Consider the following 57,671-nt stretch of genomic DNA (forward strand, 5'->3'; position numbering starts at 1 on the left):
CGGTTGGTGCGGTGGTGTTGGTATGGTTTCCGTGTGATCGATGCCGCTGTCTAAACAATACGCGAGCAAACACATAGTAAGGAAATGGGACGACATAGGCGGACTCCCGGTAGAGCAAACGAGCGCAGACAAGGTCCCGGCATTGCACCCGAATTGCAATGCGGAGGAACGGCGAGTTGGAGCGTACCGGATCGCGAGACAGACCTGTCCCATGCCCGGACGTGATGTTAACAGCCGGTGATAAAGCGAAAAGCTTGGTAGGGTGCCCGCGCCTGTACCCAAGACGGCGCGAGGATCTTCGACCAAGGGTCATGGTTCTTAGTGGCGAAGTTGGGGAAAGGGCAAATGTGACGTGGTGTTAATAAAGGTGTACAGCTTGTGAACGGAAAATGAGGTGTTTTTGTTGCCGGGTTGGGGAAGAAAAATGATGTTTGGGATCACCACATACACTTTTTTAAATGGAACATGGGGAATGTTGTTTAGGTAATCGTACTTATCGAAACAACCCCACCCTAGACTTAAATTCCCGTTTTAAAAAATAAGTGAGGGTGGCGACGACCCTCGATAAGGCCGGTTATTCGAGGGACGAAGCCGTTTCTTACAGCTAAATGCAGTGTTGCGAAGCTGAAACAAAAAATCGCTCAAAAGGTCCTTGCCTCGGCTGAGACATGGTGAAACCGCCGTGCTCGACCGCTTTGTGGCCGACCGGTGCGCAAAAAACGTCATGGACATTTCGCTGGGTTCCGTTGCGATGCTGAAACCAAACAGAAACGGCACCCAGGCCGTAAGCCATGGGTGCCGTCATGAAACGATGGTGATGGGGTTAGTAGCGGGGGACGCTGCTGTCCACGGTTTCGGACCAGGCGTCGATACCGCCGTCCACATTAAATACTTGCTGGAACCCCTGGCCGGCGAAATACTCGCAAGCTTGGGATGAACGCCCGCCGAAGTGGCACATAAACACCATCGGGGTTTCCTTGTCCCAACTGTTGAGGATTTCTTGCGCCAGTTCTTGGTCGAGTAGGTCGAAGCCGTCGACCTTGGCGATGTCGCGTTCCTCGTGGGTGCGAACGTCCAGGAACCGGTAGCCCCCTTGGCCCATCAATCCCTGCGCTTCGGCCGGGGTAATGTTTTTGGGGCGGGCCGGCGGTTTGGGGGCGTTGATGGTTTTCTCAGGGAAGGCGCCTTGCAACCATTCGGTTAACTCGCCGGACTCCCAAGCCTCGCGCACGATGTCGCAACCACCGATGAACTCTTTGTTGATGTAAAGCTGGGGGATGGTCGGCCATTCGGAAAATTCTTTAATGCCCTGGCGAACTTCTGGATCTTCCAACACGTTGAAGTGGCCAAATTCAATATCGTACGCTTTCAGAATTTGAACCACCTGGTTTGAGAAACCGCATTGTGGGAAGGTTGGGTTCCCTTTCATGAACAAATAGACCGGTGCGCTGCCGACCAATTGCGAGATGTTTTCGCGAAGTGTTGCTTCCACCGAAGACCTCCGGGTAAAAGTGGCGACCCTCGTGTGGGACCGCTTCGTCAAGTCTGCCCAATATATCGCGAAACCCTGGAGGCGTCCACCGGGGCCGCCGCGTGACGGGATCCCCTTCGGCGGGGCTGATTGCCGGCTTTGGCCGTGGAAACCACACCGTTTTTCCATGCGTTTGTTGCTACGTCGCTTCGCCCGGCCTTTGCTAGAATCAAAACGGTTCCCGCCTTTGAATCCTTGCCTCGTTCGGGGCGCTCTGTTTCCACGACCGTTTTCCCGCTTCGGCGGGAATAGGTCCTGAGAATTTTGTTCATTTGGCGGCGCCGGCATGTGTGATCCGTCCTGTACCCAACCATTTCCCCCAATTAAAAGGATGAACGATGCAAGCTTCGGCTGAAAAAGTCCAATCCGCCCTGACCACCATGGGATTTTCCTGTGAGGTGCGCGAGTTACCGGGCAGCACCCGTACCGCGGCCGAGGCCGCCGAAACCATCGGTTGTCAGGTTGCGCAAATCGTTAAGTCCCTGATTTTTCAGGGAAAGGAAAGCGGTGATGCTTATTATGTCGCGGTGAGCGGCGAGAATCGGGTCCACGAAAAACGGCTGGGCCGTCTCATTGGTGAAAAGATCCGCAAGGCCGACGCCGACTTTACCCGTGAAGCGACCGGCTTCGCAATTGGCGGGATTCCACCGGTCGGGCATGCGCAAGAACTCAAGGCGTTTGTCGATGAAGATCTGTGGCAATACGACCTTTTATGGGCCGCGGCGGGGACGCCGTTTGCTGTTTTTTCGCTCACGGCCGATGAGTTGAAACAGATGTGTGCCGGTACGGTGGTGAAGGTGACCTAACGCCGCCGAATCCGGCAATCTTGGACCCGGCGCAAGGGGGCAAGCTTTGTTAAAGCGAATCTGCACGACCGATAAGGTTCTCGTCACCAAGGGTTTTGCCGCGGCCTGTTCCGATGTGTTGCGAGGATTGGCCCTGCTGGGTCTGGTTTTGTTGGGCGGGTCGGCGTCGCTTGTGGCGCAGCGGTTTAATTTCACCACCTACGGCACCAGCCAGGGGTTGCCGCAAAGCCAGGTGTACTGCATCCACCAGGATCGGGCCGGCTACCTATGGGTCGGTACGCTGAGTGGGTTAGCCCGCTTTAACGGCCGCGAGTGGCGGGTGTTTGACCAAAGCGATGGTTTGGTGCGCAACCATATCACCGCGATTGCCGAGGACGAACAAGGCGTGCTGTGGTTCGGCAGTTCCGGCGGCGGAGTGGTGCGTTTTGACGGCGCCGGTTTTTCCAGTTACGGTGACCATCCCGTGGTTGGGCAAGGCGTGATTACCGCGTTGCTGGCGCAAGGTTCCGGCCGTGTTTGGGTGGGTGGGCGTCAGGGGTTGGCGCTGATTTCAGGCGAAGAAGTTGTTTCCTTTGCCTCGGATAACCTTTTGCCTAGCCGGCATGTGACCGCGTTGTTTCCGGTGGGTGACGACCGGATTTTGGTGGCCACATCAGCGGGTACGGTTCTGGTTGATCGGCTTTCGCGAACGGGAAGTCCCTTCGCTTCCGACCTGGGCGAAGTGGCCCCGGTACGGGTGATTTTGGCCGATCCGGTCGATTCCGATACCTATTTTGTCGGCGGTGATCACGGTCTGATGGTGTACCGCCGTCATCCCGACAACCATTCGCTCACGCCGTTGCTGGAAGAGCCCGTCCCGATTACCCACGGCGCCGTGGATCAGCGCGGTACCTTGTGGTTTGCCACGCGGGGTCATGGGCTGTTGCAGCTTACCCGCACCGATTGGGGCAAAGGGCTTCCCGGCCGTTGGATTACCCGAGCCAACGGGCTTTCCCACGATGTGTTACACGCCTTGGGTGCCGACCGCGAGGGGAACTTGTGGATTGGGACCGATTTTGGGCTCAACAAACTGTCGCCGAGCCCTTTTCTGGTGTACCGCGAGCAACACGGTTTGCCCGATGACTTTGTGCGCGCCCTGTATGAGGATCGGGACGGGGTTGTTTGGGTCGGAACGCGCGACGGTGTGGCGGCTGTGAAACAGGGGCGCTTGACGCGACCGCTGCCCGAGGACAAGCTCCACGACCGCGCCGTCTACAGCATCGGCCAACAGAACGACGGCACCATGGTGTTGGGGACGCGCGGTTGGCTGGTGACCTTCGATGCGGCCTCTGGTCGTCTCAACCAGCAATCCGTTAGCGACAATCTGCAGGCCGTTCGCGCGATTCACCGCGATCCTGACGGCAGGCTTTGGTTGGGCGGTGACGGCATCGGTTTTCTAAAGGATGGGGTGCCCGAGGTTTGGACGCGATTCCCCGTTTTACAGGAAAGCCTTGTCATGGACATTGCGAGCGACGACCGGGGACGCCTGTGGATGGCGACCCGCAATCGAGGTCTATTCATCTATGACGCGCGGGCCGATCACCTGAAAAATCACGTGTCGCCCTTTACCACCGCCTTGTGGTCGCTCAGCCCGGACGAACGCGGCGGGATGTGGGTGGGGAGCAATGGGCAGGGCGCTTTTTACCACAACGGTACGGGCTTTAAGGCGTACGACCAGAGCAATGGCTTAAGCGACGCTTACGTGTGGTTTGTGTTTTCCGACGCGGCCGGCGCGGTTTGGTTCGGCCACAATCGCGGCGTGGATCGTCTCTACCGAGATACTTGGCGGCATTACACGACGGCCGACGGTTTGGCGGAAAACGAGATGTCGGTGAGCGCCGTACTGGAGGATCGCGACGGGAACCTATGGATGGGCTCGGGTTTGGGGCTGACCAGCTATCATCCGGGCCAAGAGCCTGCCCATTTGGCCGAGCCGCGTTTGCATTTAGAAGAGGTCGCGTACTTCCATGAGGGCGGCTGGTTTCCCTTGGCGGAGGGTGACCGGCCCGAGCCCGGCAACTCCCATTTACGCTTTCGATTTATCGGGATTTCGTTCCGAAATACCGGTTTGTTGCGCTACCGTTTTCGCCTTGTGGGTTTTGATGCCGATTGGACCCCGGAAACCCAAATCACCACCGCGCGTTACAGCGGGCTTCCGCCCGGGGATTATCAGTTCGAGGTTCAGGTTCGCCGCGGCGAGGGCGACTGGAGCGATTCGGCCGTATTCGGGCTTAGCATTCCGCCGTTTTTTTACCAGACCCTGTGGTTCAAAACGGGAACCGTGCTGCTGGCCCTGCTGTTGATGGGTTTCATCCACCGGGCGCGCATGGTTCGCGTCAAAAACCACAACAAGCTGTTGGAGGAAATTGTGGCCCAGCGCACCCGCGAGGTGGCCGCCAAAAACCAACAACTGCAACAACTGGCTTTGCTTGATCCCCTCACCAAGCTCCACAACCGCCGCTTTTTTGACGAGCTGATGCCGTTGGAGGAACAGAAGCTTCAGCGACAGGTGTTTGCCGACAAAAGTGGCGATTCCCTGCATCGGTTTGGCTTTATGTTGATCGATATCGATCACTTCTGCCGTTTTAACCAGTTGCACGGGCGTGACCTCGGCGACGAGGTGCTCAAACAATTCGCCGAGTTTTTGCATCAAATCGTGCGTTCCAGCGATGTGGTGGTGCGTTGGCAAAACGACGCCTTTTTCATTTTCTTTAAGGATCTGCACCAGGGTTTGTTGGCCAACCTGGCGGAGCGCTTGCTAGAAATGGTGCGTGAGCATCCGTTTACGGACCGCGGCGTTTCCTGCACGTGTTCAATTGGCTACAGCTATTACCCGGTTATGGCGGGTGAGGAATTGCTGGGCTGGCAGGAGATGGTCACCCTGACCGAACAGGCGTTGCGCATGGCAAAACAAGGGGGGCGCAATCGGGCGCAGGGGATCGGCTTGAATCCCGAGCTGCCGCCGGACCACATCCGACAATGGATCCGCGAGGATCTTCACACCGCGCTCGACGCCGGCGCGCTCACCTTATTGATGGAATGACGGGGAGGAAATGGGCGGATGACCGGCTCGCCCCGCGGGGCGTGTGGGAGGAAGGCCCCGTTACTCTGGATCGGGGGGCGGTTCACCATTCGCCCCGTATCACAAGCCTTGCCGGTTCGGGATATGCGCTTCGCACCTGATTTCGCTTGAGCCGTCGGGGTGATTGGTTATACTGAGCAGGATTCCGCTTCCCCGCCTATTCAACGCTTTCCTTCCAGATGCATTGGTTTCCTCTATGACACGTATTTTTGAAGTGATCGGCCAGCTCATTATCCTTTCCGGCGAAACCCTGTACTTTTTGCTGGCACGTAAACCCGAGTTCAAAGCTTGGGTGGTCCAGTTTTACAACCTCGGCGTGAAATCGCTCAGCATCACCAACATCACCATCCTGTTCACCGGCATGGTCTTGGCCCTGCAGGCCTCCTTTGCCTTGTCCAATTTCGGTGCCGAGTTGTACATCGGTGACCTGGTTTCGCTGAGCATTGTACGGGAACTGGGTCCCGTGTTGACCGCCCTTCTGGTCGGCGGCCGCGTTGGTGCCGGGATTACCGCGGAGCTGGGTTCCATGAAAATCACCCAGCAACTCGACGCCATGCGCGCCATGGCCACCAGTCCTATCTACAAATTGGTGGTGCCGCGGGTTGTGGCCTGCATCATTTGCTTGCCGATTCTCACCATTATTTCCAGCGCGCTTGGGATTCTCGGCGGCTTGCTTTTGTCGTCGATGGAGCTCAATATCGGTGGGTACTTTTACCTGGCCCGCGTGATGAATGCGCTGGATGTGGAGGATATCGCCGCCGGCTTGAGCAAAACCTTTTTCTTCGGTTACTTTATCGGCATTATCGCCTGCAACAACGGCATGCGTGTCGAAGGCGGCGCCGACGGGGTGGGTCACGCCACCACCGATACCGTGGTGAGCGCCTCGATTTTGGTGCTGATTAGCGACTTCTTCCTCACCAAAATTTTCCACCTCATTGCCGGTTAAGGACAGACCGATGGCCCAAGCTTCCACCCAACCCAGCGACGCATCCCACGTCTATTACCGCTTCGAAAACGTCAGCAAAAGTTTTGGCGACAAGCAGGTGCTGAAGGATATGAATCTCGAGGTACGCCGCGGTGAGAATCTGGTGATTCTCGGCGGTTCCGGCTCGGGTAAGTCGGTTACCCTCAAAATGATGATTGGGCTGTTTTGTCCCGGGGGCGGGCGCATTCAATTTGAAGGCCGCGATATCACCCACCTTAAAGAACACGAGTATTACCCCATTCGCAAACGCGTCAGTTACCTCTTCCAGGGTGGCGCCTTGTTCGATTCGATGAACGTTTTTCAGAACCTCGCCTACCCACTGATCGAACACCAAAAAATGAAACCGCGCGAGATTCTGCCTTTGGTGCGCGAGAGTTTGGCGATGGTGGAACTCGAAAAAATCGAGCACCTCTACCTGTCCGACCTGTCCGGGGGCATGATGAAACGGGTCGCGCTGGCCCGTGCCATCATCAACAAACCCGAAATCGTACTTTACGACGAGCCGACCACGGGTCTCGATCCACTTACTACCCGCGCCATCAACCGTTTAATTCGCAAGCTACAAAACGAATTGGCGATTACCTCGGTGGTTGTGACCCACGACATGTCCACTACCCGTCATGTTGCCGACCGCCTCTGTTTCCTTGACCGCGGCGAACTGGCGTTTACCGGGACCTTGGACCAAGCGCAAGATGCCGAGCACCCTACCTTGCGCGCCTACCTCGAAGGAGATAACTCATGAATCGCGAAGTTCGCGTCGGTCTGATGTTCACCCTGTCCGTGTTCATCCTCGGCACCGCGCTTTATTACGTGGGCAATTTTCAAGAAACGCTGGCGTACAACATTCAATTCGGCAAGGTGAACGGGTTGGCCGTCGACAGTCCCGTCCACTTCAACGGGGTTCCCATTGGTCGCGTTACCAAAATCACCCTCGACGTGCAGGAGCAGCCCGGCGGCGCCGTGCCGATTAACGTCGAAATTGCCGTGCACCGCAGCGCACGCGAACATATTCGTACCTCGACCGTGGCGGATATCAAGTCCGTGGGTGTCCTGGGGGACAAGTACATTCTCCTCCTTACCGACAACTACGACACCGAAATCCTGCCCGTCGACGGCCGCATTCGCACCTCGAGCAAGGGCATCGAACTGGAACGTTTGCTTGAACAAGGCACCGACTTTGTGACCGATGTGTCGCATATAACCAAGGACCTCAAATCCTTTTTGGCGCAGCTCAACAGCAAACAAGGACTGATTCAGCGCATGGTCGGCGATGAACAGTTCGCCAACGATTTGATCCTGCGCCTTGATAAAGCCGTCGGCCAGCTTGAGAATCGCGAGGGCCTGATCTCCATGTTGCTCACCGATCCCGAGTTCGCCACGCGGTTCCGCGGTGAATTCCAGGAAATTACCGGCGGCATGAACGCCCTGATTGCCAAATACGAAAAAGGCGAGGGATTGATCCCTACCCTGATGCAAGACGCCGAATACCGCGACGCTTTTAAAAGCAAAAGCACCGCCCTGCTCGACAACCTCGACGGTTATGTAACGCGGCTCAGTGAAAGCCGCGGCTTGCTCTACAAACTTACCGAGGACGAGGCATATGGCGAACGTGTCGCCGCCAACATTGAAAAAGCCACCCACCATTTGGCCTCCATTTTGGAGAAAATCGATCAAGGCGAAGGCAGTGCTTCCCTGATGATCAACGATCCCAGCCTTTACCAAGGCCTTTACCAAGTGGTATATGGATTAGAACATTCCGGCATTTCGAAATGGTATATTCAGCGCAAACGCAAACGCGGCGCCAAACTTATCGATAAAGCCCAGCCTGAAAAAGAGGATGCACCATGACCAATACCCACCGTTTTCTATCGTTGCTCGCCATTTTGGCGTTTTGTTTCGCCTGCCATGTCCCCAGTAAAGAGGATGAAATCCGTGCCGCCCGAGGTAAGTACAAGCTGGGCTTGGATTTTAGCGTCGGCAAAGAAGACGATACCGTGACCTTCGAGGTCGATGTTCAAAACCTCAGCGGCGGGACCACCCTGCAAGAACTGACCGTGGTTGCCAAGGCTTACAATGAGGCGGAAGAAGTTTTTTGGGAAAAACAAATGGAACTGGATGTGGCCGGTTTGGCCAACTACGGTACCAAGAAGCTCCAATTTAAAGAGACCATTCCCAATGCCAGCGCCGAATTAGCGGCCTTCAATGTCGGCCTCGCCCCTGATGATGCCGACAGCAAGTACAAGAGCTACAAAGAATTTATGCGCATTGCTAACTAAGAGAGACGCCGCACCCACCGTGCGGCGTTTTTTGAATCTTTGATGCGCTTTCGCCAAATGCGACCATTGGCCCTGGCGGGCCATTTCATTTAGTGCTAGTGTGTGCCGAACTTGGTGCCTTTGGTTTCCACCAAAGATTGCAACCCGGCGTCGTGCTTTCCCCCGGCTACGGCGACCACGCCACGCACACCGAATTTTTCCTCGTCCCCAGGAGGCAGCCTTGATCCTACACGGCTATGAACCGGTGATCGGCTTAGAAGTTCATGCCCAATTAACCACCCGCTCCAAACTGTTTTGCGGCTGCGCCACCACCTTCGGCGCCCGTGCCAACGACCAAACCTGCCCCGTGTGTTTGGGCATGCCGGGCGCTTTGCCCGTGCTCAATGCCGAGGCCGTGCAGTGCGCGATTAAGTTGGCCTTGGCCGTCGGGAACAATCCCGTCGGTCGTTCCGTTTTTGCCCGCAAGAATTACTTCTACCCCGACTTGCCCAAGGGCTACCAAATCTCGCAATTCGAGCAGCCTATTGTCGGGCCCGGCCGCATTTTGATCGAAACCGGGGACGGTACACCTAAAACCATTCGCCTCAACCGCGCCCATTTGGAGGAAGACGCCGGGCAATCCGTGCACGAGGGTTACCCACAGTCCACCAAAAAAAGTTATGTGAACCTCAATCGCGGCGGCATTCCGCTGCTGGAAATTGTGACCGAGCCGGATCTGGGCTCGCCCGATGAAGCTTACGCCTACCTCACCGAATTAAGAGCCATCCTCCAGTACCTGGGCATTTGCGACGGCAACATGGAAGAAGGCAGCCTGCGTTGTGACGCCAACGTGTCCGTTCGGCCCGTCGGCCAAAAAGAGCTCGGCACCCGCACCGAACTCAAAAACCTCAACTCTTTTAATAATGTAAAGCGCGCCATTCAGCACGAAATCGACCGTCAGGTGACCTTGTGTTCCCAAGGCGAAGCCGTGGAGCAATGCACCTTGCTGTGGGATGTGGACACGCAAACCACGCGGGTGATGCGTACCAAGGAAGACAGCCACGATTACCGCTACTTCCCGGACCCAGACTTGTTGCCGATTGACGTGAGCAGCGAGCAAGTGGACCTTGTCGCCGGCTGCATGCCCGAGCTGCCGCGCCAAAAATACGAGCGTTTTATCGAGACCTTTAAATTGAACCGGGAAGACGCCGCGCGTCTGACCGTTGACAAAGAATTGGCCGCTTATTACGAAAAAGTGGTGGGTGGTTGTAACGAGCCGAAACTGGCCGCCAACTGGATTTTGGCCGAATTGCTGCGCGACCTGAAGCAGGTTGAGGGCGGCTTGGCGGCCAATCCGATTCAGGCCGGCCAACTGGCAAGCTTGATTCAAATGATCGCCAAGGACGTGATCTCGGGTAAAATCGCCAAGGATGTGTTCGCGGAGATGTTCCGCGGCGGCGAAGATCCCGAATCCATCGTTGACCGTAAAGGTCTGAAGCAAATTACCGACACGAATGCCTTAGAGGCGGTCGTGAAACAAATCATTGAGAACAATCCCGGCCCCGTCAGTGAATACCGCAATGGTAAAACCAAAGTGTTTGGTTACTTTGTTGGCCAAGCCATGAAGGCAACCAAAGGTCAGGCGAACCCGGCCTTACTGAATCAACTGCTCAAGCAACATCTGGAAAACCAGGCCTAAACGAAACCTGGAGCATGGTAAAAACCGTCGCAAAGACGTCGGTCGCCGAAAAAAAGTAACGCGGGATCGGCCCAAAAGTCGGCCCCTTCGGCGTCGCCGGTGGTCTAAAACGATGCAACCATCCAGCCGAATACTCGTTCATTATTCAAGTTTCGGGTCTGGGGTGTTAAAATGCGTAGACTCGATTCGTGCCGTGCGAATGGGATCCAATAAAGTTTCCCTGGTATAGCAAATTAACTTACAGGACTGCCTGGCAGCGACGTGACCGACTATGAAACAACAAAAGATCGGTAGATACATCATCGAAGGGATCCAGGGCGAAGGTGCCATGGGTATGGTCTTCCGTGCCTTCGATCCCGTCATCCAGCGCACGGTTGCAATTAAGCGTGTGAGCTTTAAAGGGATCGAGAAAGACGAAGACCGCGAAACCTACAAGGAAAACTTTTTCCGTGAGGCGCGCATTGCGGGGAGTTTGCACCACCCCAACATCGTCACCATTCACGATATTGGTGAAGACGGTGGTTCGCCTTTTGTCGTCATGGAGTTTATTGACGGCCAGGTTTTGGCGGATCGGCTCGAAGCCGACGACCCGCTCACCTACGCTGCTTGTGCCACCATCATTGGCCAAATTTGTCACGCGATCAACGTGGCCCACGAGCGTCAAATCGTTCACAGCGACATCAAACCGCAAAACGTCATGCTGGATAAGGACCTTTCGGTTCGCATCCTCGATTTCGGGATTGCCAAGCTGGCCGACACCCACGGCGGCCAACCCGGCGAATTTCTAGGCACCCCGAAGTACGCCAGCCCCGAGCAGATTCGCAACCAGGCGCTCGACGCGCGCAGCGATATTTTTTCCGTCGGGGTCTTGGCCCACACCTTGTTAACCGGTGAAAGTCCCTTTCCCGGCACCTCGCTCGACAGCATTCTTTATAAAATTCTCAATTGCCCGCCGGACATTCAGAGTTTGCCGCCGTCGCTCGGTGTGAACGACAGCCGTTTCCGCGCCATTTTTGAGAAGGTGTTGTTCAAACATCCCGACCGGCGTTACCAAAGCGCGGTTCAGTTTGCCGATGATTTGGAAGACGTGCTCAAAGACGTTGACCTCTCCTCCACCGTGATTTCCGCCAAAATGAACCCGGAACGGGAGAAAGCGGTTCAAGAGTTGCGCGAACAACTCGAAGCCGCAATTAAAGGCGAGGATCTGGACAAGGCGACCGCGGCTGTTGAAGGCTTGCGTGCCGAGGAACAGGACGTTCACGAGGAAGAAAAAGAACTGGCTAAGTTGGCCTCGATGCTTGACTCCAAGCGTGAGGCGGCCCGTCAGCAACAAATAAAAGACTTTCGCAAGGCGTTCCGCGAGCACATCGCCGTGATGGAGTTGGAGAAGGCCGAGAACTGTATTGCCCGCCTCAAAGAATTGAGCGTCGCGGTTAAAAAAGAACAAACCCTGCTGGACCAAATTAAGGAACACCAGGCACAGGTTCTGCCCCATCGCGAGGCTTTCGAACGCGCGATGACCGAGCGCAACCCCGAAACCGCCTCGGCCGCTTTGGCCGAACTCAACGCCCTGGAAGCCGCCGACGAGCAAGATCAGGCCCGTTTGAACGAGTTGGAAGCCGCGCTTGCTGAAGAACATCGGCAACGGGAACACGCGATTACCGAACACCGGTCGCGTTTTAAAGAAGCGATTGCCAATCGCAATCCCGATCAGGCCGCCGCCGAATTGCAGGGGTTGACCCAGCTGCAGGCGTCCTCGGAAGACGAGCGCAAGGCCCTGGACGACCTCAACCGCATTATTGCCGAGGAAAGTAAAGCACGTGAGTCCCAAGCCGACATTTTGCGGGCCCTGTTTAGCGAGGAAGTAGCACGCAAGGACTTTTCCGCCGCGGAAAACACGCTAAAAGGCTTGGGTGATCTCGGTGAAGATATCAGCAACGAGGTTCGCCAACTGAACATGGCGCGTCGTGGCGCCGGCGGCAGCGAACTTGACGCTCAGGTGTTGCGGTTCCGCGAGGCCTGGGATGCCGCCGAAGCAACCAAAAATGTGGATGCCGGTAAAGCGGCGGTGGAACAGCTCCACTTGCTGGGTGAAGACGTCACCGCGATGAATGCCGCCCTTGCTGAATGGCAGAAACCGGCCGCGCCACCCAAATCGGCCGGCGGGGAAGCGAAAAAACCCTTTCCCATCGTCGCTGTTGGTGCCGTTGCCGCCGTTTTGGTCATCGTTATTTTGGCCGCCGTCCTGTTTTCCGGTGGTGAGGACACCACCGAAACCGCCCCGCCGACAACCCAACCCATTGCGAAGAACGACCCGCCGCCACCGCAAATTGATACGAGCCCCGCAACGTCCGACCCGGTAACCGAACCGGAGCAGGGAATCGTGGAGCCCGAGAGCTCGACGGAAAACGCCAACTTAACCGCGGACAGCAATGTCGCGCCGGATGCGGCTGAGCGCGAGGCCGTCGCGGAACCGGCTGTTGCCGAGGCGACGACCCCGTTGCCCGAGGAAACCAAGCCGGCGGAACAGGTTGCCGTCAACACGCCTGTTGTTGAACCCAAACAACCGCCCGCTCAGTCTTCCAACAACCCGGTTACCCAGCCAAAACCCAAGCCGAAACCCAAACCGCGTCGTCCTCCGGCGCGCACCCAACCGGCCGCCGTCGACGAACCGGTCAAACCCACCGACGATTTCAATATTCCCGATCCCATGTTCCGTGAATATTTGGTGTCTCAGTTTGACGCCGACGGGGACGGTTTTCTCAGCAGCAAAGAAGCGGCGCGTGTCCAACGCATCGATACCCCGGGCTCTACCTACAGCCGCGGCAATATTAACGACCTGACCGGGATTGAGCATTTTCCCAACTTGGTTCGCTTAACCGTGGCTTACGAAGATTTGAAAACCATTCCACCTCTACCCAAAGGTCTCGAGGTTTTGGTTCTCTCCCACAACCAGCTCACCAGCTTGCCCAGCCTGGCCGGTTCCAAGTTGCGTGATTTGGATATTAGCCACAATCGCCTTGATGCCTCGGACTGTAGTCAAATCGCCTCGGTTATCTGGAACAGTATTGACAGCCAAGGCAGCCTGATCGAATTCAATCCCCAAAGCAACTCGGTGAATCTACCCTGCATTGAAGTGGCATTGTCGACCATACCGCCGTTGACCGAACTGGTTCGCTTGCCTTCTGAGAAACTGTCCAACGGCAAACGCAAGTTCAGTCAGGTCGAAAGTGAGATCGACGGCAAGGATTTCGAGAAGGCCGGGAAGAGCTTGCGCAGATTGGCGCGCAACGACAGTAATACCTTCCGTTACGCCGAGGTTTTCGCTAAATTTCACTTTGAGTACGCGGAATATCTCAAGTCGGAGAACGGTTTGCGCGAGGATATTTTTGCTCAGTTCCAAGCCGTGATCGACGGTTTGGGCAATCGCGAGAAATTAACCACACCCGCCGCGGTTTATCTCGGTCGCGCCTACTTTGAACTAGGTGAGCGCAAGAAAGCTTTCCAAATGTGGCGCGATGTAGATCGCAAACAACATCCCGAATTAAATACCTACTACGAAAAAGCCGCGCGGAGTTTGCGTAACTAACGCGGGGAGCGACCTTGTCCTGATCGGCCCACCCATTGCTTCAAGGGTGGGTCTTGTTTTTTGTAGGGTGCTTTTTCCCCGGTATTGATGGAGTGTGTTTTGACACACGTTCCTCGATCCGAGCCGTGCCCCGGCTACCAACAGTCACTAAGATGACAGGTAAACCCTTCCATTCTGTTGACGCGACACCGGAGGTGCCTCGTGCGTTTTGTTCAGCGTGTGCCTTTCCCGATCTTACTGCGATCGATCCTGCTTTGGGCCCTTTGTTCACTCTGTTCCTTCGCGAGCGCCGCGACCTATTACGTTTCGAGTTCCGGCGGTAACGACAACAACGCCGGCACCAGCGCCAACGCGCCTTTTGCCTCCATCGACCGCGTCAACCAACTGGAATTGGCTCCGGGCGATCAGGTGCTTTTCCGCTGCGGCGATACCTTTCGCGGGCCGACCTTGGTCTTGACTGATTCAGGAACCGGTGCCAACCCGATTACCATCGGCAGTTATCCCGATGCCGCCTGTGCCGACCAGCCGATCTTGTCCGGCGCCCATCCCGTTTCCGGCTGGACCCAATTTTCGGGGAACATCTATGTCGCCGACCTGAACAGCGGCGCCAACAGCGGCTTGTTCCCCGATGGGTTGAACCAACTGTTTCAGGGTCAGGCACGTCTTCCCTTTGGTCGCTGGCCCAACATCGACGCGCCCGACGGCGGCTACAGCACCATCGACAGCGCCCCGTCCGCCACCCAGATTCGCGACAACGCCTTACCGACCAACGTTAATTGGACCGGTGCGGTCGCCCACATCAAGGCGATTCGTTGGTCGATCACCAACCGCGAGGTAACCAGTCATTCAGGAGCCGCGTTGAACCTGGGCGCCGCCACTGATTGCTGGGAAGGCTGCCAGGATTGGGGTTATTGGTTGAGTAACCACCTCGGAACCTTGGACAGTGACGGGGAATGGTACTACGAGGCCGCGAGTAACCGGGTCTACCTCTACAGCACTGGCGGCACACCGCAAGGCATCGAAGGTTCGGCCGTGGTGGATACCCAAGACGGGTTAAACGCCTGGGGCGGCATTGTGCTCGGTACCCACCTTTTCGAAACCTTGCGTCATGTGGTTATCGACAATCTGCATGTCACCCGCTGGTACCTGCACGGCATTACCACGCCGACCAACTACGAAAACCAGGAACCCGAGGGGTTGATTCTTCGCAACAACACCATCAGCGATTGCGACGGGATCGGTATCAACCTCGAAGCATGGCTATGGAATCTGGGCGGCAATTCCGGTTGGCGTGGCGGTTTTAACCTGAGCGTGCTGAACAATACCATTACCCGCACCAACCATATGGGCATCAACCTTTATTCGCGGGATTCCCTGTTCAGCGGGAACCAGGTATCCGACATTGCTTTGATCGCAAACCTCGGCGCCTCGGGCATGGGCTGTGGCTTGAGCCAAGGCCAGGGTTTCTGTACCGAGTTTGGTGACGGTATTCGCATCAAGGGTGGAAACGAGCAATTTACCGCCTTTGGCAATGCCATCGAGCATAACCGCATCGAACGCACCGGCTATTGCGGGATCGACGTGTTTGGCGGCCGGAACATCATTCGTGAGAACCTGTTCGTGGAGACCTGTTATTCCAAAGGCGATTGCGGGGCGGTGCGTACCTTTGGGGTTTGGCCGATTGAGACCTCGCCCGTCTTTGATGTTGAGATTCGCAACAACGTTATTCTCGATACCGTCGGCAACACTGACGGCTGCCGTGATTTCTTCGATCCGCCTTTTGGGATCGGCTTGTATATCGATTTTTACTCGCGGAACATCACGGTGGACGGCAACACCGTGGCCGGCTCCACCATTGACGGGGTTTTGTACCAAAACTCTACCGGGCAGGTTACCAACAATACCCTGTTCAACAACAACACCGGCACGATGGAACGCGGCCAGTTGTACTTGGAACACGGACCAACCGCGTTATCCAGCTTGACCGACAACATTTTCTACGGCCAAAACAGCCGCGCGCGTACCATTTCAACCGACAGCGTGGGGCGCATCAGCAATTCAGACCGCAACTTCTTCTTTAATCCCTTCACCGACACCCACATCCTGGCCGAGTTTGCTTTTCGCACCTTTTCGGAGTGGCGCGCCCTCTCCGGGCAAGACGGCAATTCCATCACCAACGACTTCAGCCTGAATCCGGGAGATGAACCGCTTGGGACCCTGTTCGCCAACGGTGCGGATCAGAGCCAAACCGTTGACCTTGGCGGGGTGATTTATCGCGATTTGGCAGGGAATCCCGTGACCGGCAGCATTCAGTTGGGGCCTTATAGCTCGCGGGTTCTGATCGACACCGGCGAAAGCACCGCGTCGGCGAGCGTGTCCGGCGACGCCACCGTTTGCGTCGGCGGCTCAGCCTCGCTGACCGTGGTACTGGAAGGCGCCGGTCCGTGGCGGCTTGTCTGGAGCGACGGCATCACTGAAAACAACATCAGCAGCTCCCCCCATTCGCGCGTGGTGAACCCAACCCAGACCACCACCTACAGCCTGACCTCGGTTTCGGATTCACGCGGGCCCGGTGGCGTTTCGGGTTCGGCCACGGTTACCATCGGTACGGGCGATCCCCTGTCGGTTCAGCCGCGCTGGGCCGCGGTCGGCGTGATGCCTCCGCGTTTCACCGCGGCCATTCCCTGTAACGCGGTTGTGACCTCCTTGCAATGGCGCTACGGTGGGCAAACGCTGGGCACCGGAAACAACCCCTTCACCCTTGCCGAAAACCAATACAACGGCAATGGTTCCGTCGCGGTGGAGGTCGCCACAAGCAACCTCGGCAACCTCGGTGTCGAGGCCTATCTTTTGGTAGCGCCCACGGCGTGGCGTGACCGCAATAGCGACGGCTGCAACTCGATAGCTGATCTCCGCTTGGCCGCGAGCCAGTGGGCAACCGAGCAAAGCGGCGACCCCGACGGCAATGGCCGGATCAACGTCCTTGACCTGCTCTACATCAATACCTCGGGCGATTGTCTGCCCGCGCGCAAAGCCGATACGCTCTTCATCCGCACCGCGAGCACCGACCCCGCCGGATATTAGCGTTCACCGCTTGATCGCGATTGGAAACCCTGCTAGCCTGTTTTGAATAAATTGATAATACAATTTCATATGGCGCAAGGAGGTCTGGGTGAAACTCGATCAATTTCTTGCCTTACTTCGGTGTCCGAAGACAGGTAAAAACCTTGAACTCGTAGACTTATCGCAAGCCAGGGCGGATGGGAACACCTCGCCCGAACTGACGACCGTTCCCCGCCAAGGTGGCAATGCGACCCCGGTAGGCGTGACTGATCGGATTTTACGGGTTGTCGGCGAGGATCATGCTTATCCGGTGGTGGGTGATTTCCCCGTGCTGATCCTTCCCGAGATGCTGGTGCCAGCCGATAAGGTTGCCGACTACGGGAGCTATGATCTTCATGATCCGAAGTACGAAGAAGCCTACGAAGAGATGGACCATTACAACAATAAGTGCGAAAACATGCTTAAAACCATGGGTAAAGAGGATGTTTTCGCCATGGGTGCGTTGACACCGAAAACCGATATCGCCCCCATCGCCGCGAGCTTCCCTGAGCCGCGCGACTTTTGGATTGACGCCAAACACGACTCTTTAAGCCAGCTTGAGGCCTACCAATACCTCACCCCGGTTCAGGACAAGGTGTTTCTTCAGATGGGTGGGTCCGGTTCCCATGTGGTTAAGTTTTTGCTCGCGGGTGCGGCGCGCGCCATTCACCTGACCCCCATGGTCGGCGAAGCCAAAATGGCGATGCACTTGGCCGCCGCTTTTGGCGTGGCCGACCGCATGATCTGTGTGATTGGGGTTGGCGAGGAATTGCCGTTTGCGGACAGCTCACTCGACGGCATTTACGCCGGCGGTTGCTTCCACCACATGCAACTCGCGAATACCAGCCTTGAGCTTTACCGGGTCTTGAAAGCCGGTGGGAAATTCTCAGGCGTTGATCCTTGGAAAACGCCGCTCCATACCATCGGCACGCGGGTGATTGGCAAAAGGGAGCCCAATGTTCATTGTCGCCCGATCAATCCCGAACGCATCGCGCCCATGCAGCAACAGTTTAAAGATATGACCGTGAGTCGCCACGGCCCGCTTTTGCGCTACGCCTTTTTGGCCCTTGCCAAGCTGCGCATCAACATGCCGATTTCGGTGATGATGAAGGTCATGCAAGTCGACAACTATTTGGGCAAACCCTTTGGGCTCGGCGCCAAGTACGGCGGCAGTTTGGTGATGGCGGGTACCAAGTAACCGCTCCCTCGGAGCGTGTTTCTCGCGGTGCGTCCTTCCATGGAGCTAGTGGGCGAGGATAAAAGGGGCAGGGCGGACCTCCCGGGCTTCCTCATCACGATGAAGACGGCGCGACCTAGCTTTGTCGAAGATCTTCCCGTGTAATCAAAAGGCTTCCGAAATGGGTGCAGATCCCTTTTTAGGAAATAGGGATTCGGAACTTAAAAAGCGACAGGGCCCAAACCCCAATCCAAGCCCGAAAGCCAAGGCTTGGAAGGGTGTGGATTTACAAAGGTGCCGGAAAAGAGGGTTAGGTTGGGGTTGAGAAAGCCGTTGGAACCTCGCCGTTTATCACAGTTCTCAGCCAAGTACGAACTTGGGTCACATCAGCGGCCTCGATCACGCTCAGGACCTGTTCGGAGAGCACCACATTTTGTTGCTTGAGCAGCGTCAGCAACGCTTCGACCATGTCGGGTTTCATCTCTTCTCGGCCCTCTTCTCGGCCTTCTTTCCAACCACGCTCATGACCCAGTCGCTCAATACTTGTGATGTAAGGCATTTGCTTTTCTCCTTCGAACGCCGCTAAGGCTTGATGAAACTGTTGCGTTAAGGCCGGCGGGAGTTGCATCACCCAATCAATGAACCGGAAGATGGTCAGGACCTCGTCTTTGGAAAACCCTTTTTGATACAGCAGTTTCGTAAGTGTGAGCTTTTGTCCCAGCCGATCAAATGGCTTTTTTCGGGTTTGTTGGGCGAGGAGATGGGCCGCGGTGACCAATGCGAACGCTTCGCGTGATTGGAGCAATTCGTCCAGGTCGGGCTCATAATCCGTCAATTTAATGATCGGGTAACGAAGTGACAAGCACAAATCCCAAAGTTCCGATTCATAACAGTCGGGTCGCCAACCCCGCACCGAATCGCCCAGCAAAACCAGGGTCCATATCGGCTTACGGTATTTGTCGAACAATCGGTAGTAATAGGTGAAGATCCGCTCGGGCAAATCGGGATCTTGTTGGTTTTGAAACTCAATGTGTATGTAAACGAGCCGCCTCGATCCCTCTTTGCGATGGACCTCAAACAATTTGTCGACCTCTCGTCGTCCGGTTTGCCCTTCCGAGAACAGTTTGGGCAATTCTTTGTCCAAACACCGAACCGGCCGAGACCAATCAACGGCTTCATAAACTTTGCCGCGATAAAAGGCCAACATTTCGGCGAATAGGGTTTCGCTGATCTGCTTCCAAGGACTGTCGAATTCCTGCATGATGCCTCCTTGCAGCCTAACCCGAGACATCCTCAATACCAAGCAAACAAGGGCTTTTGCGCGACGGAGTCTCTCTTTTATTAGACTGGTTGCGCCTACCCTAAACCGGCTTGAAAAAACCCCAACATCAAATTTGAAGATACTTTTCTGTCGCAAGTTACAAGGAGGCTGAACTGCCGAAGGAGTAGAAAAGCATTAGAAGGGAGTTGGTTTTTCTTGGTGGTTGAATTTCCGTAGATGTGAGAAGTTTTTCTTGCCGGGCTGGGCACCAACATGCCGATTTCGGCGGCTTAGCGACCGATTTGGATTTGTACCCACTTCTCCCAAATCGAAAAGGTTTCGTTGCCGATTTGCAGTCCGACCTGGAGTTCTAGGTTGGGAAAATCGCGTGCGAGTAAGGGAAAGCGACCGTCGCCCATGGCGTCGGGGTACTGATAAAGTTCTTGTTCGGTGTCGGCCGACTGGCGCGCGCGCACCACGATTTGGTGATCATGGGCCGTGCTGCTTTCGACCGTAACCCATAAAATACCGTTTTCTTCCGTGACTGAGCCGTAGAGCCGCGGCAAAGCGTCTACAAATTCAGCGTGTTGCGCACCCAGGACTTTTACGCGTTCGTAATAGTTGTTGACCTCGGCGTCGAAGTTCATGCCCGCTTGTTGGAAGGCGTCGCGCCACAGCGTTAAGCCCGCCAAGTCGCGTGGGCGGTCGTCGCGCCCGAGGGCGGTCAGGATGCGGTTGGCCGCGTCGTCACCGTGGCGGTCGATCACTTGTTTCACGAAGGTCATTCCAAAGGGATAGACCAGATGGGCGTCGTATTCTTTGACCAGTGCGCTGTTGCTCATGAAGGTGTCGAACTCGAAGCGGTGGAATCGGTCAAAGGCCGCCACCACCCGTTCGTAATGGGTTTGATCGACAAAAGCCGGATCGCGAAAGTACCGCTGCTCCAGGTATTCGGCCAAACCCTCGTTAAAGAACCGGGTCGTTTCGTGTTGGTCGTTGAGGGTGCCGTTGCTGAGTTGGTCGGCGTAAACATGCACCGTCTCGTGACCGAGTGTGGCGGTTAACTGGTTGGGATCCAAAAGCATGCTGCTGCTCAGACGAATGGATTGCCAGAACGCCAAACCCGCCACGTGGCGACCCGCCGGCTGCATCGCGTTCACCGAAATAGGGTCGCCCGCTTCCATTTGCAGGAAGTCCGTTACTTGGTCGTGAATGTGGTCAGCCTGCTCGAGTCCGGGTTTGGCCGCATCCAGCAAATTGGAAGGCAGTTTGAAGCGGTAGCGTTCCGTGGCATAATCGGCCGCTTCCCACCCGATAAACACCGCGTCACCATTTGAGACACCCTCGCCACCACCGCCGCGACCGGCAACCAGAAAAATGAGGATCGCCAGCCAAGCAACCACCGTGGCCGTGCCCGCGCAGCCGAGGACGACGCGGCCCACCATCGACTGGCGCACCTTTTCGAGGTAGGCCGCGACCGCCATGCCTTTGCCCAGAAACAACCACCAGGACGTCAGCAGGGCCGTCAGGCCCAGCGGCAGTTGTACCGCCAACATCCGCCAGGGAATCGGCCAGTGATGGCCTTCCAGCAGGGGTTGGGTGAGCAGGCAGGGATTGAGCACCACCACCGCCGGAAAAAATCGCAGGGTCAGGGCGTAGGTTGCGAAAAGGACCGCCGCCACCGCCCAACCGAGCCGTCGTAAAAAGGAGAACAGCATGCCCGCGGTGAGGAACACGAAGATCAGGCAACCCTGTAGAAACAGGCCGGTGAAAACGAGGTTCCAGTGGAAGCCCGTGTCAATACTGGTCCTGGCGAAGATTTGTTGCCACACGCTGTGTCCGGCTTCCAGCAAGGGACCAGAGTAAAGCACACAGAAGGCGGCGGCGACTTTGCTCCAGAAGATGCGGTGCCGGTTGGTGGGCAGGCCTTCCAGAAAATGAATCGTGCGTTGGTCGATTTCGCGGATGAAGAGTCCGCTTGCGAGCGCGAAACTAAGAAAAAACGCGGTGAGGCAGCCGGTCCACCAACTGTCTTCCAAAATAAAAGAGAAATGGTTGAGTAGGGGGGATTGGTCGGGGTAGTCGGTGACCAGGTCGAAAAACACCTCGGTCCCGTACACCAATTGAACCAGCAGCAAAAACGGCAGGAGATCCTTGATTTCTTTGCGAAACACGGCGGTCATTAGGGCACCTCCGTGCGGTGCCAACCGCTCAAGAGCTCACACTGGAGCTCTTCACTGTAGAAGGCGGCGGTCCAGGCGAAACGGGTGTGTTTGCTAAAGGTTCCGCCGATATCAACACCTGTTAAAGCTTGGGATGTCGGGACTTCGATCACCTGGCGTTCGTTGGGATCGATCAGCCATTCGTAGCGGGGCAAGCGCAGGTAATAAAAGCGTAGACGCCCTTCCAGGGTTTGGGGTTGCTGCAGCATGAACCGCAGCCGCCGTGTTTTTTCGGACAAGGTGACCACCTCCATTTCGGCCTCGAGGCGTGGAATGGCGGCGATGCTTTCTAACCGGCGCGCGTGCGTTTCCTGCAACCGTTGGAACCACAAGGTGCGAAAGGCGGCATAGTCCACCTCGGTGTGGTCTTGAAAGACGCTGGGGAAAGGGTGAGCCTGTTCGCGGATGAAGGCGCGCACGTCTCGTTCGGGATACAAGCCCAGTCGTTTTTGGAACAAGGCTTCCACCTGTTGGGTGGAACTGCGTTGGACCAAGGCCTGAACGCCCTGGTAGGCAATGGCTTGTGCCAAATCCACACCCAGTCTTTCGCGAAAGTGGATCCAGCCGTCGACGTCGGCTTGGGTGACACCCAACGCGTAGGCGTACGCCGCGCGTTTTTCGAACAAGGTCTCCCAATCGCCTTCAAGCCGGTGTTGGACCCACCAAGGTGCGAACCCGTCCAGCAGCCAAAAACTCGGCTCGCGGTAAACGCGGTAGTTGGAGTAGTCCTCCAGGATTTCGGGAACCAGCCATTGCAGAAAACGCTCCGGCCGCCAGGTGTCGGGTTGGTATGCGAGCTTGACCAGCAGTCCTTCGCTACCGACCAGGTAGGCTTTTTCGAATTTGTCAGGGTCGAGATCCTGGCGAATGGTGATGTTGATGCGCGGGACAAAGGGCATGCCCAAAAAGCTTTGCAAGGCGCTGATTTCGGTGTGAAGCCAATCGGCAAGCTGCTCTAAATCACCTGGTGCAACCGAGGTGGTACGGCCGATATGAATGGAAAGTCCCGCGCTTTCTCGGACAATCGCATCCTCGATTTGGTAGGGCGGGCGCGTGCGCTTTTCCTCGAACAACATGATGGAGAGCACGGTGGAAATAAAGATGGCGGTGAAAAACACCTTCTCGCGGTGGGTCATCTTGATCGCGACCATGCTCGCCACCGAACCTTCGCGGGTCAGCGCCATGCCCAGCGAAATTAGGTTAAATACGAGGGCGCCCGCGAGCGTGGCCAGTGCATCTTGCCAAGGGAATTCGGCGAAATCAAAGGCGAAACGCGGGTGGAACAACAGGGAGAAGGGACCGTTTTGGTTGTGGTCCAGGTCCCAGTGGTTGCTGACCAGCAGCATCGCCAGCGCGGTGAACCCGTAGGCGGCGAGACGGTAGCGGCCTAGGAACGCGAAGGCGAAGTTCAACGCGTGGAAACCAATCACAAACACCGCGCAGCGACCGCCGACAAACAGCAGTTGGCGCCAGGTGACATCCATGCGATCAATCCAGGCCACCCCCCAGGCAAAGAGCAGGAAGGAGGGCAGGAAACAGCCGAAGAGAAAAGCCAAGCTGAGAAACCACTTGGTGGCGAAGATGGTGGCGGGACGCAGGGGTAACGAGTAGAGGAAGAGTTGGGTTTTGGTGGCGTATTCCAGGCTGACCAGGCGGTGGCAGAGGTAGGGCGTGGCGACCAGGGAGCCGAGCATGATGAACATTGGGTAACGTTCCCAAAAATTGCCGCGGTTGGCGCCGGCGTAGGTGATGTAAAAAAACAACAGGGCCAACAGGGACATTCCGGTGACCATCAGGGCCAAGGGTAAGGCGTGATGGCGTAGCTCTTTTCGAGCGAGGCCGATCATAAACGCAAACCTCGATCCACCGTTAAGGCGAGAAAGATATCTTCCAAACTGAGTTTGACTTGGGTTTCGGAACGACCCTGCAACCACTGTTGCCATTGGTCGGGTTGGGCGCGCATCACCAAGGAACCGTTGCGCGCATTTTCGTGGAGCACGTGGAAGCCGGCGTGGCCCGCGTCGCGTCGCAGCGCCTTGAGTCGTTGCGCGGCATCCGGGCGCAGTGGGTCGGGCAACACAATTTGGCGCACTTCCAAGGCCAACTGTTCCGGTGAGCCTTGGAAACACAAACTGCCTTCGCGCAAAATACCGACGCGGTCGGCGATGCGTTCGACTTCTTCGACGATATGGGAGGAAAACAAGGTGGTGCGGTGGTCGCGTTCGGCCTGATCGTTGACGATGTCTAAAAATTCACGGCGCGCGGCGGGGTCGAGACCGGCGGTCGGCTCGTCCAAAATCAGGATCTTGGGTCGGTGGGCGAGGGCCAGGGCGAGGGCAAGCTTGACCCGCATGCCTTGTGAGAGATTCACCACTTTGCGCTTTGAGGGAAGCGAAAACAGATCGAGCAAACGCGCAAAGTAGGCCATGTCCCAGTTGGGATAAAAACGGCTCACAAATTGGCCCAGGTTACGGCAACTCATCCAGGGATAAAAAAATTGTTCTTGCGAGACGTACCCAATGTGTTGCTTGTCGGAAACGCGCGGGGCCCGGCGCTGTTCGCCGAAGTAGGCGATGCTGCCGTGATCCGGGCGCTGAATGCCCATTAAAATTTGGATGGTGGTGGTTTTTCCCGCGCCATTTCGGCCTAGGAAGCCGTAAACCTGACCCTCGCGAACGCTAAGATCCAGTTTTCGAAGGACTTGGAAGTTGCCAAAAGATTTCACCAGCCCCTTGGTCGCCAGCAGGGTTCGTCTCGGTTTAGGGGGCGTTTGGGGGCGCGTTTCAGATGTCAAAAAAGGATCTCCTCGGTGGGGGCGGAACGGGTGGGCGATCATGGCCGCCACATGCTGCAAACACGAGGGACCCGACGATGCTTCCCATAAGGCGCATTGGGACTAACTGGTTTCTACGTGATTGGCATGTTTTTCGTTTGCTTGATCACGCGGATGACTGCTCAGGAGAGCCGTTGGATGACTGCTCAGGAGAGCAGTTGGGGGGAGGGTGGATTTAGGGGGAGAAGGGGCGGCCATATTTTCTCACGAAAAATCGGCCCCGATTTGTTTTGAATCGCGCCGGACGGTCCACGGGCCGATCCTTCTGGGTTTCGTTCCTTGGCGTCGAACGGATGAGCGTTCCATGAAAATTTGGTTGGCATCCAACCGAGTTCGTGGTGATTTGGTGAAAACCTTGTTTCGTGTCTGACGATAACCTATTTTAAACAAAGGGGTGAAGGGTTTCTATCGCCCATTGAGGAAATGCCCGTCAGCCCGGCGTTCAGGGGCCTTGGTAAAGGCAACGCCTGTCGCGACCGATAGAAGAGTCAACAGCAAGGAGGCCGTGAAAACTGTTCTGATACCCAAATCCTATGTCCTCGGATTGTCGCCCACCCGCGATACCGTTAAGCTTCTTCTCTCCCGGCGGCGGCCCCACTGCCCACCGCCGACGTTCCACCCGCGCCGTTTCGTTCCAACCGGGCGCGGCCCCTAATCGGTCCATGTTGGTTCCCATTCGACAGGGGAACCCACTTGTTGTTCGCACAGATCGCTCTGCCGGTCAGAGCCTTTTTGAATCGCTATTGCAAAGGCCCCGCGCGCCCCATTTTTTGACACACACGCTGCGCCCGGGCCTGGAAACCACCCAACGACGGGACTATAAAGGAGCACCACTTGGGGAAAAAGAATATCGACGCACGTTTGAAGAGTTTGCTCAACGCCCGCTATGAGAAACGCGCCGGTGAGGATGGTAAACAGCTTTACCTCGAAAACCGCGTGTTCACCAACCGCACCATCAAAATGAGTCGCATCAAAGCGGTTGGCTTCGACATGGACTACACCTTGGCCGAATACCAACAGGAGGCGCTTGACTTACTGACGTTGCGTCTGGCGGTCAAAATTTTGGTCGAGCGCAACGGTTACCCGGAAGAGATCGCAAAAATCCCCTACCAGGAGGGATTTGCCATTCGCGGTCTGGTGATTGACACCAAGCTGGGCAATGTCCTGAAAATGGACAAGTTCAAGTATGTCAGCTTGGCCTACCATGGTTTGAAACCGCTGGACTCCGATTCCCGCGCGCGCATTTACAACGCCACCCGCATTGATTTCCATTCCGGCCGCTATCGTTCGGTCGACACCTTGTTCGAATTGCTGGAGACCTATTTATTCGCGGCCATGATTGATTTCTTCATTAAACGCAAAGAAGAACGCGACGACTATACCTCCCTTTACAAAGACATTCGCAGCGCGATCGACACCTGTCACAGCGACGGTTCTCTCAAAAAAGAGATTATGGCCAACCCCGATCTCTACATCAAAAGCGACGCGATTTTGATTCCGTCGTTACACAAGCTGAGCGGCGCGGGAAAACGCCTGTTCGTGGTGACCAACTCCGAGCCGGAATACACCGATTTTGTGCTGTCCTACTTGTTTCGCAATGCCGCGCCCTTTTTCCGTAACTGGCGTAACTGCTTTGAAATTGTCGGTTGTGCCGCGCGCAAGCCCACTTTCTTCCGCGACGGTCAGCCTTTGGAAATCATTGAGGAGGGCGAAGCCCTGTTTTTCTCCGGCGGAAACCTGGATTTCCTGGAAGAGAAACTGCGCGTCAAAGGTGACCAGGTTTTGTACGTCGGCGACCACATCTACGGCGACATTCTCAAGAGCAAACACAGCACCCACTGGCGTACCTGCATCATCGTGCCGGAGCTGGAGTTCCAGATTCGTGCGGAGGAGAAGGCGCACGAGTTCTTGAAATCGCTGCTGAAAAACGAAACGCGTCGCAAACAGTTGGTGATGGAGCTGAACTGGCGCCGAAGTCAAGTTGTTGACTTGCACCAGTTTAAGGATAGTGAGTGCGATGAATTGGAAAGGGCCCATTTGGAAAAGATCGATGCTGAAATCGAAGCCCTCAACCGGGAGGTCGAAACCCACAACCGCGAGCTCTCGACGCTGCTGGATCAATCACGGCAATTGCGTCGCAAAATTTCTAACGCCTTTAACCCTTACTGGGGCCGCCTGTTTAAGACCGGGGGCCAGTTGAGTGCCTTCGCGGAACAAATCCGCGATTACGCCTGTATTTATACCTCGGCCGCCAGCAACTTTAACTTCTACAGTTCCAATGTCTTCTTGGAAAGCATGGTGACGCCGATGCCCCACGAGAAAAACCTGTATTCCCTGGGCGATCTCAACTTCGATGCCAGCATGGACGGGGGGCACAACCCCTCGGAAATCCCGCTTAACGAACGCGAGGACCTTTCCTCGTTTGATGAGGAAGATCTCTTGGATTACGTCAACAACGACACCCTCGACGGGGTGGTCAAAGGGTAATTTCTTCCCAAACTCATGATCCGTTAGAAAAGCCGTTCCCGCATCAGCTGCTGAGGGAACGGCTTTTCCTCTTGGTGGGCCCGCGTTTCACGGCGAGCTTTGTCCCGGTTTTAAAATGTAAAAATTGTAAAATTGAGGGTTGGGCGTTTGTGCGCGGGTGGATAACGCGCCTATGTTTAATGACGTCTTGAATGTGCGCATTAGAGCGCCGACTTTATATTGGAGTATTTTTGATGGTAACTTTTTTTGTGCAATCCTCGCGGTTGCTGTGTCTGTTTATGGTCGCTGGATGGGTTTTTCCCGTTGCGGCGCAAACTGTCCCTTGGTCGGTTCCCAGCGGCGAAGGTTTTTACAAGGATGTTTTGATTAACGGCGGTCCAGGTGTGTCGGGTGTGCCCCAGCGGCATTTTGTCGCTATGCTCGGCCTCGAGGTTGAAACCCTTTCCGCCGCGGAATGTTCACCACAATACGAAACCTTTCAGACCCATTTGATCGGGTGTAGTTCCGTTCCTTTACCGGACAACGTATCCTGCAATTCGGATCCAAACGGACGTTTGCTTTACCCGGATGGGTCGCCCCGGTTTCGGTTGCTGGTGACCGGCGGTGCCGCCAGTGAACAGTACCTTGACCAAGACGGCGACTCGGCCGGCTTTCCCGATGCGCTTTGCCACGAGCGCGATCCCGATAGTACTTGGTACCACGCCGGCGGTCGCCACCATGACTATTTGCGTGCGATTCGCAATGACCAGTTCCAAACGGGTGAACAGGTCATTCAGCAGTTTGTGGCCGCGGGTGGATCCTTTAGCGGTTTTTGCGCGGGTGCCTTTCTTGCCGAAGATCTCAAGTTGAATCTTTTTAAAAGTTTCCCCTTTGATGATGAGTTTCGGCAGGTGACCATCTTGCCAACGAGTCCGCTCTTCGATTACATGCCCACGACCCTAAAGAAACACTACATTCGCAGCGCCGGCGGTGGGTATGTGACCTGGGATGATGAGGTGACGCCACCTGAAATATTGGCAATCGGGGGCGGTTACGATCTGATTTGGGCGAGCAAAGCTGATACACAGACCGGTCGTGTGGTGGTGTCCGGCTCCCACCCCGAGGAATCCCGGGATCCCTATATTGAACGGCTCACGGCAGCGATGTATACCTATGCCTTGGACGGTGTCGGCACGCCGCGCGTCAAAGGTGCCTTACAAAACGGGATAACCCGTTACATGGATAAAGGAACGCACGAGAGAATACCCGACGAAACCAAAATCGGGGACAAGCAATACCACCACTTCAGCTTTGAAGTGACCAACCAGCGTTACCTGAAACTGGATGTTGTCGGTGAACCGGGCACCGATTTTCATGTGTACCTTCGCAAAGGTGAACCGGCTTTCGACAGCACGACCCCGAGCTTCCAAAAAGTCGTCGGCCCCGGTGCGCAAAAGACGCTGGTATTCGACAATCTGAGCATTGGGACCTGGTATGTCGGCGTCGAGTGTGTCACCACCGTAACGCTGAACGAAACCACCAACATCTATGACGACCCACACGGGGTGCTCAATGGGATTGCCTATCACGTGACCGCGACCTGGTCCGCCCAACCCATCCCCGTTCGCGAATTCTCCGCGTTCAATGTGCCCGCTTCGGTCACTCGGACCCGTGAACTAAACTGCTCTTGGCAGGCAACGGGTTTTGACCCTGGCGCATTGGCGACAGTGGCCTTGGTTTCCGATTCGGGTGCGGTGACGGTTCTAAACAACGCCTATCCGTTGCAAGAGGAGAATGACTTCACCTTTTATCCCGACCAACCCGCGGGTCGTTATTTCCTGCGCGTTACCGCCAACCAAAATCCCGAAATCCAACTGGCGAGTCCCTGGCTTACCTTAGCCGCCGCACGGTTAACACTCGGTACCTTGCCGTCAAGTTACGATTCTTTTTCCGATCTTAACTGGACGTGGGATGGGGAGGCACACCTGACCGAGGTTCGCCTCTATGACCAAGCGGGCAACGTTGTTTGGCATGAACAGGTCTGGAGTGAGCCGGGAAGTAATCGTACGGCGTTCCCACCTGGTGAAGGTGTTGCCGTGCGCGATGGTGTGTTCCGGTTGGTGACCCAAAACGGGGGTGTTTCGACCGTTTGGGAATCGCAACTTTTTACCTATCCCTCCGATCCATTTGGTTTGCCGCCCTGTTGCGACCTTGGTGGGCTCGCTACGGTGAGCGGCTACCAGGCGGTTGTGTTGAATCGCGCCGCTTCGGGCGCTTATTCCCCAGCCTTGGTAGAGATCGGAAACGCAACGAACACCGCGCAAACCATCAGAATTCATCTGGGACTGGAAGGACAACCTTTGCCGTCGCAACCGTTAACCCGCGTCGGTGATTACAGCATCTCAACGCGCCGCTACGCCGTTGGTCCCAGTACCTACACGCTGTATCCCGGGCAAAGCATGACCCTGTCCGTGAGTTACCTCGGTACCCAAAACAAACCGCCGCTTGGTTTATTGGTCTTTGAAAACAACGGTGAATTCGTCGTATGGGAAGGCCAAAGCCAAATTCCCATCATCCCCGCCGACTAGCCCAAAATTCGGCCGGGCGCGAGCCCGGCCGCCTTGAAGCGGAATGAGTTATCTCTTCCTTTTCTCTTTTTCTTCCGAGCACCCCTAGCGGAAGTCGCCGGGGGCGTCGGGTTTGTTGGCCAAAATGGTTTCGATTCGTTCCATGACGTCGTCCCCGAGCAGCGACAAGGTTGCCAGGGCCGCGATGTTCTCCGTGAGTTGGGACTCCTTGGAGGCGCCCAAAATCACCGTGCTGACGTTGGGATTTTTTAAACACCAAGCAATGGCCAGTTTGGTCAAGCTGGTGCCCAGTTCCCCCGCGAGCGCCGTCAGTCGGCGTGCTTTTTCCAAGCGGGCTTTGCCTTCCTCGGTTTCGAGGCGGTCGGCCAACCATTGGAAATTGGACAAACTCATGCGGCTCCCCTCGGGAATGCCGTCGTTGTATTTGCCGGTGAGGATGCCGGAGGCCAGCGGCGACCAAATGGTGGTGCCCAGGCCGAATTGGTCGTAAAGCAGCGCATAATCGCCTTCAACCTTGGTGCGCTCCAGCATGTTGTACTGGGGCTGTTCCATCAGGGGCGGTACCAAGTTGTATTGGCGTGCCACGGCGTGGGCGGTGGCGATTTGATCGGCGCGCCATTCGGAGGTGCCCCAGTACATGACCTTGCCTTGCTGGACCAGGTCGCTCATAGCGCGCACGGTTTCTTCCATCGGCGTGTGAATGTCGGGGCGGTGGCAGAAGTAGAGGTCGAGGTAGTTGACTTGCAGGCGGCGCAAGGCGGCGTGGCATGCGTCGAACACGTGTTTGCGGCTGAGGCCGCGTTGGGTGGGTTTTTCACCGCCCCAAAAAACCTTGCTGGAAACACAGAAGCTGTCGCGGCGCCAACCGAGTTTGTTGAGCACGCGACCCATGATGCGTTCGGAATCGCCCGCGGCATAAACCTCGGCGTTGTCGAAAAAGTTGATGCCCGCGTCATAGGCTTGTTTCATTAAGCGTTCACCCAGGTTGTCGTCCACCTGGTTTTTAAAGGTGACCCAGGAACCAAAGGACAAGGCACTCACGAACAAGCCGCTATTGCCCAATTTGCGGTACTGCATGTCGGTCATAAGGAACTCCTCAGGTTGATTGGTTTCCCCGCGGCCGTCGCAACGGCGTGCGGTGTTTGTCACCTTTGGGTTGAAGCGGGGGAAACGGTTTGATCTCGCTCATTTTAGCGCGCCCGCGAGACCCAGCCAAAGAATCGGTGTGGGGATGCCGGCGAAAAGTTTTGAAACCATTTTCCAGGTAACGGGTCTCCCGCCGGGTAATTGGGGAAACGCGTCGTTTTTTTGGTACCGGATGCCCATAGATGCGATCCATGCCTGCCTTTCCCCGCGATTTATGAGATAAACATTGTCCTGAACCCACACGATTTAGGAGAATGGCAAGGAGCAATCCATGAAGCAACCAATCGGTCCCTTGCGAATTCAATGGTGGTGCCTCGCGCTGTGTTTAACCGCGCTTTCGGTGCCCGCGAGTGACGCCTTTTTATTGAGTCCCACGCGAGGAGCGAACCAACCTGTGATTTCGATTCAACTTTCCGACGGCCGACCGCAAGATGAAGAAGCCCCGCCCGAGGCGCCCGAGGCCCGCGCCGAGAATCTGCCCTCCGATGAAACCCAAGCCCTGCTGAACCGGTTGCCTCCCTTGCCCAAGGCACCGCAACAACAAGACTACAACCGCCGCGAGGATTCGCTTCCCGCGCCGCGCCCCGGAAAAGTGGTGGACGCCGTGTTTGGCGAGGTGGAAGGTCCCGCGCCGACCGCGAACAACGAACCACCGCGCGTGACCCATCACGGTCCGGTCGGTTTGGTGGAGACCGCGCCCAAAATCACGATCTCCTTTTCTCAGTCAATGGTGCCCCTTGGTGATCTGGAAACGCGGCAGGCCCTGGCCCCGCCCGTGACCCTGACCCCCAATGTCGCAGGCTCCTGGCGATGGGTATCGCCGCGTACCTTGGTGTTCCAAAACAAAACCGCGCTGCCGGGTGCCACGCGGTTTAAAGTAGGCGTGCCGGGCGATCTAAAAGATACCGCCGGCCGCACCTTGGGGACGCCGCTCGAATTTGAATTTGCCACGCCTACCGCGAAACCGGTGGCCTTTTATCCCGATCCCAACACCGGCCAACCGCAAATCCCCCTGGCCGCGCTGGCTTTTAACCAGTCAATTGACCCGGCGTCGGTTCTAAAGGCCATTACCTTAACCGCCGATGGGCAATCCTTTGATCTGGAACGCGCGCCCAAGGCGACCTGGGAACAGGACAGCCGTCTGCGCGGTTTCCTGAGTTCCCATGAGGACGACCAAGTGGTTGTGTTTCGCCCGCGTCGTGCCTTGCCCACCGACAAAAAAATTGAGGTGCGGGTTGGACCGGGCGTGCCCAGCGCCGAGGGACCGGAGCGGGACAAGGAAGAACACAACTACACGTTTAAAACCTACGGCCTGTTGCGGGTGGTCAACCACAGCGCGAGTCGCGGGCGCAAGTTGGCGCCCCACCAACATTTTCGCGTGACCTTTAACAACCCGCTGGTTTCTGATGCCGTGAAACCCAGTTGGTACAGCATCAGCCCCAAGCCGGACAAGCTTGAGGTTTTCGGGAACTACCGCGACCTGGTTTTTGCCGGCGATTTTGAACCCCGCGCTGAATACAAGGTGACGGTCCAAACGCCCGTGAGCGATGTGTTCGGCCAGAACCTGAGCAAAACCGAAACCATCGTTTTTAAGGTAGGTGATCGGCCCACGCACTTTAGCTGGAATGCCCAGCCGATTCACATTCCCGACCCCTACGCGGATCCCACCCTTCGTGTGGTGGCCACCAACTTCAAAGGATTCCAGCTTGAAGTTCACGCCGTGGACCCTAAAAAAGACTGGCTCGCCTTTCGTCAATTGAACCAACGGCGTTACGGCGACCAAAAGAACCCACCGCTGCCAGGCCGTGAGTTGGTGGATGGTCGCGTTGATTTGGAAGCACCCGCCAACGAACAGGTTGAGCAGGTGTTGAACCTGAATCAATGGTTGGCCGGCAAAAAGTACGGGCACCTGTTGGTACGCCTGACGCCGAGCGAAACCATCGGCAACGCGGGTGACCGTCGTTTTGGCGGGCCGCGCCGCTACCAATCGCTGCTGAGCTGGGTGCAAATCAGCCGGCTCGGCGTGGATGTTTTGGCCGCCCCGGATCAAAGTTTGGTTTGGGTGAACCAATTGAAGGACGGCACCTCCGTGAAAGGTGCAACCGTCACGGCGCTGGTCGACGACAAGGGACAAACCCGTGAACTGGGCCAAACCGACGGCCGAGGTTTGTTGCCGCTCCAGCCCCTGCACGAGGAACCCCGGCCCGAGCTTCTGTTGGTTGAACAAGGGGAAGACAGCGCCTTGCTGATACCGGGTTCGGCAGGTTATTCATCGAGCTGGAGCAATGAGGATTACAACAACCGAGTGCTGTGGCATGTGTTCGATGATCGCGGCATGTACAAACCCGGCGAAACCGTCCATGTCAAAGGCTGGGTGCGGCTGTTTAGCGAGGACGGCTTAAGCAAACCGCCTCGGGAAACGCCGCTGACCTATAAGTTTAAGGACCCACGCGGCAACGAGCTGCAATCGGGTCGGGTGAACCTCAACGCCGCCGGCGGCTTTGATTTAAAAGCTGCTTTACCGGACAACATGAACTTGGGGGGCGCCACGCTCCACCTGCAATTTGAGCGTAGCGCCGCGTGGAAATTACCCCAACACTTTGCCGCCCATACACTGAGTTTTAACCACCTGTTCCAGGTCCAGGAATTCCGTCGCCCCGAGTACAAGGTTTCGGTAACCGTCCCCCAAGCCGTGGTGTTCGCCGGTGATACGGTTTCGGCACGGGCCGAGGCCGCTTATTACGCGGGTGGTGCCCTGGCCGGTGCCGAGGTGAATTGGTCGGTGCGTGCCGATGAAACCAACTTTACCCCGCCCAATTGGTCGCAGTTCACCTTTGGTGTCTGGCGGCCCTGGTGGAAAATTTATGACGACGGGGCTTCCGGCGGTGCTTTTTACAACCACAACGGCCGCACCGACAGCATGGGTTTCCACGATCTCGCCCTGGAACTGGGTGAGGCCTTGAACGAACTGCCGGTATCCGTCTCCACCAATGCAACCGTGACCGATGTGAACTTTCAACGATGGTCGGCGAGTGGCAACTTTTTGGTACACTCCGGCGCGGCTTATGTCGGCCTGCGCACCAACCGTTATTTTGTGGAGAAAGGCACGCCCTACGGGGTTGAGGTCATCGTGGCCGACATTGACGGCAAAGCCTTGGTCGGTCAAAAAGTGGCGGTTGAAGTGGTTCGCCTCGAATGGCAACGCCGGCAACGAAGCTGGGAAGAGGTTGCCGTCGACCCGCAAACCTTTGAACTGACCAGTGCCGCGCAACCCTTCAATTTCCGTTTCCAAACCAAGGAAGGCGGCACCTACCGCATCACCGCGCGGGTGACCGACGACAAAGGCCGCACCAGCCGGACCACCATGACCCGCTGGGTTGCCGGCGGACGAGCACAGCCGGTGGACCGCGTCGAGCAGGAAGCCGTCACCCTGATCCCCGACAAACAGGAATACGCGGTGGGTGATACCGCCAAAATTTTGGTGCAGGCCCCGTTCCATCCCGCCGAGGGCACCCTGACCGTCCACGTCGGCAAGGTGCTCGAAACCCGTCGCTTTGCCTTAAAAGAAGCGTCGCAAACGCTTGAGGTGAAGATCACCGACAGCATGTTGCCCAACCTGTATGTACGGGTGGATCTGGTCGGTAAAGCACCGCGGGTGGATGCCTCCGGTTTGATCGATCCCAAATTGGCGCCGCGTCCCGCTTATGCGACCGGGCAACTGAACCTCAAGGTTCCGCCGTTGAGCCGCGAACTCAAGGTGACACCGACACCCGACAAGACCGAGCTGAGTCCGGGCGAAGAAACCGCGGTTTCGGTCCAAGTTCACAACGCCTCCGGTCAACCGGTCCAGGGCGCCGAGGTTGCCTTGTTTGTGGTCGATGAGGCGGTTCTGGCTTTGTCCGGCTACCAACTCGCCAATCCCATCGACGTTTTTTACCCATCGTCTCAAAGTTCGCTTCGGAGCTACCACAACCGCCAATGGGTCGTTTTGGCGGATGCCGATAATTTGGTAGCGGCCGAGGGTGAGCAAGTCATGGAGCTTAAATCCGAAAAACGCATGATGATGCCGATGGCCGCCGCGCCAAACATGGCGGCGGATACGGAGGAACTCCTCTCCATGGAGGCTGATATGGCGCCGGCGGGTAGCCTCGGCGGTGGTGGCGGTGGTGAAGCCCCGATTGTCGTGCGCACCAACTTTAATCCGCTGGCGGCCTTTTTTGCCGAGCAACAGACGGACGCCTCCGGCAAAACCCGTGTTTCCTTTGAGTTACCCGACAACCTCACCCGCTACCGCGTCATGGCGGTTGCTGTTGACGGCGACAACCTGTTCGGAATCGGTGAAGCAAAGGTGACCGCGCGGTTACCGCTGATGGTGCGGCCCTCCGCGCCGCGTTTCCTTAACTTCGGCGACCGGTTCGAACTGCCGGTGGTCCTTCAGAACCAAACCGACGTACCCATGGACGTCGACCTCGCCGTGGAAGCGCACAACGCGGTGCTTACCGCGGGCGCGGGTCGTCGCTTCACCGTTCCCGCCAACAACCGTGTCGAGGTGCGTTTTCCCGCGCAAACCGACCGTGCCGGTGAGGCCTTCTTCCGCATCGCCGTTCGCGCCGGTGAGCTGACCGATGCCGCTATGGTTACCGTACCGGTATGGACCCCGGCGACCAGCGAGGCCTTTGCGGTTTACGGCGAAATCGACGGCGAACTCAACCTTGGGCAAGCGCTAAAACTGCCGGCCAACGCCTTTACCGAGTTCGGTGGTGTCGATGTTGCGACCACCTCTACCGCGCTCCATATGCTGGAAGACGCGGTGATGTACCTCTACGACTATCCCTTTGAATGCGCGGAGCAACGCGCCTCGCGGGTCATGTCGATCCTGGCTTCCAAGGACATGATGCAGGCTTTTGGTGCCGACTTGGACGAGGCCGCGCTCGCCGCCCGCGTCGAGGACGACTTCAAACATCTGGCCGGCATCCAAAACGGAGACGGTGGTTTTGGTTACTGGTACCGTGGTGAAAAATCCTCGCCCTATGTCAGTATTCACGTCGGTCATGCCGTCGCCCGCGCCCTGCGCCAGGATGTTCCCGTGAACCGCACGCTTCAGCAGCGCCTCACGCGCTACTTGACGGGACTCAACAACGCCAAGTGGCTCGAAAAAGACTATTCGGAACGCATGGTGTTTACCTTGCGCGCCTACGCCCTCAACGTTCGCGGTTTAACGGGTGAGCGGGTGGCGCGCGATGCCGAAGCGCTGCTCAAAACCATGCCGATGGAAAAGGCGCCCCTGGAGGCCTTGGGCTGGTTGCTCAGCGTCTTGCCGCCGAAATCCCAACAGGTTACCGCTATTTTGCGCCACTTCTCCAACCGCGCCGAGGTGACCGCCGCAACCGCGACCTTTGCCGAGCGTTATGGGGAAGAACGCGGTTACCTGATTCTGCACAGTTCGCGGCGTAGCGACGCCGTGATTTTGGAGAGTCTGATTGCAACCCAACCCGATCATCCGCTGATCGCCAAAATTGTGGCGGGCCTGAACGCACACCGTACCAAAGGCCGTTGGACCAACACCCAGGAGAACTTGTTCGTGTTGTTCGCCTTGAAACGGTACTTCGAGACCTTTGAGAAAACCACGCCGGATATGGTGGCGCGGGTTTGGCTCAACGGCCGTTACCAGGGCGAACACGCCTTTGTCGGACGAACCACCGACCGCGGCGAAATCTCAGTCCCCATGGCCGCCTTGGCCGAGGACGGCGACGAGGGCCGGCTGGTTCTTCAGAAACAAGGTGCCGGTCGTTTGTACTATCGACTCGGCATGCGTTACGCGCCCAAGGACTTGCGACCCGCCGCGGTGGACCGGGGCTTCTACGTGTCGCGAACCTATGAAGGCGTGGACGACCCGAGCGATGTCCAGAAGCAGGATGACGGGTCTTGGCTGATTCGCCGCGGCGCCAAGGTGCGCGTGACCGTCCAGATGGTCGCTCCCTCGCGACGCTACCACGTTGCCTTGGTGGATCCCATGCCCGCCGGTTTTGAAGCCGTTAATGCCGCGCTTGCCGGTAGCGAACCCGTCGAAAACCCCAACAAACGCACTGGTGGACGACCTTGGGCGTGGTGGTACCGGCCTTGGTTCCAGCATCAAAACCTGCGTGACGAACGGGCCGAGGCCTTTGCCCAACTGCTGCATGCCGGGGTTCATGAATACCGCTACATTGCCCGTGCGACCACGCCGGGCGAGTTTGTCGCCCCGCCACCCAAGGCCGAGGAGATGTATTCACCGGAAACCTTCGGCCGCGGCGCCGGCGAAATCGTGGTCATTCAATAAACGCAAAACGAAAACCATAAAAAAAGCAGGGTCCTGAGACCCTGCTTTTTTGTGGTTTGCTGTTCGAAACCAGAATTAGAAACGCGCGCGAACCGCCGCGAAAACGCGACGTCCGTTAACGCCGTAGTTCAAAACCTGGGTGTATTCCTCGTCGAAGAGGTTGGTTGCACGCACGGTGAACTGCCATGTTTTTTCGAGTTCGTAGCTGATCCCGAGATTTACCAAGGTGTAGGCGTCGAGGGTCACTTCGCCGACGCTGAAGTTGCTGTCAATCGCCTCGCCGTAGCGCAAGATATCGCCGCTCACCCGTAGCGGGCTGTTGAAGCGGTAGGCGAAACGCAGGGTTGCCTTGTCGTCATGGCGACGAATCAGCGGGACCGCTTCCGCGCCGGAGGTATCCTCGGCGTCCAAGTCCTCGTAGGCGACATGGACGCTGAGCTGTTTGTCGGTGTAACCCAACCACAATTCGTACCCGTCGGATTCGGCTTGGCTCAGGTTGACGTAGGAACTCTGAAAGGTTACCGAGTCAAACACAAACTCGACCATGTTCTCGAATTCGTATTGGAAATAAGACAAGCCCATTTGCAGGCGGTCGTCCAACAGGTTCTGTTGCACGCCGATTTCAAAGGCATCGCTGGTTTCCGAGGCCAGGTCGGCGTTGCCGAAGCCTGGCGCGTAAAGTTGGTAGATGCTCGGTGCTTTGAAACCGGTTCCGACCGCGGCGCGCAGCCGGGTTTCGGTTGGAAAACGGTAGCCGAGGCCCAGATCCCAGGTCGACTCACCGCCGAACAGCGAATGGTCGTCGTGGCGGGCGGCAAGGTTGCCGTAGAAGCCGGACGCATCACTGAAGTTGAGCTGGGCGAAGGCACTTGCCGTGTCGGTTTCTTCATCAATGGTGCTTTCGGAGAGACCGAAGGCACTGTTGAAGACCGTGGCGACTTCCGCTTGTTCTTCTTCATGGCTCACACCGAAAACCAGGCTGACCTGTTCGTTGACTGTCCATTGGTTGCGGAACTCGAACATCAGGGTGGTGCCGTCGTAATTGGCATTGCTGGAATCTTGCGGGTGGCGTTCATCCACCTCGTCGACGGCCTCGCGGTCGATAGACGACCAGCCCAGGTGGAGCGTGTGGTTCAGCGAATCGTGGAACCATTTGCCGCCCAGCACCGCGCCAATGCTGTTTTGGTCGTAGGTTGAACGGTAATTGATATCGTCGCCGTCAAAGGTATCGATATCATTTTTGTTGTTGGCACTGGCCAGGTGGATGTCCGCCTGGAGCTTCTCGTTAACCCGAACGCCCAACTTGGCCGTGATCTGCAGGTTCTCGTAGCGGTCGGTCTCGGGATCGGCCCCGTTTTCGAGCAGATCGGCGCGTGCGCTAATCGAGTCGGAATCGTAGTAACCCGCGGTGACCGCGTAATTGACCGCGCCCAATTGATCGCTGTGACTGAGCATGGCGCGGGTGGTGTCCTCGTTGGACAACTCCGCTTGGAATTCCGTCAACGGGGCGCCTTTGCCGTCCGCGCTAACAATATTAATGATGCCCGCGGAGGCGTCAGTCCCGTACAGCGTGGATTGGGGACCCAAAATCAATTCAATGCGTTCGATACCACTGGTGGAAAGGTTGCCGAAATCAAACCCTTTCCCGACATTGGTGGGATCGTTGAGTTTGATGCCGTCCAACAGGACCAGCGTGTTTTCCGACTTGGCGCCACGCAAAAACACGGTGGTCAGTTTGCCGTCGCCGCCGTTGGCGACGAGGCTTACCCCGGGCAAATTGGCGAGCACCTCACCGACCGAGCGCCAATGGTAGGTGTCCATTTCCTCGCGGGTCACCACCACCGTGTGGGTGGTGGTTTCTTCCAGGCTGATTTCATTTTTGCTGCCCTTAACGGTTAAGTCTTCTTTGATGGTTGGCAGCTCTTGGGCTTGTAAGAAGCCGATTCCGGCAAAGATGCCGGCGAATGCAAAACGTTTCCATTCACTTAAAATGGCCATCAATCTTCTCCCTCGAAAGATCTTCCGGGTGCCGCATCAAACCGAGTTTCTGACTGGGCCGGCCCCAATGGAGGACGGGCGACACAGTTGCGGGGCAGTGTCCGATTTACACGGAACTTCCTCAAATCCGACGCGGTGGCTGAAGCCGAATCTACGGCTGAATCGAATTCGTCCCATTTATTCCCGAACGGGCGAATCAAGGAGGTGCTCTGGCTTGCGCTGTTCTGCCGGCGGTGTCTCGGCCGGAAAACGCTTACAGTGGCGGGTACCGCGACGGATTTGCACCGTCTTCCCCTCGTGATGACGCGTAAGTATGCGCTCACCCCAAAGAAGCTGTCAAGCGCATCATCGCGGTGCTTTTTGCACATTGACGCGGTTTCCTGTATATATGGGAGCGCGACCGGAACAACCGGCTGAAATTGAAGAAACGGCGCCGCGGCGGCCGAGGAGACATGCTTGAGCAAGAACGACGACCAACGTTTGGATACCCAGTTCCGTTTAATGGTGATTGCCCTGATTCAGGATGGGATGGGTTTGTTGGACGAGCAAACGGAACAACTGTTCGCGGGTTTTGAGCAGGAAGGCCGCAACTGGCGCGAGCATGTGATTTACCGGCTCAATGGGTTTGATCTGCCCTCGGAATTCATCATTCTCGCGATTCGAAAAAAATGGGAAGATTTTCCAACCAAAGATGTGGAAGTCTTCACCAAACACATTTTGGCCGAGTGGAACATCCTCGCACCCGGCGTTTAGCGCGCAGGTTGCCGACGTGTTGCTGTTTCGGGGTGCGACCCCGCCGCGGCGAGGTCTGACCCGAGCCTAAATCCGACCTAATTGGCGCCTTTGGTTTCTTCCGCCGGGGCCGCGCTTTCTGTAGGGGCGGCTTCCTCCATCGGTGCGGTTTCTTCCGCCGCTTCAGCCGCCTCAGCGTTCTTTTCCGGTCGATTCATGGCGATCGGGGCTTGGTCCGTATGGACAAAGGTCACGAAATCACCCTGCTCGTTAAAGGCGATGACGCCGTTGCTCATGGCGCCTTTGTAGCCGAACCAAACTAAGTCGGTCCCTTGGTGCCGGCTAATCGCCGCTTGCATGGGTTCTTGGAAACCGGGGAAGTCGTTCCACACCTTTTCTAGATCCAGGCCGTTGGCCCTTTTGGTCAGAGCGAAATGTTCTTTGAAGGGTGCGTAGATTTTGGTGGAGGCAGTCGGCTGGCTCGACATCATGTTTTCCATGTATTGAACCCGTTCCTCGTCGGTTTCGACCGGGCGCAGGGCCACGTAGTAAGGTGCCTTGCCGGGAAAGTTCGCAAAGCGCTCCATGGTGATATCGGCGTTTTTGAGGAAGGCGATGTTTTTACTTTCGAAACGGCCCGAAACCACCATAAACAAAGGGCGTTCCGAGTAGAGAATGTAGGAACCGTAGGAAAAGGCGGCGACCTGGAAAAGGCCGATCAAGGACAAATCGGTAAACAACTCGCGCTTGGGTTTGTCCGGTCGCGCGACCAGCAGGGTCAAGGCCGGGCCCAGCACCACGTCAACAGCGAGCAAGGTGCCAAATGCAAAATAAGCACCTTCGGTCCAAAACAAAAAGTCGGGAAACCATTGACTGACAACCAGAACGAGCAGAATGGAGACCGCAAGAGTCGAAATCACCAAGTGGCCTAAAAAGTATTTAAAACGGAATGACTTGTCATGAGGCATAGGCCGCCTTCTCCTTGAACGTGCATCCTGCCGCGATGTGGCGCCCGCGAGCAGCTTGGCTAGGTTAGCATAGAACCATTGAATTATTCGCGGAAGGCAAGGGTCGTGATCAATGTCGCCGGTTGTTTGACCCGGATGCAAAAGACCGGCAATTTGCCCACTTGCCAGTAGTAACGAGACTCCCATCCTTCTTCCAGTGTGTAGGTTGCCTCGCCGCCTTCCGCAACCGCCACCTGAATGGTTACCTCGGCTTGTTCTACGTGGTTGTCGCGCAGTTGCCAAACGTCCGGCGTGAGCCGCCAGCGCAGGCAGGCTTCATCGCGGAAACCCGAGACCTCGTCACGGATGATCCATTGGGAACCTTCCGCGCGAACCTCGCGGTGATGGCGGCAGCCCCATAAATCGCGGTACCAGCCCGACCAAGAAACACCGTGCTCATTTTCGCGCAAGGCTTGGTCCTCGTGAACCTCGACCCAGGGACCAAACATGAACCGGCTGAGCCGCGGCATTTGGTCGCGTTGATCGAAGGTCACGGTGTTGTGGCCCTCTGTTCCGGTTAGATGAAGAAACACCTTGGGATCGTCGTTGTAACTGTAGGAACCTGAATCGCGTAGCAGATTGTTTGTTCCGTGCCACAAATCCAAGTGGAGCGCGTCGGCGTGGGGAGGACGGAATTTGGTGGTTGGGGTGCGCAGCAGGGCCCAACTCTTGGGTCCGTGCAGCACCACGAACCCGCTCTGGGCGTAGCGCCGGCTGACACGCGGTGGTGGGGCGAGTGGCAAAGGCGCGGGCGCCGCTTGGGTGTCGCCCGCTTCCGCTGTCCCGTTGGGCGCCGCCGCCAGGTTAAGCCAAAACAGCGGCTCGTCCAGGCGGGGGTCGTCGTAGTAGCGCTTGCCGTGAAACAAAGCCGCGCCTAACTGCACCGTCGGCCGGAAATCGCGGTAGCCCGCCGCGCTTAAAATGAACTCATAAGAACCGTCGTTCCAGCCCAAGTTGGGGGCATCGCCCGTGGTGGGGTCGGTCACTTGGTACAACCAATCCGTGGCCGCGCGCATTTTGGCAAGGAAGCGATCACTGAAGGGCGGGGCTTTTAGCGCGCGGCGCATCCATTCGGCGAGGTGCAGGGTATCTTGCATCAGGCGATGGTAGGTGCAGGAAAATTGGGAGAAGCCGCCGTCGTCCTCGATCAAATACAGAATGCGTTCTTCCAGACGGGCGCGGCCTTTTTCGGCCCAAACCTCGCCGGCCCTCCGCTGTGCTTCTTCGCCCGCGTAGCGATTCAGCCACAAGCCACCGACCATCAATGCCGCCGCTTCGCTGGTGCCGTGGTTGTTGTCTTGGGCGACCGCGTAGCGTATGTTGCGGTCGATACGGGCGCAATGGTCGGCGGTAAAACGCATCAGCGCGGTGTTGGGCCGGTGGAAGTTGTCCAAAAGATGCGCGGTCAGCATGATGTGGAGCAGACGCAGCCCGGACTCCTGGCCGCATTTCCAGTTGGGGCCGCGGTTGGTCGGGTTCTTTTCGGTCCAGTCGGCAATCCAGGCGTTGAGCAACTCGAGGTGTTGGTGTTCGCCGGTCATGCGGTAGGCCCGCGCCAACAGCGGCGCCCAGCGGAATCGGGACGCTTCCCATACAATCTTGATGTCCCCCAGCGCCGCGTCAAAGTCTTTGAGACCGGTCCAGTGAAGGTTCGGCTTGCCGACCGACTTTTGGTTAAAGGGATTGAGAAACCAGTTGGGCGGCGAACCGACCCGTTGGTTGTGGTAGGCAAAATAACGAATCACGCCGCGGTGCAAACCGCCCGCTTCTTCGATCAGCGGGCGCCACCAATAATCGGGGACCTCGACCTCGCGGCATTTGGCGTCGTCGAAGAACAGATCGGCCCAGGGTTTGCCGCTGGGAAACATGAACTTGCGCAGGCCGAGTTTTAGCGAGGTGCGGTACCACGCAACAAAAGCCGCGTTGGAAAAACCTACCTGGGGCAGGGTCTGGGTGATGTAACGAATGCGTTGCCAACGTTTCACGGGTTGCCTCGATGGTTAGGCGGCGGGCGGTGTTTGACCGCACGCTCGATAAATTGCGGCCAATTGGGCCTGCCATTTTTGATCGGGGTTGGGGTAATGAAGGGGAAGAATTTGGCGGGCGTTGCCAACCAATTGATCGGCAACCTTTGGGTTGGACAGCACCTCGGCCAACGCCTCGGCCGCCGAATCGGGCGAGTGCGGGTCGATGAACCGAGCGCCGCCGCCGCATAATTCTCTGGCGAAATCTCTATCTGAAGTGACCAACGGAATTCCCGCGCAAAAAGTTTCCGGGTAAACCGCGGTGGAACACTCTAGCAAGGTCGGGAGGAATACCACGTGGCTTTCGCGGTACAAACGGGCGATTTCGCCGTGGGGCAAAGCGCCGCGGGTGGTCAGGTATTGTGCCACGCCCAAGGCCTCGGCTTTCGCCGCAAGATCCTGCCAGCCGGGACTTTGCTCGGGCAGCGTGAAACAAAACTCGAAGGGGCGGTCCAACTGGTCCCGTAGTTTGGCCGCGGTGGGCGGGATCAGACCCAAGTTTTTATGGGGGTAAAAGGAACTGGGCACGGCGATACGAAAACGATCATTGGGCGGGGAAACGGTGAGTTTGGCGATTTCGTCGGCGAAAATCGGGCTAAATGAATTGGGCACCACGATGACCCGATCCGGCTGAATGCCGAAACATTGCTCGAGCCGGGTGCGAACCGTTTCCGTTTCAACCACCAGGTAATCGGGTCGGTGGAATTGGCGACGTCGAATGCCGTCGATGAACCCACGCAATCGGGCGCGCCACCACGGCGGTTGATGATCCTTGCCCACGTGTTCCAGTTCGGGATAAATCATACGTGGCAAAGCGAAACCAACCAGGTGCGGGGCCTTGGCATGCCAGTAGGCGGGCCCGAAAATGGTGAAAACAACGTCCGGTTTGGCGGCGCGTTCCACCCCCGGCATGTACCGGCGTGGAACCATCATGCGTTCAAAGCTGTTGCGGCGTCGCGGTAGCCGAATCAAATCGGCGAGCCGTCCGCCCAGCGCGTCTGAGATCTCGGCACTTAATTCGCCCGAAACAGCCACATGCCATTCGTGGTTGGGGTCGGCCGCGGCCTTGGTGATCATCGCGAGGGCGACTTGAACCGCGCCACCGCGGGCAATTTGTGAAGCGTCGATGAGACATTTCATCCATGAATCCTTTCTTGGTTCAATGCAATCGGCTGCTCGGCGCTCGGTTCAGGTGCCATGCGCATCCTCGGCACGGGCGGTGCCGCCGGCGTGGTGCGCCACCTTTTCTCGGTGAACGCGGCGTACCGCTTCGACAATGGTTGCGGCCATGGTTACCTGGGAGTATTTGGTGCTGACCATTTCACGACCGCGCTCGCCCCACCGTGCCGTTTTTTCGGGGTTCGCGGCCAAGTCGGCAAAAACCGCGCGGAAGGCGTCCGCTGTCACCGGGGTCACCCGTCGCCCGGACTGATCTTGCTCAATGAGATCGTATTCGGTGCCGTCGGAGAGACCGACGATGAGCGGCAGGGCAAAAGCCATCGCCTCTGAAAAGACAATACCGGCCTGCCCAGGTGCGGTCAGCACGTTGGCGGCCCGATAGTAATAATCCAAACCTTCGTTGATGCGCCCTGGCAGAAACACGTTGTCGAGATCGGCCGATTGCCGGCGCAGGTCTTCCAACATTTGGCCGTTCCCCGCAAAGACAAAATTACAGTGGCGCATGGATGGATGACGGGCGACTTCCAGCAAAAGATCCGGTTTTTTGTCGGGATCCAACTGGCCGACATAGAGGATGGTAAAGCGATCCGGCAGTTGGATGTGGCGGCGTGCTGCAGACTTGTCGATTTGCAAGCCGTCGGCGCGTTCCGCGAAACGTTCCGTATTACCGACATTCACCGCGACCGTAATCGCCTCGCCGTTAATCCCGTATTGCTCGGTGAAGGATTTGCCAAAGCTTGAGTACGCCAGAAGATGGTCGAAGCGGCGCTGGGCGTTGGTGATCCACATCCGACGCAATTTTCCGGGGTTGCGGCCTTCACCCGGCACGCCGCCTTGGGTCCAGTACATTAAACCGACCCGATTACCAAGCGCCCGGTAGAGCAGTGCTTTCAGGTAACCGGGAATGTTGCTCTCACCCTCGCACAGAATCACATCGGGTCGGTAATCGCGCAAGGCGCGCAGCAACCCGCGCTGGAAAACCAGGTAGTTGCGTTTGACGGGGACAAACCAAGAGCGCAGGCGGACCACGTCCAGGCCTTTGAAATCCGCGGCATTTTTTGCCTTGTTGTTGGGGACGTCGTCGCCCGCAAACACGCGAATTTGGATGCCGGTGTGGGCGGTCATCTTGAGCATCAGATCGCGGCGATAAGGGGTACACACGCGTTGCACAATGGCGAGGCGCAGCGGGCGGGACGTGGTTTCGGTTTCGGCGGGGTTCATGCGGGGGACCTCGTAATCGGGGTTTGGGGGGCGTTGGGCGTTTTCTCCGCTTCCGGCGTAGTAGATGTTTCGGTTTGGGTCCTTCGCGTGGCCGCCTCCGCTTCTTTGATATCGACCTTGGCCAACAGGTAACCGATGGCCGCCCAAAACACGGCGTTGTTCTGGAAACTGCCGAAAATGCCGGTCGGCGAGAGGCTGGCCACGATCAGGCCACAGGGAATGATCAGGCCGAAGGTGGTGTAGAACCGGCGTGCGTTGGGTTCCGGGGTAAGGTCCAAAATGCGTTTGAACTTGAGCGCATAGGTTGCCAAGATACAACTGAAGGCAATCGGGTAAAAAATGCCCGCGTCGCCCGCCATTTTGAGCCACAGGTTGTGGATGTCCTTCGCAATAATGCCGTATTCGCGCATGTCCAGGGTATCGAAGCCGTGACCGGTGAAGGGACGCTCCATGATCAAACGCACGCCCTCCAAATAGCCGTCAACCCGACCCGAGGAGAAGCGCGAGATATCGTCCATTTCGCTGGATCTCAAGCGGTCAAAGCGGAGGTGGTTGAAGTAGCGTTCCCAGGACTGGTAAGCGGCGAGGCCGATACCCCCGGAAAGCATCAGGCCAACCGTGCGGCTAACCATCTTAAGTGCGATGAACATGGCGACGACCGTGGCGGCGAGTAAACCGGTGCGCCCACTGACCACAAACATACTGGCGAACAGGATGAAAAAAAGACCGACTCCCGCCGCCGCGGTGGTTGTTGAGGATCGGATAAATCGGTGGGCGTGGTAGGCGTAGAGGATGGCGAGCAACAGCGGCAAAAAAAGCACAATGCCGCAGGCCCAGCCGGAACTGAGCATGTGGAAGCCGACGCGGGAAAGCGTCAGTGGCTCAAGGCTGGGAACCGGTGCCTGCCAGCTGGGCAAGCCGGTGAGGGCGTGGAGCAGGGTGAGTGAGGCGAACCCGGTGATCATCAAACCCGCGTGCCAGAAAATTTTCAGGACGTTCACGCCGTTGTGGGTGAGGTTGTAAAACGTCCAGGAGAACACAAAAATGAGGATGGAATCGTAGAACCGGGTAAAACCCGCCGCCGGTGTCGCCTGGAAAAAACCCGGCGCGGCGGTGACCACCAGCAGAATCCAGCCCATGGGGCCGGCCAAGCCTTTTGGGAACATGATGTTACCGCGAATGACCAGGCTCTGCATGAACACCAGCACAACCGATAAGGCAACCAATCCGAGCTTTAGGACAAACAGCGCCTGCATGGGGACGGCGGGCAGCCAATAAATGGGCGCAATACCCAGATAAAAGGTCAGCATCCAGGGAATCAATTTTTGGTTGAGGGATTGGGTCATAAGGTTTGGATTCCGAGCGTGGTGCGCGTGCTGAAATGCCTTTCTCCGCCCTAGAGCCGCGTGCATGACGGCGAGCCCATGTCGTTAAGCATGGGTGGTGGTGGCGGGGCAACAACAATGGCTGGAAAGTTGCGCCATTGTAGCACCCCACCGGGAAGAAATGAAGTTACCTTGAAAGGCATCGGGCGGTGGATCGCCGACTGCCCGTTTGGGATGCCGATCCATTCGCCGCCTTTGTCCCATTTTTCTTTTAGCTAAGGCACGCGATTGCGCCGTTATGCATCGCTCACATTCGGCTTCAAAAGCCATCCCGGCATTTAGCCCGGTCGGTTCGGCTTTTCCGGGACGGGGTGCCCGGGCCAGAGTCGTCATTGAATGAAATGATGGGTCATGGGTTACCGGTGAAAAGGAGAAAAAAGTAATTTTTAAATGAAAAAAGAGGATTGCCTGAGGACGTGCTGTTGTTGCAGAGAGCATGGTGGCGGGATGCCGTCACGAAAAACATAAATCAAACGAAGGGCCGCGGCACAGGTACGCGGCCCTTCGAAAGAAGGGACCTACTTAAGGTGTTTGTCGAAGAACGCGGTGGTTGCTTTAAACAGGTGTTTGCGGGTTTCGATGCCCCAAATGCGGTGTTTCTTGCCGGGGTAATTCATCATCTCGAAAGGCATGTCGCGATCCTGCAAGGCCTTGTAGAGTTTGGTGGCATGGGTGAACAGCACGTTGTCGTCGGCCATACCGTGAATGATAAAGAGGGGGCCCTGCAATCCGTCGATGTGGGCAAAGACGTTGCTGCTTTCGTAGCCGTCGGCGTTGCCCTTGGGGTGATCCAGGTAACGCTCCGTGTAATGGGTGTCGTACAGACCCCAGTCAGTGACCGGGGCGACCGAAACGCCCGCGGCGAAATCCTTGGGTGCGCGCATCATGGCCATGATGGTCATGTAGCCACCATAGCTCCAGCCGAAAATGCCGATTTTCTCGCCGTTGACATAGGGCAAGGAACGCAGGTATTCAATGCCCACCTGCTGGTCCTTCACCTCGACGTCGCCCAGACGACGGTGGATCGGAAACTCAAAGGCGGTACCGCGGTTGGCCGAGCCGCGGTTATCGAGGGTGAACACCACGTAGCCGCGTTGCGCCATGTACTGCAACCACAGGTAATAACGTGAACCCCAACCCTTGGTGACCTTTTGCGCACCCGGCCCACCGTAAACGTCGACGAGGACGGGATACTTTTTGGCGGGATCAAAGGGGACCGGTTTGATCAAGCTGTAGTACAGGTCTTGACCGTCTTCCGCTTTGAGCGTGCCGTATTCGGCTTGGCTGTGGTGCGCCCAGTAGGGATGGTAGGGATGGCTTTCGTCCAGGGGATTGGCCTGCAACACGGTGACCAGTGATAAATCCTTGGTACGGTAAACTTTAACCTCCACCGGCTGATTGGGATTGGAAAAGGTGTCGATAAAGGTGGCGCTGTCCGGGCTGACCGTAACCGCGTGCATGCCTTCGCCCTGGGTGATGCGTTGTGTTTTAAGCGGTTTACCCGTGGTGTTGATTTTCAGACGGTAGGCGTGGCGTTCCAAGGGCGATTCCGCGGTCCCTTCATAATAAATATGGCCCGCGTCTTCATCCACACCCAACAAGTGGTTCACCATCCAGGCGCCTTGGGTAAGCTGATGCACCAACTCGCCGTTAATGTGGTACAGGTACAAATGCTGGAAACCGTCGCGCTCCGAGGCCCAAATGAACCAAGGTTTGTTTTTAAAAAAGTAAATCTCGTCGTGGAGGTTGATCCAGGCTGTGCTGGTTTCCTGTACCAGGGTTTTGCTGTTGCCCGTGGCGCGTTCGGCCACCAACAAGTCGAGGGTGCGCTGATCGCGCGATTGGCGTTGCACCAACAGCTTTTTGCTGTTGGGGAACCAGTTGACGCGGGCGAGGTAGATGTCTGTTTCCGTGCCCAGGTCGATCTGGCGGCGCTCACCACCCGCGACATCGCGCACATGGAGGGTGACGGTCGCGTTATTGGTGCCGGTATAGGGATAGCGTTGGCTGATGACCTTAAAGTCATCGGCGTAAATCTCGCTACGTTTTGAAATTTGCACGGGCGATTCATCGACCCTGGCGAAAGCCAAGGCGCTGTCGTCCGGTGCCCACCAGTACCCGGTATAGCGGCCCATCTCTTCCTGGGCGACAAATTCGGCCATGCCGTATTTGATGGTGTCTTTGCCTTCGGTCGTGATCGCGGTTTCCCGGCCGCTTTGAATGTCAATCACATAGAGGTTCTGTTTGCGGATAAAGGAAACATATCGGCCCTTGGGTGAAAAACGGGCGTCGGTTTCAAAGGCATCCGTTTTGGTGAGCTGACGGGTTGTGCCCGAGGCCGGCTCGTAGACGTAAAGATCGCCGCCAAGCGGGAACAGCAGGCGTTTTGAATCTTCCGACCAACTGTAGTCGACAATGCCCGATTGAAACAGGCGCATGCGCTCACGGCGGGCTTTCTCTTCGTCGGAGAGGTTCTCGGTTCCGCCGGTAATTTTTTGGGAATCGACGAACATGCCGGTTTGGCCGCTTGCTAAATCGAGCGACCACAGGTCAAGTACGGTAAAGTCGTCGGTTTTCTCTTTGAGGAAGGTGATGCGTTTGCCGTCCGGTGAAAAGGCGGCGTCTTTCAGGCTGGGTCCACTGAGCGAGGGATCGCTGTAAATACGGTCAATGGTTAGGGTTTCGGCCTGAAGGGTGGCGACGCATAACAGCGCCGCAAACACGCGGGTAAGGTGACCGAGGCGGCCGGGGATCGATGGCATGGTTGCACTCCTTTGGGGATTCAGATTCCACATGAGCGATCCGAACCTGGCTGCAACCCATTGGGCACACGGATGGGTCGTGCGCGGGGGAATAACGCGGGTGGCGCGTCTAAAAGTTGGGGTTTTTCAGCTCGGTTTCGGCCCAAAAAGCGGCCTTGGGACCGTCGGCGTGGAACAACGTCGCATGGGGGTAGTTGAGCACCTGGGTAAAGGCCGCGGTGGCCTCGGCAGGTAATTTCAACTTCTGGAAACAAAGACCTTGATAGAAATAGAGCGTTCCCTGGTTTATGCCATAGGGAAAATCGATGGTCATGGTCGAGAATATATCGAAGGCTTCCTTGTAGTCACCCAAAAAGAACTGAAAACGCGCCTGATTGAAGCGAGCCGAAAGGCGAATCAGTGGGTCGGGGTTGTATTTGGCCAATTTCTCGAACATCGCCAGTGAAGCTTGGGGACAAGCACGCACGGGGTCGAAGGGAACCTCCGCAAGTGCTTGGATCGGGGTACCGTCAATAACGCGATCACCCACTTGCAAACGGACGACCTCTTGTTGGGCGGCCGTGGTTAGCTCGTCGGGGCGGCGCATGGGCACCCCGTTAATTTTTTCGATGACGGCACCGACTTCGATGCGGTCTTTAAACGGGCTTTGTGGGTTGACCCCGAGTACCTTGCCGCCGGGACGCCCTTCCAGGCGACCGACTTGCAAACCGAGCCAGGGTTGAACCAATTCAGGCAGTTGATCCATTTGTTTGAGCATGGAACGGAACTGATCAAAGGCGCGGAAATCAAAAGACACCACTTGGATCTGGTTGCTGAGCGGCGTCCAGAACGCGACTTCGAGATGGCGGATCACCACCTTTTTACGCACGACGCGCGCGGCGACATAGAGGTCCATGCGCAGGTGGCGGGTCAGGGAGGCGCGGTCCTCGGCGCTGATGGTGCGGTTGCCGAACAGAATGGCAAAGGGATTTACGGGAACCTTGTTGGTATTGTGGGGGTCGACCGAAATGACATTCCACGACTGGAGCCCGTTCATCAGTTGGTTGGGATCTTCCGGAGGATCGCCTTCTTCGCGCGATTTAAGGCCGAACCAAGCAATGGAAGGCAGGGGTTCCGCGGTGATGTTGGCTTGAGCGTCGTCGGCAAAACGAACGCGTTTGACGAATTCACCGTCGCTGAATTTGACGCGCAGGGTGTAGTCACCGGGGCAAACACGGTGGTTTTCGATGGGTAAAATGCCGATGCGGGTTTGGTCGAGAAACACAATGCCGGTTGCTTCCTTGGGCGTGCTGACCGAGAGGGTGGCTTCGCTGGGCTCCAGGCGAATCGGCTTTACCAGGATCTCTTTGAGTTCTTCAATCGGCATGGAAAACACGGCGGTTTTGTAACAGGGTTTCTCAAAGCGCAGGGTATAGGTACCGGGGTCCATGTTGTCGACCGAGGTTGATGCGGCTTGGTCCTCGTTGAGCCCCATCTGGATGATGGCGTTGCGGTAATCGAAGCGCAGGGGTTGATCGGTTTTGGTGACGGGTTCGTCGTTAATGAAAATATTGACTTCCGATGGGACGGTGGTAAACACCAAACGCGCTTTGGTACGGGCCAGGGTTGCTTCGATTTGGGCCTGATCACCGGGGTTGATATCCATGGTTTCTTCATGCTCGGTGTAATTGGCCTTGCGCAGGGTGATGATGCGGGTTCCCGACAAAACGTCGAAGGTGCCTTCTCCGTCGAAGGTGCCGATTTCGCGGCCGTCGACGAGCAGGCTCACCTCGGGGAGGCCGGTGAAGTCGGCGCCGTCGTTGGCTTTCACCGTGAGGGTCGCCACCAAGCTGGTTTTGAGTTTGTCGAATTCGGCGACGATTTTGGGTGGGAGATCGTTGGGGCTGGCCTCGTAGGTGGGCTCAAAGCGGATCAGGCGTTCGAAGTAGGCACGTGTGCCGTCGGGGTAACTGAGGACGCCGAGAAACTTCAAGCTTTCGACCAGAATCAGTTGATCGTCTTCGGTGCGGTCGTCCTTGTCTTCCAGTTCGGCGACCAAGTTTTCAAAGAGGTCTCGGGATTGATCCCGTTGGACCGAGTTGTAAACCTTGACGGCTTGTTGGAACCGGTCGCTCTGGGTGTTGGTGTCCAGCGTCTCGGAGGTGATGCCGTCTTGGAACCATAATAAAATAAACAAAAACGTCACTGACATGGTCGTTGCTCCCAAAATCCAAGGGCTTACTGAAAACGGTAGACAGCGCCGCCGCGACGGTCGGCCAAATAAACGGCGCCGGAAAGATCGACCGTCACCGATTCAGCCGTTTTGAGGGGATAGGTACCGTCTTTGAGGTTCACCGAGTAGAGGGCGGTGCCGTCGCGACGCCAAATCGAGAGCACCGCGCCTTTGCTGCTCAGCACGTACAGGTGACCGAAGGCGTCGAAGTCGAAGTCTTTGATATCGCTTAAGTTGTTGAAGCCGGACAGGGGTAAGCGGTCTAGCTCGGCGTTAAACGCGGTGAAGGTGTCGCTGTCGTTGTTCAAAACCCAGATTTCGTTCTGGTAACAACGGACCAGCTTGGGACGGTTGAGCCCGAAGCTTTTGATATGTTGGCCGTCGCGGGAAAAAGCCCACATGTCGCGAACATCGTCGTCGACCACGAACAGCCGTCCGAAGTGATCCACCGCGGCGGCGCGAATGTCGCCGAGGCTTTCGCCGTTGTTGCTGAGGCTGCCGAAGCTGAGGGTGCTGTCGAGGGGGTCGATGCGGTCTTTGTAGACGAGAACCAGACGGCCGTTGCGATCCCGGGTAAAACCACGCAGGTCGCGGCTGCTGGTGCCGTTGGGCACCGTGGCGCCGGGGGTGAGACTGCCGAAGTGGCCGCCCTTGTTGTCAACCACGCCCACCAGGTTGTCGCGGTCAATCAGCACCGCGGCGGGTGAGGCGAATTGTTTGGGGGTGGCGCCGTAAAAAGCGGTGTCTAATTGCAGGTTGGGGTAGCGGCCTTGGGTAAAACGGTTGAGACTGCGCAGCAGTCGGCCGGCTTGTTCCGCTTCTTCGCTGGTTCCAAAGTTTCGCTGAAGTCTGGCCAAGATGAGTTGGGCTTGGCCCGCGTCGCCGCGTTTGAAGGCGGCCTCGGCACTGAGCAGCAAAGCAAGCGGCACGCGTTTGGAGCGGTTAAAGAAAAACTCGAGCCGTTGGAAGTGACTGAGAGCCAGGTCGTAGTCGTTGAGGCGCAGGTTGAGTTTGCCGAAGAGGAAGTTGGCTTCCAGGCGCCAGGCATTGTTTGGGTAGAGGTTGCTCATGCGAATCAGGTCGGCGACGGCCTCTTCCAATTGGGCCGGGGTTTGTCCCTGGTCTTCGACAATTTGGGCTTTGTAGAAAAAGGCGGCGGGTGCTTCTTCACTGCCCGCGTAGCGACTTTGGATTTGCGAAAAGTAACCCAGTGCCTTGTCGTAGTTTTGTTCCACGTCCAGGTAGTAGGTACCCATTTGCAACAGCGCGCGTGAGGCCGTGGGCGTGTCGGCGAAGCTGTTGATGATGGTGTCCAAATCGGCCAAGGCCTCTTTGTACTTTCCGGCGTTCATAAAGGTTACGGCGTTTTCGAGCAGGCGTTCCGCCTGATCGTTGTTCTGGGCTTGGCCGAATGCACAGATCAACAGCATCCAAGCCGGCAACATCATAATGGTTCGCATAAGGCGTGTCCTACTGTTCGGCAGCCACGGTAATCGCTTCACTGCGCTTTACCTCGATTGTTTTTTGGGCGACTATCTTATCATTTCGATCTACAAAATCAAACTGGTGGGTGCCGGCCGCTATCTTTATGTTTACCAGGGGCGTGGTATCCACCTTACCGTTGGATTTGACAAAATCGCCGTTGATTTTGACCTTGACGTAGTCGCCGATGAAATCGATTTTGGGGATGGTGATGACAACCGGGGTGTCCACGGTTTGGGTTTTCCCGGCGGTGACCTGGACCGTCATGGTTTGTTTGTAGAAGTAGCGCTTGGAGCGCAGCGTGAGTTGGTGTTGGCCTTCGCCGAGCGAGATTTTTGTACCTTTGGTCTGGGTTTCGCCGCTGCTGAGCAGCAGGTCCTCCATCAGCGTTTTAACGCGGACTTCGCCAGGGGGCGGTTTCTTTTTAAGTGTGTAGTTTAAGGAACTTACGTCGGTCTTGCCCTCCGTATAGGTGAAGCTCCGGTCGTGGTAATCCGCAAGTTGAAAACGCAGACGGTAGCGGCGGCCGTGGACGAAGGGATGGTCCAGTGGGCTTTCTCCCACTGTTTTGCCGTCCACCAAAATCGTGGCCCCGGCCGGTTTGGTGACAATGGCGCGGGTGAAGGTTCCCGCCGCCAGGGCGACCTCCAGCTGGGGTTCCATATCCTCGGCGAGGGTGATTTGGACCCCGCGTTGTTTGTAGCCCGCGAGATCAAAGGTAAACGCTTTTTCGCTTCCTGGCTCCGCCGTCATTTGAAAAGAAAAGGGGGTGGTGCCGATTTCAACGCCGTCCATCCGGGTTCGTGCGCCGGGAGGAATGGTTTTGATGAGGAGGTTGACGTTCACCGGTTCGCGTTTGGGCGGGGGCGTGGTCTCGGTGGTTTCCGGCGGCACGGTTGTTTCCGTTTTCTTGGTCAGGTTCTTCACGGTTTCCAGTTCGGGCACCTCTTCGAACAAGGTCTGAAACAGGCCGTTTTTCCAGGCGACGCCTCCTAGGACGATCAGAACCAACAGGAGGAACAGGGTCATCAGGGTGCCGCGGTTGGCCGGTGCGGTATGGGTTTCTTGGCCCGGCGTCGAGGGGCGAGGGCGGTTTCTGGTGTTGCGATTGGTGGTGACCCCGTCGATCTTGACCGTTTTATCGAGTGTTTCCGCGCCTTGTGCGATTTCGAAATCGGAGCGTTGCAAGCTTTTTTGGATGCCGAAAGTGGGTGTGTAAACCGGGCCGCTCATTTGCGAGAAGGCGTTGACGCGTTCTTGGTCCGTTTTCGAGAGGCGCAGGGCGCCGATGAGGGCTTTGATGAATTCGGTTGATGACTGGAAGCGTTCTTCCGGGTTTTTGGCCAGCGCTTTCTGGAAGAGTTGGCGAAACAAGCCGCCGTCGATGGGGAGCAGATGGATATTGGGCGCCATGGTGGGATCTTCGTTGGCGATTTTGTAAAGAATGGCGGAGATCGATTTGCCGGGGAACGGCAGGTAGCCGGTTAACGCCTCGTGGGTCAAGATGGCGAAGGAGAAGGTGTCGCTGCGTGAATCAACTTGGCCCTCGCGAACTTGTTCGGGGCTGCTGTAGCTGGGGGTGCCGAGAAAGACCCCGGTTTGGGTCAGGTGGGAATCGGCGTGTTTGGCGATGCCGAAGTCCATAATTTTGGCGGTGCCGTCGTCTTGAACCATGATGTTGGAGGGTTTGAGATCGCGGTGGACCACATTCTTGGCATGGGCGAAGTCAAGCGCATTGGCGATTTGAAACAGAATTTGCACCAGGTCGGGAAAGGTGGGACGCGGGTCTTGGTAGATGAGGTCGCTCAGGGTTTGGCCCTCGACGTATTCCATGGCGATGTAGGGGGTGCCGTTCTCTTCGCCGACGTCGAAGATGCTGACGATGTTGGGATGGTGCAGGGTACCGCTGATCTGGGCTTCCAGGCGGAAGCGTTCTAGGAACTCCTTGGCGTCCTTCTCGTTGCGGGTGGCGTCGAGTTTGATTGTTTTGATGGCGACGGTGCGTTTGATGGCCGGGTCTTGCGCCTTGAAAACATTACCCATGGCCCCTTCGCCGAGTAAATTAACGACTTCGTAACGACCGATCGTAGATGTTTGACTCATAGGCTTGGGGTTTCCGTTGATATAAGGTGGTCCGTAATACGCATCGGCGTTCGACTCGGGTTCTTGACGGCGGAAAGGGGGGACGGACGTTTTTTGGCGCTTCGCACGGGAGCGCCCCTCGCTGATCCATCTGGTTTCGCCGCATCTCGGCGGGTGCGTTGGTTTTGAACGCAAGCGGAGTGTCTGTCAAACGGACGTTTTCGGGGTTCAAGCTGCGGCGATGGGTAGGTTCATTAAAGCACATGTCATCGGACAAAGCAGCACAAACCACCGGGGTGCCACGCCGCTGTTTGAGGGCCTGCAACCCTTTCGGAAAGGCGGTTTAAGGCTTGAGCATTCGGGTGCAAATGATGCGGTGACGGCGGTCGCGCCGCAACCAGACTAGAACCAAATCGAAGCGCCAGGGGATCCTTTGTTCCGGCCATTGGTTGAGGTAGCGTTGTGCCAGCCGGGTGAGCCGTTTCTTTTGGTCGGGTGAAAGCGTGGTGTGTAAGGCCGGTTCGGTGGTGCCGCTTCGCGCCTTGACCTCGACAAACACGACTTCACGTGGGTTGGCCATGATGAGATCGATTTCGCCGCGGCCGTGGCGCCAGTTTTTGGCAAGCAGGTGGTAGCCGCGCCGGTGGTACCAGCGACGGGCGAGGTATTCGCCGCGCTTCCACGGCGAAATCGGCCAAAACGGGGTCGGCATGAGCATACCGCGCAACCGTTCGACCAGTTGGAAGATCATGCTGGGTTTATTTTGAAGCGGCGGCGTGCTTCGCACTCGATGCGATCAATGACCTCTTCTTGGCTTAACGTATTTGTTTCTAGTGTCCAGGCGTCTTTTGCCGGCTTGAGAGGGGCCAAGGTGCGGCTGCTGTCCTTGCGGTCTCGTTCTTGGAGGGCGGTTAAGACTTCGTCCAAGGTTTGGTTTGCTTGATCGCCGCCGATTTGGTACCAGCGGCGTTTGGCGCGAACCGCATCATCGGCGGTGAGGAAAACCTTTAGCAAGGCGTCGGGAAAAACAACGGTGCCGATGTCGCGTCCGTCGAGGATGCAGGGCCGTTTGCGGGCAATCTGTCGCTGGAGTTCGGTGAGGTAGGTGCGCACCGCTGCTTGGGCGCTGACAAAGCTGGCGTTGGCGGTGACTTCCGGTTCGCGAATCGCTTTGTTGACCCGCCGGGTGCCCAGCAGGATGTCACCTGCTTGGAAGTCGACGCCGAGGTTTTGGAGCCAGGTGGGCTGTTCTAAAAGAGAGGGGTCGCTGTCCGCCTCTAGCCAAGCGAGCGTGACCGCCCGGTAGGTCGCACCGGTATCTAGGTAGGTCCAGCCCAGGTGGTTGGCGACTGCTTTGGCCACGGTGCTTTTGCCGACCCCGCTGGGGCCGTCGATAGCGATGACTTGGGTGATGGGCAAGGGGTTCTCCTCATCGTCGTCACATCAAGGGCGGGGCCTGAGCGGCCCCTTCGCGCGTTTTCTCTCGGTCGTGTTAGCGGCGACCGCCGCGGGATGATTTACCCGGGCCGCGTCCGCCGCCCTTGGGACCACCGCGTGAGCCGCGGCCGCCGATGCCGCCGCGGTCTTTGTTAAACGGTTTGTAGCGCGCTTTACCGTGGGCGCTGCCGCTTTCGCCCGGTTTCCCGGTGCCGCGTCCGGGGCCGCGCGATGATTTGGTCCCACTTCGTTTATCCGCGCCGCCACGGCGTTCGCCGTCACCGCTTTCACGGCGTTTTCCCTCGCGGGAGCCCTCGTCGCGACCGCGGTAGCCACCGCCGGATTTTCCACTGGCGCCGTCGCCGTCACGACCGCGGTAGCCGCCCTCGGAACGGCGGTTGTCGCCGTCACGACCGCGGTAGCCGCCCTCGGAACGGCGGTTGTCGCCGTCACGACCGCGGTAGCCACCCTCGGAACGACGGTTGTCGCCGTCACGGCCGCGGTAGCCGCCCTCGGAACGACGGTTGTCGCCGTCACGACCGCGGTAGCCGCCCTCGGAACGACGGTTGTCGCCGTCACGGCCGCGGTAGCCACCTTCGGAACGACGGTTGTCGCCGTCACGACCGCGGTAGCCACCCTCGGAACGACGGTTGTCGCCGTCACGACCGCGGTAGCCGCCCTCGGAACGACGGTTGTCGCCGTCACGACCGCGGTAGCCGCCCTCGGAACGACGGTTGTCGCCGTCACGACCGCGGTGGCCACCCTCGGAACGGCGGTTGTCGCCGTCACGGCCGCGGTAGCCACCCTCGGAACGACGGTTGTCGCCGTCACGGCCGCGGTAGCCACCCTCGGAACGACGGTTGTCGCCGTCACGACCGCGGTAGCCGCCCTCGGAACGGCGCTTGTCGCCGTCACGACCGCGGTAGCCGCCCTCGGAACGGCGCTTGTCGCCGTCGCCGTCACGGCCGCGGTAGCCGGTGGACGTGCCTTTTTCGCCGCCTTGGTCGCGACGTTTGAAATCACCGCCGGATTTGCGGGCGTCGCCGTCTC

The 57,671-nt window shown here is 57.3% G+C and carries 34 protein-coding genes, 1 pseudogene and 2 riboswitches (2 of these 37 running past the window's edge); of the genes and pseudogenes, 14 read left to right on the forward strand and 21 right to left on the reverse strand.

The genetic code is table 11. The features are described from left to right. The 3 genes and pseudogenes from J3U88_RS00395 to grxD all read right to left on the reverse strand — a co-directional run. On the reverse strand, nt 1–96 hold the 5' portion of the coding sequence (locus tag J3U88_RS00395) for a hypothetical protein (RefSeq protein WP_207856133.1). Its footprint begins 804 nt before the window's first position; the window shows 96 of its 900 coding nt (coding positions 1–96); the start codon lies at nt 94–96; the stop codon falls past the left edge of the window. 727 nt (nt 97–823) lie between these two features. Next, entirely contained in the window at nt 824–1,192 is a 369-nt protein-coding gene (locus J3U88_RS35185; protein WP_423842026.1) for a rhodanese-like domain-containing protein, read from the reverse strand. Continuing rightward, nucleotides 1,190–1,492: pseudogene (gene grxD / locus J3U88_RS35190) on the reverse strand (Grx4 family monothiol glutaredoxin); the annotation flags it as partial. The gene J3U88_RS35185 and the pseudogene grxD, both read right to left, overlap by 3 nt. Nucleotides 1,493–1,869: 377 nt before the next feature. On the opposite strand from grxD, the gene J3U88_RS00405 reads away from it, so the two are divergent. The 10 genes from J3U88_RS00405 (at nt 1,870) to J3U88_RS34895 (ending at nt 18,286) form a co-directional block, all read left to right on the forward strand. Then, nucleotides 1,870–2,337 carry a YbaK/EbsC family protein gene (locus tag J3U88_RS00405; protein WP_207856135.1) on the forward strand — a complete coding sequence of 156 codons (468 nt, stop codon included), beginning with the start codon at nt 1,870–1,872 and terminating at the stop codon, nt 2,335–2,337. Between the two features lie 46 nt (nt 2,338–2,383). After that, nucleotides 2,384–5,419, forward strand: a complete 3,036-nt coding sequence (locus tag J3U88_RS00410; protein ID WP_207856136.1) for a ligand-binding sensor domain-containing protein — start codon at nt 2,384–2,386, stop codon at nt 5,417–5,419. 235 nt (nt 5,420–5,654) lie between these two features. Then, nucleotides 5,655–6,404, forward strand: a complete 750-nt coding sequence (locus J3U88_RS00415) for an MlaE family ABC transporter permease (protein WP_207856137.1) — start codon at nt 5,655–5,657, stop codon at nt 6,402–6,404. Between the two features lie 10 nt (nt 6,405–6,414). Further along, nucleotides 6,415–7,185 (forward strand): ABC transporter ATP-binding protein, encoded by a 771-nt coding sequence (locus J3U88_RS00420; RefSeq protein ID WP_207856138.1) that lies wholly within the window; start codon nt 6,415–6,417, stop codon nt 7,183–7,185. Next, nucleotides 7,182–8,291, forward strand: coding sequence for an MlaD family protein (locus J3U88_RS00425; protein ID WP_207856139.1), 1,110 nt, complete (start codon nt 7,182–7,184; stop codon nt 8,289–8,291). Before J3U88_RS00420 ends, J3U88_RS00425 begins: the two co-directional genes overlap by 4 nt. Further along, entirely contained in the window at nt 8,288–8,719 is a 432-nt protein-coding gene (locus J3U88_RS00430) for a hypothetical protein (protein WP_207856140.1), read from the forward strand. The genes J3U88_RS00425 and J3U88_RS00430 overlap by 4 nt, the downstream gene beginning before the upstream one ends. 223 nt (nt 8,720–8,942) lie before the next feature. After that, the gene (gatB, locus tag J3U88_RS00435; protein ID WP_207856437.1) at nt 8,943–10,397 is read left to right on the forward strand and encodes an Asp-tRNA(Asn)/Glu-tRNA(Gln) amidotransferase subunit GatB; all 1,455 of its coding nucleotides are present in this window, start codon (nt 8,943–8,945) and stop codon (nt 10,395–10,397) included. A gap of 271 nt (nt 10,398–10,668) precedes the next feature. Further along, complete coding sequence (locus J3U88_RS00440; protein WP_207856141.1) at nt 10,669–13,986, forward strand: serine/threonine protein kinase; 3,318 nt, start codon at nt 10,669–10,671, stop codon at nt 13,984–13,986. A gap of 201 nt (nt 13,987–14,187) precedes the next feature. Further along, a complete protein-coding gene (locus J3U88_RS00445) occupies nt 14,188–17,070 on the forward strand; it encodes a right-handed parallel beta-helix repeat-containing protein (RefSeq protein WP_207856142.1) in 2,883 nt (960 codons plus the stop codon). A gap of 88 nt (nt 17,071–17,158) precedes the next feature. Further along, nucleotides 17,159–18,286, forward strand: coding sequence for a methyltransferase domain-containing protein (locus J3U88_RS34895; protein WP_207856143.1), 1,128 nt, complete (start codon nt 17,159–17,161; stop codon nt 18,284–18,286). Between the two features lie 289 nt (nt 18,287–18,575). On the opposite strand, the gene J3U88_RS00455 is transcribed toward J3U88_RS34895, so the two are convergent. The 4 genes from J3U88_RS00455 to J3U88_RS00470 all read right to left on the reverse strand — a co-directional run bounded on the left by J3U88_RS00455 (nt 18,576) and on the right by J3U88_RS00470 (nt 24,542). After that, nucleotides 18,576–19,526, reverse strand: a complete 951-nt coding sequence (locus J3U88_RS00455) for an RpnC/YadD family protein (protein ID WP_207856144.1) — start codon at nt 19,524–19,526, stop codon at nt 18,576–18,578. A gap of 290 nt (nt 19,527–19,816) precedes the next feature. Continuing rightward, nucleotides 19,817–21,709: an ABC transporter permease gene (locus J3U88_RS00460; protein ID WP_207856145.1), complete on the reverse strand. Its 1,893-nt coding sequence runs from the start codon at nt 21,707–21,709 to the stop codon at nt 19,817–19,819. Next, on the reverse strand, nt 21,709–23,595 hold the full coding sequence (locus tag J3U88_RS00465; RefSeq protein ID WP_207856146.1) for an ABC transporter permease: 1,887 nt from the start codon (nt 23,593–23,595) through the stop codon (nt 21,709–21,711). Before J3U88_RS00465 ends, J3U88_RS00460 begins: the two co-directional genes overlap by 1 nt. Further along, a complete protein-coding gene (locus J3U88_RS00470; RefSeq protein WP_207856147.1) occupies nt 23,592–24,542 on the reverse strand; it encodes an ABC transporter ATP-binding protein in 951 nt (316 codons plus the stop codon). Before J3U88_RS00470 ends, J3U88_RS00465 begins: the two co-directional genes overlap by 4 nt. 873 nt (nt 24,543–25,415) lie before the next feature. On the opposite strand from J3U88_RS00470, the gene J3U88_RS00475 reads away from it, so the two are divergent. Both J3U88_RS00475 and J3U88_RS00480 read left to right on the forward strand, forming a co-directional pair. After that, on the forward strand, nt 25,416–27,068 hold the full coding sequence (locus J3U88_RS00475) for an HAD-IG family 5'-nucleotidase (RefSeq protein WP_207856148.1): 1,653 nt from the start codon (nt 25,416–25,418) through the stop codon (nt 27,066–27,068). A gap of 233 nt (nt 27,069–27,301) precedes the next feature. Further along, nucleotides 27,302–29,635, forward strand: coding sequence for a hypothetical protein (locus tag J3U88_RS00480; RefSeq protein ID WP_207856149.1), 2,334 nt, complete (start codon nt 27,302–27,304; stop codon nt 29,633–29,635). An 84-nt stretch (nt 29,636–29,719) separates the two neighbouring features. Here J3U88_RS00480 and J3U88_RS00485 read toward each other — a convergent pair whose 3' ends face one another. Beyond that, complete coding sequence (locus J3U88_RS00485) at nt 29,720–30,712, reverse strand: potassium channel beta subunit family protein (protein ID WP_423842027.1); 993 nt, start codon at nt 30,710–30,712, stop codon at nt 29,720–29,722. Nucleotides 30,713–31,052: 340 nt separating this feature from the next. Here J3U88_RS00485 and J3U88_RS00490 point away from each other — a divergent pair, with 340 nt between their 5' ends. Then, the gene (locus J3U88_RS00490; RefSeq protein ID WP_207856151.1) at nt 31,053–37,100 is read left to right on the forward strand and encodes an Ig-like domain-containing alpha-2-macroglobulin family protein; all 6,048 of its coding nucleotides are present in this window, start codon (nt 31,053–31,055) and stop codon (nt 37,098–37,100) included. Nucleotides 37,101–37,175: 75 nt separating this feature from the next. Here the strand turns inward: J3U88_RS00490 and J3U88_RS00495 are convergent, their stop codons facing one another. Beyond that, on the reverse strand, nt 37,176–39,098 hold the full coding sequence (locus tag J3U88_RS00495) for a TonB-dependent receptor plug domain-containing protein (protein ID WP_207856152.1): 1,923 nt from the start codon (nt 39,096–39,098) through the stop codon (nt 37,176–37,178). 23 nt (nt 39,099–39,121) lie between these two features. Continuing rightward, nucleotides 39,122–39,279: riboswitch (cobalamin riboswitch) on the reverse strand. A 1-nt stretch (nt 39,280) separates the two neighbouring features. Further along, nucleotides 39,281–39,441: riboswitch (cobalamin riboswitch) on the reverse strand. Nucleotides 39,442–39,554: 113 nt separating this feature from the next. On the opposite strand from J3U88_RS00495, the gene J3U88_RS00500 reads away from it, so the two are divergent. Beyond that, on the forward strand, nt 39,555–39,851 hold the full coding sequence (locus J3U88_RS00500; RefSeq protein ID WP_207856153.1) for a hypothetical protein: 297 nt from the start codon (nt 39,555–39,557) through the stop codon (nt 39,849–39,851). Between the two features lie 77 nt (nt 39,852–39,928). Here the strand turns inward: J3U88_RS00500 and J3U88_RS00505 are convergent, their stop codons facing one another. The 12 genes from J3U88_RS00505 to J3U88_RS00560 form a co-directional block, all read right to left on the reverse strand. Beyond that, entirely contained in the window at nt 39,929–40,798 is an 870-nt protein-coding gene (locus tag J3U88_RS00505) for a hypothetical protein (protein WP_207856154.1), read from the reverse strand. A gap of 83 nt (nt 40,799–40,881) precedes the next feature. Then, nucleotides 40,882–42,822: a heparinase II/III domain-containing protein gene (locus J3U88_RS00510; RefSeq protein ID WP_207856155.1), complete on the reverse strand. Its 1,941-nt coding sequence runs from the start codon at nt 42,820–42,822 to the stop codon at nt 40,882–40,884. A 15-nt stretch (nt 42,823–42,837) separates the two neighbouring features. Next, nucleotides 42,838–44,001, reverse strand: coding sequence for a glycosyltransferase family 4 protein (locus J3U88_RS00515; protein WP_207856156.1), 1,164 nt, complete (start codon nt 43,999–44,001; stop codon nt 42,838–42,840). 48 nt (nt 44,002–44,049) lie between these two features. Then, nucleotides 44,050–45,261, reverse strand: a complete 1,212-nt coding sequence (locus tag J3U88_RS00520; RefSeq protein ID WP_207856157.1) for a glycosyltransferase family 4 protein — start codon at nt 45,259–45,261, stop codon at nt 44,050–44,052. After that, nucleotides 45,258–46,607, reverse strand: coding sequence for an O-antigen ligase family protein (locus tag J3U88_RS00525; RefSeq protein ID WP_207856158.1), 1,350 nt, complete (start codon nt 46,605–46,607; stop codon nt 45,258–45,260). Before J3U88_RS00525 ends, J3U88_RS00520 begins: the two co-directional genes overlap by 4 nt. Nucleotides 46,608–47,164: 557 nt before the next feature. Further along, complete coding sequence (locus J3U88_RS00530; protein WP_207856159.1) at nt 47,165–49,408, reverse strand: S9 family peptidase; 2,244 nt, start codon at nt 49,406–49,408, stop codon at nt 47,165–47,167. A gap of 109 nt (nt 49,409–49,517) precedes the next feature. Further along, a complete protein-coding gene (locus tag J3U88_RS00535) occupies nt 49,518–51,599 on the reverse strand; it encodes a hypothetical protein (protein WP_207856160.1) in 2,082 nt (693 codons plus the stop codon). Nucleotides 51,600–51,625: 26 nt separating this feature from the next. Further along, nucleotides 51,626–53,080, reverse strand: coding sequence for a tetratricopeptide repeat protein (locus J3U88_RS00540; RefSeq protein ID WP_207856161.1), 1,455 nt, complete (start codon nt 53,078–53,080; stop codon nt 51,626–51,628). 10 nt (nt 53,081–53,090) lie between these two features. Beyond that, the gene (locus J3U88_RS00545) at nt 53,091–55,205 is read right to left on the reverse strand and encodes a serine/threonine protein kinase (RefSeq protein WP_207856162.1); all 2,115 of its coding nucleotides are present in this window, start codon (nt 55,203–55,205) and stop codon (nt 53,091–53,093) included. 322 nt (nt 55,206–55,527) lie between these two features. Then, nucleotides 55,528–55,935, reverse strand: a complete 408-nt coding sequence (locus J3U88_RS00550) for a YraN family protein (RefSeq protein WP_207856163.1) — start codon at nt 55,933–55,935, stop codon at nt 55,528–55,530. Next, entirely contained in the window at nt 55,932–56,603 is a 672-nt protein-coding gene (gene cmk / locus J3U88_RS00555; protein ID WP_207856164.1) for a (d)CMP kinase, read from the reverse strand. The genes J3U88_RS00550 and cmk overlap by 4 nt, the downstream gene beginning before the upstream one ends. A 73-nt stretch (nt 56,604–56,676) precedes the next feature. Next, nucleotides 56,677–57,671, reverse strand: the 3' portion of a protein-coding gene (locus J3U88_RS00560; RefSeq protein ID WP_207856165.1) for a pseudouridine synthase. Its footprint extends 877 nt past the window's final position; only the last 995 of its 1,872 coding nucleotides appear in the window; its start codon lies off the right edge, out of view; its stop codon occupies nt 56,677–56,679.

The organism is Acanthopleuribacter pedis, assembly GCF_017377855.1.
Classification (GTDB): Bacteria; Acidobacteriota; Holophagae; order Acanthopleuribacterales; family Acanthopleuribacteraceae; genus Acanthopleuribacter; species Acanthopleuribacter pedis.

Excerpts from the sequence above, each read along its gene's own strand:
- J3U88_RS00405 (WP_207856135.1), top strand. The coding sequence starts at position 1,870 with ATGCAAGCTTCGGCTGAAAAAGTCCAATCCGCCCTGACCACCATGGGA.
- J3U88_RS00415 (WP_207856137.1), top strand. The coding sequence starts at position 5,655 with ATGACACGTATTTTTGAAGTGATCGGCCAGCTCATTATCCTTTCCGGC.
- J3U88_RS00420 (WP_207856138.1), top strand. The coding sequence starts at position 6,415 with ATGGCCCAAGCTTCCACCCAACCCAGCGACGCATCCCACGTCTATTAC.
- J3U88_RS00425 (WP_207856139.1), top strand. The coding sequence starts at position 7,182 with ATGAATCGCGAAGTTCGCGTCGGTCTGATGTTCACCCTGTCCGTGTTC.
- J3U88_RS00430 (WP_207856140.1), top strand. The coding sequence starts at position 8,288 with ATGACCAATACCCACCGTTTTCTATCGTTGCTCGCCATTTTGGCGTTT.
- J3U88_RS00440 (WP_207856141.1), top strand. The coding sequence starts at position 10,669 with ATGAAACAACAAAAGATCGGTAGATACATCATCGAAGGGATCCAGGGC.
- J3U88_RS00455 (WP_207856144.1), bottom strand. The coding sequence starts at position 19,526 with ATGCAGGAATTCGACAGTCCTTGGAAGCAGATCAGCGAAACCCTATTC.
- J3U88_RS00460 (WP_207856145.1), bottom strand. The coding sequence starts at position 21,709 with ATGACCGCCGTGTTTCGCAAAGAAATCAAGGATCTCCTGCCGTTTTTG.
- J3U88_RS00465 (WP_207856146.1), bottom strand. The coding sequence starts at position 23,595 with ATGATCGGCCTCGCTCGAAAAGAGCTACGCCATCACGCCTTACCCTTG.
- J3U88_RS00480 (WP_207856149.1), top strand. The coding sequence starts at position 27,302 with ATGGTAACTTTTTTTGTGCAATCCTCGCGGTTGCTGTGTCTGTTTATG.
- J3U88_RS00485 (WP_423842027.1), bottom strand. The coding sequence starts at position 30,712 with ATGCAGTACCGCAAATTGGGCAATAGCGGCTTGTTCGTGAGTGCCTTG.
- J3U88_RS00490 (WP_207856151.1), top strand. The coding sequence starts at position 31,053 with ATGAAGCAACCAATCGGTCCCTTGCGAATTCAATGGTGGTGCCTCGCG.
- J3U88_RS00495 (WP_207856152.1), bottom strand. The coding sequence starts at position 39,098 with ATGGCCATTTTAAGTGAATGGAAACGTTTTGCATTCGCCGGCATCTTT.
- J3U88_RS00505 (WP_207856154.1), bottom strand. The coding sequence starts at position 40,798 with ATGCCTCATGACAAGTCATTCCGTTTTAAATACTTTTTAGGCCACTTG.
- J3U88_RS00515 (WP_207856156.1), bottom strand. The coding sequence starts at position 44,001 with ATGAAATGTCTCATCGACGCTTCACAAATTGCCCGCGGTGGCGCGGTT.
- J3U88_RS00520 (WP_207856157.1), bottom strand. The coding sequence starts at position 45,261 with ATGAACCCCGCCGAAACCGAAACCACGTCCCGCCCGCTGCGCCTCGCC.
- J3U88_RS00525 (WP_207856158.1), bottom strand. The coding sequence starts at position 46,607 with ATGACCCAATCCCTCAACCAAAAATTGATTCCCTGGATGCTGACCTTT.
- J3U88_RS00530 (WP_207856159.1), bottom strand. The coding sequence starts at position 49,408 with ATGCCATCGATCCCCGGCCGCCTCGGTCACCTTACCCGCGTGTTTGCG.
- J3U88_RS00535 (WP_207856160.1), bottom strand. The coding sequence starts at position 51,599 with ATGTCAGTGACGTTTTTGTTTATTTTATTATGGTTCCAAGACGGCATC.
- J3U88_RS00540 (WP_207856161.1), bottom strand. The coding sequence starts at position 53,080 with ATGCGAACCATTATGATGTTGCCGGCTTGGATGCTGTTGATCTGTGCA.
- J3U88_RS00545 (WP_207856162.1), bottom strand. The coding sequence starts at position 55,205 with ATGAGTCAAACATCTACGATCGGTCGTTACGAAGTCGTTAATTTACTC.
- J3U88_RS00550 (WP_207856163.1), bottom strand. The coding sequence starts at position 55,935 with ATGATCTTCCAACTGGTCGAACGGTTGCGCGGTATGCTCATGCCGACC.